Annotated in this window: 60 protein-coding genes, 2 tRNA genes, 2 riboswitches and 1 other annotated feature (1 of these 65 only partly in view); of the genes, 26 read left to right on the top strand and 36 right to left on the bottom strand. The window is 52.7% G+C overall.

The features are described 5' to 3' along the window. The 3 genes in view from IT084_RS13675 to IT084_RS13665 are tightly spaced (at most 11 nt apart) and all read left to right on the top strand, a layout consistent with a single transcriptional unit that may run on beyond the window. Positions 1-262: the 3' portion of an ABC transporter permease gene (locus IT084_RS13675; RefSeq protein WP_313885487.1), read on the top strand. Its footprint begins 662 nt before the window's first position; 262 of the gene's 924 nt are visible here — the last part of the coding sequence; the start codon falls outside the window, past its left edge; it ends in the stop codon at positions 260-262. Between the two features lie 11 nt (positions 263-273). Next, a complete protein-coding gene (locus IT084_RS13670) occupies positions 274-1,290 on the top strand; it encodes an ABC transporter ATP-binding protein (RefSeq protein WP_195713455.1) in 1,017 nt (338 codons plus the stop codon). Further along, the gene (locus IT084_RS13665; RefSeq protein ID WP_195713454.1) at positions 1,287-2,264 is read left to right on the top strand and encodes an ABC transporter ATP-binding protein; all 978 of its coding nucleotides are present in this window, start codon (positions 1,287-1,289) and stop codon (positions 2,262-2,264) included. Before IT084_RS13670 ends, IT084_RS13665 begins: the two co-directional genes overlap by 4 nt. A 261-nt stretch (positions 2,265-2,525) precedes the next feature. Here IT084_RS13665 and IT084_RS18010 read toward each other — a convergent pair whose 3' ends face one another. The 12 genes from IT084_RS18010 to IT084_RS13605 form a co-directional block, all read right to left on the bottom strand. Then, positions 2,526-3,944: a PP2C family protein-serine/threonine phosphatase gene (locus IT084_RS18010; protein WP_207744593.1), complete on the bottom strand. Its 1,419-nt coding sequence runs from the start codon at positions 3,942-3,944 to the stop codon at positions 2,526-2,528. A 1-nt stretch (position 3,945) separates the two neighbouring features. Beyond that, positions 3,946-4,260 (bottom strand): STAS domain-containing protein, encoded by a 315-nt coding sequence (locus tag IT084_RS13655; RefSeq protein ID WP_195713453.1) that lies wholly within the window; start codon positions 4,258-4,260, stop codon positions 3,946-3,948. Next, complete coding sequence (locus IT084_RS13650) at positions 4,253-6,379, bottom strand: HD domain-containing phosphohydrolase (protein ID WP_195713452.1); 2,127 nt, start codon at positions 6,377-6,379, stop codon at positions 4,253-4,255. Before IT084_RS13650 ends, IT084_RS13655 begins: the two co-directional genes overlap by 8 nt. 254 nt (positions 6,380-6,633) lie before the next feature. Beyond that, the gene (locus IT084_RS13645; protein WP_195713451.1) at positions 6,634-7,179 is read right to left on the bottom strand and encodes a DUF5317 domain-containing protein; all 546 of its coding nucleotides are present in this window, start codon (positions 7,177-7,179) and stop codon (positions 6,634-6,636) included. Between the two features lie 45 nt (positions 7,180-7,224). After that, a complete protein-coding gene (locus IT084_RS13640) occupies positions 7,225-7,584 on the bottom strand; it encodes an STAS domain-containing protein (RefSeq protein ID WP_195713450.1) in 360 nt (119 codons plus the stop codon). 77 nt (positions 7,585-7,661) lie between these two features. Continuing rightward, positions 7,662-7,747: riboswitch (cyclic di-GMP riboswitch) on the bottom strand. 370 nt (positions 7,748-8,117) lie between these two features. Further along, positions 8,118-9,962 (bottom strand): DUF342 domain-containing protein, encoded by a 1,845-nt coding sequence (locus IT084_RS13635; protein ID WP_195713449.1) that lies wholly within the window; start codon positions 9,960-9,962, stop codon positions 8,118-8,120. A 13-nt stretch (positions 9,963-9,975) separates the two neighbouring features. Next, positions 9,976-10,287 (bottom strand): STAS domain-containing protein, encoded by a 312-nt coding sequence (locus IT084_RS13630; RefSeq protein WP_313885485.1) that lies wholly within the window; start codon positions 10,285-10,287, stop codon positions 9,976-9,978. Further along, complete coding sequence (locus IT084_RS13625) at positions 10,277-11,002, bottom strand: PP2C family protein-serine/threonine phosphatase (protein ID WP_195713447.1); 726 nt, start codon at positions 11,000-11,002, stop codon at positions 10,277-10,279. The genes IT084_RS13630 and IT084_RS13625 overlap by 11 nt, the downstream gene beginning before the upstream one ends. Positions 11,003-11,009: 7 nt before the next feature. Then, a complete protein-coding gene (locus tag IT084_RS13620; RefSeq protein ID WP_243276973.1) occupies positions 11,010-11,336 on the bottom strand; it encodes an STAS domain-containing protein in 327 nt (108 codons plus the stop codon). 9 nt (positions 11,337-11,345) lie between these two features. Beyond that, positions 11,346-12,602, bottom strand: coding sequence for an ATP-binding protein (locus IT084_RS13615; protein WP_195713445.1), 1,257 nt, complete (start codon positions 12,600-12,602; stop codon positions 11,346-11,348). Between the two features lie 15 nt (positions 12,603-12,617). Beyond that, positions 12,618-13,355, bottom strand: coding sequence for an HD-GYP domain-containing protein (locus tag IT084_RS13610; RefSeq protein ID WP_195713444.1), 738 nt, complete (start codon positions 13,353-13,355; stop codon positions 12,618-12,620). 125 nt (positions 13,356-13,480) lie between these two features. Continuing rightward, positions 13,481-13,566: riboswitch (cyclic di-GMP riboswitch) on the bottom strand. 504 nt (positions 13,567-14,070) lie between these two features. Then, entirely contained in the window at positions 14,071-14,220 is a 150-nt protein-coding gene (locus tag IT084_RS13605) for a hypothetical protein (RefSeq protein WP_195713443.1), read from the bottom strand. A 105-nt stretch (positions 14,221-14,325) separates the two neighbouring features. Between IT084_RS13605 and menG the strand changes: the two genes are divergently transcribed. Next, positions 14,326-15,030 (top strand): demethylmenaquinone methyltransferase, encoded by a 705-nt coding sequence (gene menG / locus IT084_RS13600; protein WP_195713442.1) that lies wholly within the window; start codon positions 14,326-14,328, stop codon positions 15,028-15,030. Here the strand turns inward: menG and IT084_RS13595 are convergent. The 3 genes from IT084_RS13595 to IT084_RS13585 form a co-directional block, all read right to left on the bottom strand. Continuing rightward, positions 15,027-15,785, bottom strand: a complete 759-nt coding sequence (locus tag IT084_RS13595) for an ABC transporter permease (protein ID WP_195713441.1) — start codon at positions 15,783-15,785, stop codon at positions 15,027-15,029. The two genes, menG and IT084_RS13595, sit on opposite strands and share 4 nt — an antisense overlap. 167 nt (positions 15,786-15,952) lie before the next feature. Further along, a complete protein-coding gene (locus IT084_RS13590; RefSeq protein WP_195713466.1) occupies positions 15,953-16,693 on the bottom strand; it encodes an ABC transporter ATP-binding protein in 741 nt (246 codons plus the stop codon). A gap of 20 nt (positions 16,694-16,713) precedes the next feature. Then, entirely contained in the window at positions 16,714-17,676 is a 963-nt protein-coding gene (locus IT084_RS13585) for an ABC transporter substrate-binding protein (protein WP_195713440.1), read from the bottom strand. Positions 17,677-17,866: 190 nt separating this feature from the next. Between IT084_RS13585 and IT084_RS13580 the strand changes: the two genes are divergently transcribed. Together IT084_RS13580 and IT084_RS13575 are read left to right on the top strand one after the other, a co-directional pair. Next, a complete protein-coding gene (locus IT084_RS13580; protein WP_195713439.1) occupies positions 17,867-18,004 on the top strand; it encodes a hypothetical protein in 138 nt (45 codons plus the stop codon). Further along, positions 17,964-19,115, top strand: a complete 1,152-nt coding sequence (locus IT084_RS13575) for a hypothetical protein (RefSeq protein WP_243276972.1) — start codon at positions 17,964-17,966, stop codon at positions 19,113-19,115. The genes IT084_RS13580 and IT084_RS13575 overlap by 41 nt, the downstream gene beginning before the upstream one ends. A gap of 20 nt (positions 19,116-19,135) precedes the next feature. Here IT084_RS13575 and IT084_RS13570 read toward each other — a convergent pair whose 3' ends face one another. Beyond that, positions 19,136-19,378 carry a hypothetical protein gene (locus IT084_RS13570; RefSeq protein ID WP_195713438.1) on the bottom strand — a complete coding sequence of 81 codons (243 nt, stop codon included), beginning with the start codon at positions 19,376-19,378 and terminating at the stop codon, positions 19,136-19,138. 171 nt (positions 19,379-19,549) lie between these two features. Between IT084_RS13570 and IT084_RS13565 the strand changes: the two genes are divergently transcribed. The 4 genes from IT084_RS13565 (at position 19,550) to IT084_RS13550 (ending at position 23,060) form a co-directional block, all read left to right on the top strand. After that, positions 19,550-19,849, top strand: a complete 300-nt coding sequence (locus IT084_RS13565) for a DVU0772 family protein (protein ID WP_195713437.1) — start codon at positions 19,550-19,552, stop codon at positions 19,847-19,849. A gap of 121 nt (positions 19,850-19,970) precedes the next feature. Continuing rightward, the gene (gene nuoE / locus IT084_RS13560; protein ID WP_195713436.1) at positions 19,971-20,498 is read left to right on the top strand and encodes an NADH-quinone oxidoreductase subunit NuoE; all 528 of its coding nucleotides are present in this window, start codon (positions 19,971-19,973) and stop codon (positions 20,496-20,498) included. Beyond that, positions 20,488-22,431 carry an NADH-quinone oxidoreductase subunit NuoF gene (nuoF, locus tag IT084_RS13555; protein WP_195713435.1) on the top strand — a complete coding sequence of 648 codons (1,944 nt, stop codon included), beginning with the start codon at positions 20,488-20,490 and terminating at the stop codon, positions 22,429-22,431. The genes nuoE and nuoF overlap by 11 nt, the downstream gene beginning before the upstream one ends. Continuing rightward, positions 22,416-23,060, top strand: coding sequence for a 2Fe-2S iron-sulfur cluster-binding protein (locus tag IT084_RS13550; protein WP_195713434.1), 645 nt, complete (start codon positions 22,416-22,418; stop codon positions 23,058-23,060). Before nuoF ends, IT084_RS13550 begins: the two co-directional genes overlap by 16 nt. Positions 23,061-23,150: 90 nt before the next feature. Here the strand turns inward: IT084_RS13550 and IT084_RS13545 are convergent, their stop codons facing one another. The 4 genes from IT084_RS13545 to IT084_RS13530 all read right to left on the bottom strand — a co-directional run bounded on the left by IT084_RS13545 (position 23,151) and on the right by IT084_RS13530 (position 25,857). Next, on the bottom strand, positions 23,151-23,657 hold the full coding sequence (locus tag IT084_RS13545) for a hypothetical protein (protein ID WP_195713433.1): 507 nt from the start codon (positions 23,655-23,657) through the stop codon (positions 23,151-23,153). A gap of 82 nt (positions 23,658-23,739) precedes the next feature. After that, entirely contained in the window at positions 23,740-24,456 is a 717-nt protein-coding gene (locus tag IT084_RS13540; protein ID WP_195713432.1) for a hypothetical protein, read from the bottom strand. A 152-nt stretch (positions 24,457-24,608) separates the two neighbouring features. Next, the gene (locus IT084_RS13535) at positions 24,609-25,058 is read right to left on the bottom strand and encodes a hypothetical protein (protein ID WP_195713431.1); all 450 of its coding nucleotides are present in this window, start codon (positions 25,056-25,058) and stop codon (positions 24,609-24,611) included. 28 nt (positions 25,059-25,086) lie between these two features. Continuing rightward, the gene (locus tag IT084_RS13530; protein WP_195713430.1) at positions 25,087-25,857 is read right to left on the bottom strand and encodes an ATP-binding protein; all 771 of its coding nucleotides are present in this window, start codon (positions 25,855-25,857) and stop codon (positions 25,087-25,089) included. A gap of 68 nt (positions 25,858-25,925) precedes the next feature. On the opposite strand from IT084_RS13530, the gene IT084_RS13525 reads away from it, so the two are divergent. Beyond that, positions 25,926-26,606: a polysaccharide deacetylase family protein gene (locus IT084_RS13525; protein ID WP_195713429.1), complete on the top strand. Its 681-nt coding sequence runs from the start codon at positions 25,926-25,928 to the stop codon at positions 26,604-26,606. An 11-nt stretch (positions 26,607-26,617) separates the two neighbouring features. After that, positions 26,618-27,409: a carbon-nitrogen hydrolase family protein gene (locus tag IT084_RS13520; protein WP_195713428.1), complete on the top strand. Its 792-nt coding sequence runs from the start codon at positions 26,618-26,620 to the stop codon at positions 27,407-27,409. Between the two features lie 58 nt (positions 27,410-27,467). Here IT084_RS13520 and IT084_RS13515 read toward each other — a convergent pair whose 3' ends face one another. Continuing rightward, complete coding sequence (locus IT084_RS13515; RefSeq protein WP_313885483.1) at positions 27,468-27,773, bottom strand: carbohydrate-binding protein; 306 nt, start codon at positions 27,771-27,773, stop codon at positions 27,468-27,470. A gap of 386 nt (positions 27,774-28,159) precedes the next feature. Here IT084_RS13515 and IT084_RS13510 point away from each other — a divergent pair, with 386 nt between their 5' ends. Beyond that, entirely contained in the window at positions 28,160-28,621 is a 462-nt protein-coding gene (locus tag IT084_RS13510; RefSeq protein WP_195713426.1) for a bifunctional nuclease family protein, read from the top strand. 98 nt (positions 28,622-28,719) lie between these two features. Here IT084_RS13510 and IT084_RS13505 read toward each other — a convergent pair whose 3' ends face one another. The 3 genes from IT084_RS13505 to aroF form a co-directional block, all read right to left on the bottom strand. Further along, positions 28,720-30,012, bottom strand: coding sequence for a GAF domain-containing sensor histidine kinase (locus tag IT084_RS13505; RefSeq protein WP_195713425.1), 1,293 nt, complete (start codon positions 30,010-30,012; stop codon positions 28,720-28,722). Between the two features lie 174 nt (positions 30,013-30,186). Next, on the bottom strand, positions 30,187-31,320 hold the full coding sequence (gene pheA / locus IT084_RS13500; protein ID WP_195713424.1) for a prephenate dehydratase: 1,134 nt from the start codon (positions 31,318-31,320) through the stop codon (positions 30,187-30,189). A 1-nt stretch (position 31,321) separates the two neighbouring features. Further along, complete coding sequence (aroF, locus tag IT084_RS13495) at positions 31,322-32,350, bottom strand: 3-deoxy-7-phosphoheptulonate synthase (protein WP_195713423.1); 1,029 nt, start codon at positions 32,348-32,350, stop codon at positions 31,322-31,324. A gap of 45 nt (positions 32,351-32,395) precedes the next feature. Continuing rightward, positions 32,396-32,795 (bottom strand) — a binding site (T-box leader). Between the two features lie 146 nt (positions 32,796-32,941). On the opposite strand from aroF, the gene IT084_RS13490 reads away from it, so the two are divergent. From IT084_RS13490 to IT084_RS13460, 7 genes are all read left to right on the top strand, one after another. After that, positions 32,942-33,592: a CoA-binding protein gene (locus IT084_RS13490; RefSeq protein ID WP_195713422.1), complete on the top strand. Its 651-nt coding sequence runs from the start codon at positions 32,942-32,944 to the stop codon at positions 33,590-33,592. Positions 33,593-33,708: 116 nt separating this feature from the next. Then, complete coding sequence (locus tag IT084_RS13485) at positions 33,709-34,680, top strand: M48 family metallopeptidase (protein WP_195713421.1); 972 nt, start codon at positions 33,709-33,711, stop codon at positions 34,678-34,680. Beyond that, the gene (locus IT084_RS13480) at positions 34,673-35,437 is read left to right on the top strand and encodes an alpha/beta hydrolase (protein ID WP_195713420.1); all 765 of its coding nucleotides are present in this window, start codon (positions 34,673-34,675) and stop codon (positions 35,435-35,437) included. Before IT084_RS13485 ends, IT084_RS13480 begins: the two co-directional genes overlap by 8 nt. A 51-nt stretch (positions 35,438-35,488) precedes the next feature. Then, on the top strand, positions 35,489-36,751 hold the full coding sequence (locus IT084_RS13475) for an S-layer homology domain-containing protein (RefSeq protein WP_195713419.1): 1,263 nt from the start codon (positions 35,489-35,491) through the stop codon (positions 36,749-36,751). A 90-nt stretch (positions 36,752-36,841) separates the two neighbouring features. Then, positions 36,842-36,937 (top strand) — tRNA-Cys (locus IT084_RS13470). Positions 36,938-37,213: 276 nt separating this feature from the next. Next, positions 37,214-37,289, top strand: a tRNA-Lys gene (locus IT084_RS13465). A gap of 53 nt (positions 37,290-37,342) precedes the next feature. Further along, the gene (locus IT084_RS13460; protein WP_195713418.1) at positions 37,343-37,558 is read left to right on the top strand and encodes a hypothetical protein; all 216 of its coding nucleotides are present in this window, start codon (positions 37,343-37,345) and stop codon (positions 37,556-37,558) included. On the opposite strand, the gene spoIIP is transcribed toward IT084_RS13460, so the two are convergent. The 3 genes from spoIIP to IT084_RS13445 all read right to left on the bottom strand — a co-directional run bounded on the left by spoIIP (position 37,533) and on the right by IT084_RS13445 (position 40,361). Beyond that, entirely contained in the window at positions 37,533-38,633 is a 1,101-nt protein-coding gene (gene spoIIP, locus IT084_RS13455) for a stage II sporulation protein P (protein WP_313885482.1), read from the bottom strand. The two genes, IT084_RS13460 and spoIIP, sit on opposite strands and share 26 nt — an antisense overlap. Before the next feature lie 172 nt (positions 38,634-38,805). After that, the gene (locus IT084_RS13450; protein WP_195713417.1) at positions 38,806-39,684 is read right to left on the bottom strand and encodes an SDR family oxidoreductase; all 879 of its coding nucleotides are present in this window, start codon (positions 39,682-39,684) and stop codon (positions 38,806-38,808) included. Positions 39,685-39,782: 98 nt separating this feature from the next. Then, positions 39,783-40,361 carry a stage II sporulation protein M gene (locus IT084_RS13445; RefSeq protein WP_195713416.1) on the bottom strand — a complete coding sequence of 193 codons (579 nt, stop codon included), beginning with the start codon at positions 40,359-40,361 and terminating at the stop codon, positions 39,783-39,785. Positions 40,362-40,582: 221 nt separating this feature from the next. Between IT084_RS13445 and trkA the strand changes: the two genes are divergently transcribed. From trkA to IT084_RS13430, 3 genes are all read left to right on the top strand, one after another. Further along, positions 40,583-41,980: a Trk system potassium transporter TrkA gene (gene trkA / locus IT084_RS13440; RefSeq protein WP_195713415.1), complete on the top strand. Its 1,398-nt coding sequence runs from the start codon at positions 40,583-40,585 to the stop codon at positions 41,978-41,980. Then, a complete protein-coding gene (locus IT084_RS13435; protein ID WP_195713414.1) occupies positions 41,931-43,373 on the top strand; it encodes a TrkH family potassium uptake protein in 1,443 nt (480 codons plus the stop codon). Before trkA ends, IT084_RS13435 begins: the two co-directional genes overlap by 50 nt. 182 nt (positions 43,374-43,555) lie before the next feature. Next, positions 43,556-44,800 carry an OFA family MFS transporter gene (locus IT084_RS13430; RefSeq protein ID WP_195713413.1) on the top strand — a complete coding sequence of 415 codons (1,245 nt, stop codon included), beginning with the start codon at positions 43,556-43,558 and terminating at the stop codon, positions 44,798-44,800. 113 nt (positions 44,801-44,913) lie between these two features. On the opposite strand, the gene IT084_RS13425 is transcribed toward IT084_RS13430, so the two are convergent. The 9 genes from IT084_RS13425 to IT084_RS13385 all read right to left on the bottom strand — a co-directional run bounded on the left by IT084_RS13425 (position 44,914) and on the right by IT084_RS13385 (position 52,759). Further along, the gene (locus tag IT084_RS13425; protein ID WP_195713412.1) at positions 44,914-45,294 is read right to left on the bottom strand and encodes a DUF4363 family protein; all 381 of its coding nucleotides are present in this window, start codon (positions 45,292-45,294) and stop codon (positions 44,914-44,916) included. Further along, positions 45,291-45,983 (bottom strand): DUF421 domain-containing protein, encoded by a 693-nt coding sequence (locus IT084_RS13420; RefSeq protein ID WP_195713411.1) that lies wholly within the window; start codon positions 45,981-45,983, stop codon positions 45,291-45,293. Before IT084_RS13420 ends, IT084_RS13425 begins: the two co-directional genes overlap by 4 nt. Before the next feature lie 307 nt (positions 45,984-46,290). Beyond that, positions 46,291-47,070, bottom strand: a complete 780-nt coding sequence (locus IT084_RS13415) for an ABC transporter permease (RefSeq protein ID WP_195713410.1) — start codon at positions 47,068-47,070, stop codon at positions 46,291-46,293. After that, positions 47,067-48,035, bottom strand: coding sequence for an ATP-binding cassette domain-containing protein (locus IT084_RS13410; protein WP_243276971.1), 969 nt, complete (start codon positions 48,033-48,035; stop codon positions 47,067-47,069). Before IT084_RS13410 ends, IT084_RS13415 begins: the two co-directional genes overlap by 4 nt. 116 nt (positions 48,036-48,151) lie before the next feature. After that, entirely contained in the window at positions 48,152-48,460 is a 309-nt protein-coding gene (locus IT084_RS13405; protein WP_313885486.1) for a type II toxin-antitoxin system RelE/ParE family toxin, read from the bottom strand. Between the two features lie 17 nt (positions 48,461-48,477). Next, positions 48,478-48,807 carry a type II toxin-antitoxin system Phd/YefM family antitoxin gene (locus IT084_RS13400; protein ID WP_195713408.1) on the bottom strand — a complete coding sequence of 110 codons (330 nt, stop codon included), beginning with the start codon at positions 48,805-48,807 and terminating at the stop codon, positions 48,478-48,480. A gap of 257 nt (positions 48,808-49,064) precedes the next feature. Beyond that, positions 49,065-51,611, bottom strand: a complete 2,547-nt coding sequence (glgP, locus tag IT084_RS13395; protein ID WP_195713407.1) for an alpha-glucan family phosphorylase — start codon at positions 51,609-51,611, stop codon at positions 49,065-49,067. Between the two features lie 133 nt (positions 51,612-51,744). Next, the gene (locus IT084_RS13390; RefSeq protein ID WP_195713406.1) at positions 51,745-52,053 is read right to left on the bottom strand and encodes a zinc-ribbon domain containing protein; all 309 of its coding nucleotides are present in this window, start codon (positions 52,051-52,053) and stop codon (positions 51,745-51,747) included. Positions 52,054-52,216: 163 nt separating this feature from the next. Next, positions 52,217-52,759, bottom strand: a complete 543-nt coding sequence (locus IT084_RS13385) for a DUF3216 domain-containing protein (RefSeq protein ID WP_195713405.1) — start codon at positions 52,757-52,759, stop codon at positions 52,217-52,219. A 176-nt stretch (positions 52,760-52,935) separates the two neighbouring features. Here IT084_RS13385 and IT084_RS13380 point away from each other — a divergent pair, with 176 nt between their 5' ends. The 3 genes from IT084_RS13380 (at position 52,936) to IT084_RS13370 (ending at position 56,242) form a co-directional block, all read left to right on the top strand. Further along, a complete protein-coding gene (locus tag IT084_RS13380; RefSeq protein ID WP_195713404.1) occupies positions 52,936-54,471 on the top strand; it encodes a phosphoenolpyruvate carboxykinase (ATP) in 1,536 nt (511 codons plus the stop codon). Positions 54,472-54,884: 413 nt separating this feature from the next. Beyond that, the gene (locus IT084_RS13375; RefSeq protein ID WP_195713403.1) at positions 54,885-55,748 is read left to right on the top strand and encodes a DegV family protein; all 864 of its coding nucleotides are present in this window, start codon (positions 54,885-54,887) and stop codon (positions 55,746-55,748) included. Between the two features lie 41 nt (positions 55,749-55,789). Next, positions 55,790-56,242: a DUF188 domain-containing protein gene (locus IT084_RS13370; protein ID WP_195713402.1), complete on the top strand. Its 453-nt coding sequence runs from the start codon at positions 55,790-55,792 to the stop codon at positions 56,240-56,242. Positions 56,243-56,604 lie beyond the last annotated feature (362 nt).

The following is a 56,604-nucleotide window of genomic DNA, read 5'->3' as shown; positions in this document are numbered from 1 at the left end:
CAGCATGGGCCCCATCCTGGTGTACACCACGCTGGCCATTCCCGAAGCCATTTTTGCGGAAGCTTGGTTGAGCTTCCTGGGGCTGGGCGTTTCCGCGCCCATTGCCAGTTGGGGCTCACTGATTAGCGACGGTATTGCCAGCATTCGCCAGTACCCTTTTCAATTGTTCTTCCCGGCTTTCTTCATCAGCTTGACCATCCTGGCCTTTAACATTTTCGGCGACGGGTTGCGCGACGCCCTGGACCCGCAGCTAAGGAAGTAGGAGGTGTTCTGGTGGCAGCGCTGTTAGAAGTAAAGGATCTGAAGGTTTCCTTCTTTATTCACGCAGGAGAAGTGCAGGCGGTGCGCGGAGTGAGTTTCACCCTGGACAAGGGGGAGTCGCTGGCCATCGTGGGCGAGTCGGGTTGCGGTAAAAGTGTGACCGCGCAAACCATCATGCGCCTCATCCCCACCCCGCCGGGCCGGATCATGGATGGCTCCGTCAATTTTGCCGGTCAGGATCTGGTGAATCAACCGGAGAAAGGGATGCAGCGGGTGCGGGGTAAAGACATCAGCATGATCTTCCAGGATCCCATGACATCTCTAAACCCCACTATGACCGTGGGCAACCAGATTGCCGAGGTGGTGCGCCTGCACCAGAAAGTGGACGCGGCGCAGGCGCGGGAACGGGCGCTGGAAATGCTGCGGTTAGTCGGGTTGCCCAACCCTGAGCGGTGTTACAGTCAGTATCCTCACGAATTTAGTGGCGGTATGCGCCAGAGGGCCATAATCGCCATGGCCCTTTCCTGCGAACCCAAATTATTAATCGCCGATGAGCCCACTACCGCCCTGGACGTGACCATTCAGGCCCAGATCCTGGAGTTAATGAAAAGCATGCAATCCAGGTTGGACACGGCCATTATCCTGATTACCCACGACCTGGGCATCGTGGCCGGCCTCTGTCACCGGGTGCTGGTGATGTATGCCGGCCGGGTGGTGGAAAGCGGCAAGGTGGAAGACATCTATTACCGTCCCCAACATCCATACACCTGGGGTCTTCTCAAGTCGGTGCCCAGGCTGGATGCGGAGAGCAAGCGCCGGCTGGTGCCTATCCTGGGACAGCCCCCCGACCTGATCAAGCCCCCTGCGGGTTGTGCCTTCGCGCCCCGGTGCAACCACGCCATGCGGGTGTGCTTGGAACATGAGCCCCCAGCTTTTCCGGTAGAGGACGGCCATCAGGCCTCCTGTTGGCTGTTGCATCCACATACTGCAGGCGTTGGGGCGGCCGCCGGTTTGGAGGTGATATCGTGAAGCAGGGTGAAGTGCTGGTCGATGTGAGAAATCTGAAAAAGTACTTTAACATGTCCATGGGGTTCGTCAAGCGGCAGCGGCCGGTGTTGAAGGCGGTAGACGACGTCAGCTTCAGCATTGCCCGCGGAGAAACCCTCGGCCTGGTGGGAGAGAGTGGATGCGGTAAAACCACGCTGGGCCGGACCCTGCTCCGCCTCTACGAACCTACCGCCGGCAAGGTTTTTTACAGGGGACAAAATATTTTCGCCTACAACCGGGGAGAAATGCAGCGTATCCGGCGGAAAATGCAAATCATTTTCCAGGACCCGTACGCCTCTCTTAACCCCCGCATGACTGTCAGCGATATTATCGGCGAGCCCCTGGACATCCACGGTCTGGTCAGGGGGGATGATCGCAAGGAAAGGATTCACGAACTGCTGCGGCTGGTGGGGTTGAACCCTGAACACGCTGCCCGCTTCCCCCACGAGTTTAGCGGCGGCCAAAGGCAGCGTATCGGCATAGCCAGGGCGCTGGCGGTGGAGCCTGAATTCATTATCTGCGACGAACCCATTTCCGCCCTGGATGTCTCCATCCAGGCCCAGATCGTCAACATGCTGGAGGAGCTGCAGGACAACCTTGGGCTCACCTACCTTTTTATCGCCCATGACCTGGCGATGGTTAAGCACATCAGCGACCGGGTGGCGGTGATGTACATGGGAAAGATAGTGGAGCTGTCAGAGAGCCGGGAGTTATACCGGCACCCGTTACACCCGTATTCCCAAGCGCTGCTGTCCGCTGTCCCGGTTCCCGACCCGCAGGTGGCCAAAGGCCGTCAGCGAATTATTCTGGAGGGAGATGCACCCAGTCCTATCGACCCACCCGGCGGCTGTCGTTTCCGCGCCCGGTGCCCCAGGGCAAAGGCTGTTTGCCAGGAGCAAGAACCAACCCTGAGGAACATGGGTGGAGGGCATCAGGTTGCCTGCCACTTGGTTTAGCATTGGGGAATCCCAGCCCTGGCCGGCTGGGCGCTGTGGAGGAATAGAAAGGGTATGATTCAACATCGCCGGAACACAAAAGTTTTCTCCAGCGCTCAAAACGTTCAACGTTTTAAGAATTCTGTTTGCAGGATAAATGAATGAGGGAGCAATATTGTATTCTTAGGCCTTGACTTCCCACCCTTGCGTCAAACTGGGAGGAAGCCCCCGATGGGATCGTTGGCGCACTACCCAGCTCCGCCAAGCTTGACAGAATTTACGTTAAATGGCAGCCTGGCGATTATGTTCATCAGCCACTTTCAGTACTACCATTGTGATATCGTCCTTCTGCGGTAAATTTTTCGTAAAGTCCGTGACCCTTTGGAGGACATGATTTTCTATCTCCATTGCCGGGCTGTCCGTATACTGGACCAGAATTTGCCGCAGGCGCTCCAAGCGGAAAGCCTCCCCCCTTTCATTTCGTGCTTCTACAATCCCATCCGTGTAAAAAAACACGTAATCAGCATTATTCAATTGAATTGAATGTTCCTCGTACAGTTGATGAGGCATCCCTCCCAACATGATTCCCTTCCCCGGTAGTGGTTCACAGCTTCTCGTCTTCCCTTTTACAATCAGAGTAGGATTGTGCCCGGCATTAGCATAAGTAAGGATTTTTGACTGCGGATCGTAATCAGCGCAAAAAACAGTGACAAACGAACCCAGTGCCTTGAAGTCATCGTACAAGATGCGGTTCATGATCGTTAGCGTTTCTCCCGGACCTCTCCCTTTTTCCGCCGCGTTTCGAAACGCACTTCTTGTTAACAACATCAACATAGCTGCTGGAATTCCCTTACCCATCACATCCCCAATCACGATCCGGAGTTTTCCGTTCTTTAGTATACAGAAATCGTAATAATCCCCCCCGATCGAGCGAGCAGCAATCGATGTGCCCGCAACCTGTCCACCCACGAATTCCGGGGCTCTTGTATTTAATAATTTGCTTTGAATTTGCTGGGCTAACTGTATTTCTCTTCTTAAGGTATTCTCCGCATGGGCTAATTGATTAGACCGCTTCTGTAATTCCTGCATCCCCCTTGTTATCACATGAAGGCTGACAGAAAAAATACATAAACAGGCCAGTATCAAAAACGGCGCCATCCGGTAAAAAGAAACCAACATCACACCAAGGAAAAGCAAAGATACGTAACATATCCCGCTATTCTTCCATTCAATTCCTTTCTTGTTAACCATATAGCTGCTGAGCAACAATGTTCCGTACAAAGAAGCCACCGAGGCGATTACGCCGGTATAAAACGTAAGACTGCCATATGGTATACTGCCAGTTAATAAATTAATCATTCCCATAACGATGATCAAAAACACCCATTTAAACCAAAAAAACCGATGACGCCAAGTCTCCTTAGGGTGGAGAATGATCTGTGTAACGGCAACGGCCAGCATGATAAATGAGGCTTGAACAACCGGATAATGCAAAGCCATAATCCCGGCGAGAACAGGAAGTAATGATAATCCCTGAACTATTTCAATTTTAAAAAACCACCCCGTTAAAAGCAGGCCAGTTAAGTATAACAATAAATACATCCAGGTTTCCTGCCAACTGAAAATAATCGTGGAGGCTCCGAACAATCCGCCAACCGCTAACAACACACTCATGTACCTTGCGCGACCTGAAGCTCCCATCTTAATTAGCCCCTTTCTGCAAGGCCTCAATGATTTGAAACAATCCCACCGTGTTAAGAAGTTCAGATATATTCTCATTGGCATTTTCGAGGTTGACAGTAAAACCCCGTTCCTGTGACAGGCGAACGACTTGAAGAATGGCACCAATCCCGCTTGAATCGATGAATTCAAGCCCGGCCATGTCAAGGACCAATTCAGAGATACCGGAAAGTTGTTCCGTTTGACTGTTAAAAGTATCCACGGTGGAGATGTCCAATACGCCTTCTAAACTGAGCCTTACAGTCTTTCCTTCCAAACGGGATTTTACGTTAAGCATAACGTACATTCTCCTCTTTAAGTGTCGTAATATTGTTAGTAACTACCTTTTCTGGCGTATCAACCAATTTTATCTCTAACACGATGGTTGTACCTCGGGGACCGGTACTTAGGACAATGCGATCCATCGTCTTTAGAAGTAAACTGAACCCCCATCCCACAGAGTGCTTGGTCGAGTATCCGGCCATCAGAGTTGTCCTGGGAAGTTCGGATAAGTCTATGCCGCTTCCATTATCCGACACGAAAATTCGGAGAAGATCACCAACCATATAAAGGCTCATTTGTCCCTCTGTCGCATGTTTCAATACATTGGTAACCGCTTCGGAAGTACCGAGTAATATGTTATATCTAACCTTAGGCGGGAGAGGACGAGACTCCAGTACCTCCTGCACCTGCCGGCGGCAGTTGGCGACATCCGTTTTCGCAAGGATGGGGTGACTGGATATGTGTACCCCTGTTTTCAACAGCTCAATTTCCTTTTGTTCCACCAGCAAGAGTTTTCCCTGTGTTACCGAATAGATCACTTCACGATAAAGGTTTCGAACTCGTTCTTCTTGTTTTTTCTCATATTCGAGTATGTCAGTCACATCAAAGAAGATAACACTAACCTCATCGCCAGTAGGAACACAGTAGATATCATATATCTTACCAGATTGCGCTTCTTCGAGTATTTCCCGCACTCCGCCCTGTTGTATGCGTGCTTTTTCCACCAAAGTAATTACTTGCTCCCGGCATGGAATATCGATGGAATCTCCTGCCTCATTTCTAAACTCACCATTATTATAATGTACGATTAGAGACGCACCAAATTTATCCAACAGTTGTGACTGGTAAACCCTTTTACGCGCTTCGCTGATCACGAGGTTTTCGATCAGTTTCTCTTCAATGGTGGCCGGCATGGCCATTTCTCTTGGCTCCTCCTGTAAATCAGCAATCCCCAATACAATTTCCACCACCTGGGGGTCCAGTTTGGTTCCCGCCAGTGCTGCGAAATCAGCTGGGGTCTTCTTCTTGTAAAAAATGTGGTCGTATTGATCAGCAGCAGCAATAATCCGGGCTCCCAGCGGTATACGCTCTCCCGATATACCAGCAGGGAACCCTGTGCCGTCCCAGCATTCATGGTGGTAGCGAATATACTCGGCGGCCTTGGCTAACCCGTTTATCTCCTTTACCATATCTGCACCAATTTCCGCGTGTTTGCGATATTCCCTTTCTTCTTCGAGGGTAAGCGGCCCTCGCTTTTGAAAGATTTTTTCCTCCAGGTAGGCCTTGCCCAAGTCGTGCAATAGGGCCGCATAATGAATTGCATCAATTTCATCCTGGGATAGTTTCATCTTTTCCGCCATCTTGCGGGCTATCCTGCCAACCCTGGTGGCATGTCCTCCACTGATAGACAGTTTGTTTTCAGTTAATTGAGTGAGTGATTCCATGGTCGTTAAGTAGGTTTTCCGCAAGTTGATGAATAAGGCAAAAGCATAGCGCAGGGCCAGGAAAGCTACAAAAACAAATAGCGCTTCAATCCAGAACTGCAGTTGATCATGTGGCTCATAGGAAAGAGCCAGACGCACGCTCAAAAGAGAACTGACTAAATATATGAAAACGCCGTCTTGGACCATTTCAATCCAAGTGGCGAAGTATTTTCTTTCACTTAGCCTGGAGATTATGACCGAGAGCAATGTAAAGTTGAGCAAACTGTCAACCGCAATGGCGAAAAGCAGCCGCGGAATATCAGACCAGTGAAAATCTCCCGGCACACCCCCTACCCAAACATAAGCGTACCCTGCGGCAACAATACAAATAATATACTGGCTTGTATTATATAAAAATTTAATTCTCTCGCTTTTAATCAATGGAATACTGACTAAAGAGATGATAATCTCTATTACTACCGCTTCTGGAATGCCGTAGACGGCCATTACCACGAAAGCGAAGATAGTGGAGCCTGAAAATATAGTTCCGTTTGGTAATTCAATATCAAATTTTTCCAGCACCCCGGCTATGATGCCAATCGATAGTATTGCCGGCAAAAATGAAATTTCTATTCGCAGCAAGAAAAATGATAGAACAGCCATGCCAGTAATTGTGACCAGGTATATGTAGGTTTTTAAGTATCGAGGCATGACCGTTCCTCCTTTCTATTGGAGCGTAAAAGCAGTACATTTAAAAATGGGGCGTAGATCAACTTCTTGGTTCCTCGACATCCAGACAATTGCGTTAAAGGCTGATTATTTTAGCGCCATGGAGCTCTAGCAATGGCGGCCAGTACCATGGAAGCCACGGTCAGCCAGAAGAAGACCTTCTTCACCATATCACCCCCCCCCGGCTGAATTGCTTCACCCTAATGATCTACGCCCCAAAGTTTGAAACACAATGGCTATACTGTTTTAACCATTCCTTTGTAAATAAACCATGAGACGCCCAGCGTCACCGCAATGTCGCCGGGGCTTACAACCATGCTGCTGAAAACAAAAGGAGGACGCAAGGGAATGACGTCAGCTAAATACGGTAGAAGGGTGGATTCCGTCAGCGGTTGGTGTTTTGTCACCCCTTCCACTAGCACAGGTATGTATGAGGATAAACCCGCCCACTCCAGCGCGTCCAGGGATACGGGCATCCTGCCGCCATTGGCGATTATCACAAAGAAGTTGAGTAAGGTGCCGAGAATAAACAGTTTAATACCCGGGAGGTGGCGATTGCACCAGCAACCGTAGATTAGCATTAAGTAGGAAACAACTACCCAAAAGGCGAAACTCTGGTTTATAAACGAAACGCGATGGTAAAAAAACATCACTATCAACTGCAGCAATAACCCGGATATAATCATCCACTGCTTCCTTATTTCGGTTTCCGACAGGCGCCGCAGTGACCCTTTTTTAAGAAAGGCAATGGTGATCACCGGGATTAGAAACTCGTAAATCATCGGGTCCTCTCCTTAATTGCAGTAGTCAGTACGGCCCGGGATGATCTAGAATGGTGAGCGTTTAAAGTGTTCCTCGCCCAAGAAGGCCGGTACACCCATCACATCCAATATTTCATAAACGTCCTCATTAAGGTTGCAGACGGAAAACGGCTGTTGGTTCTGGCTCAGGTCCCTCCAGATAGCCAGGAGACTTCCCACACCAGTAGAATCCACGAATTCCAAACCAGCCAGGTCGAAAACAACCGGCCCGTTAACAGGTTTATGTTTTTCGTAAAAAGCTTCGAATTCAGATACGGTGGAGAAGTCAAGTTCCCCGGCTACCCTCAAGACGGTGGCTTGATCTTCTAAACTAACGGATAAAGACAACACGCTGAACACCTCTGGACCGTTTGTAAATTGCTTCATTGCTATATGCGCCCTTCTTCACCCCGTGATTAAACTATTAGCCCCGGGTTGACCGGGGCTTCTTAAAAACGGTTAACACCGGCAACCTGGCGATCATGGCCTTATCGGCTACAGACCCATGGCTTTGCGCCCCCGTCTTTCGGCGGGTTTGCCAAAATTAATTGTCAACTTAATCCTAAGTTTAATCTTTAATTCAACAATTCAACTGTGTTTGTTTAATTCCTTCTTGAACAGGCAATTTTCGATTATTTTTCCTTTACATTCCGGTTCCATCTATCGAAAAAGCTATGGATTTTGAAAAGAAATAAGTTTGTCTAAAAAGATTTCAATAGCTCTAGCCTGAGGGGGTTCTTTAGGGCGTAAGGGACCCCATACTCGCTAGACAGTTGGGCGAGAGTTTTCTCTTCGCGGAGAATTTCCAGGACAATTTTCGTTTTAAGGTCCGGTGAATAACTCTTGCGAACAGACATTTGGTTCACATTTGGTTCTTAACCTCTAACACTTGGTTGTGATAGATAGACTAGTAATATTTCTCAAGCCAGAATTCCTTTGGCCCTGATGTTTCCTTCTTTATCCAACCAGAGGCGGATGCCTTTTTCCTCTCTGTCAAAACGATAACTTCGACCACCTACCACTATAGCAACATTTTCAAAGGCATGTTTCACGGTAACCACGGCTGCCGGGCCGGCCACCACCCTGGTGGGTGTCCCAACTTTGGAGCCTACTTCCCCCAGATGCACATCTCCACCGGCCTGGACCTCACCCCCGCGAAATACACCGGATATGGTCACCTCCTTACCTGCCTGGATTCGTGAATTGTAACAACCACTGCCCACCACCCGAACACCGCCGGTAGCTATAATAGTAGAATTGAGAATGCTTGACGCCACTACGTCACTTTCTGAAGATGGCAGATATGTAAAGGTCTGTTTCCATTCCGCGGCCCGTTTGGCCAGTGTTTCTATCTCCGTAAGGTCACGTACGGCCAAAGGGGTATGAACCACTACCCGTTCTACTACCCGAATAAAATCACCCAGGCTATCACCGGCCAATTCCGTGGGCATAATTTTAAGTTGATCCTTAAAGGCTTTTGCAACAGCAGGAAGATGTCGAAATTTCCCCTCCAACAGCAGCTTTACCAGTGGACCGATACCGCGTTTAAGATCACCCTGCTTGAACGCAGGGTGACCCAGCAGCTGCCGGATTGCCATGACCATCTCTTGCAAGCCGTTTGCCAGAGCATGAATCTCCGGTAAAATACTTTGTAGAAAGGCAGCAGTTCCTCCCGCGACTACTACTGATGAAATAATATTACCCTTAATCAGGATAGAACCTGCGGCCTGAACCCTCGCCTCAGAGACCAGCCCCGCCACATTTACATTTCCGCCCGCATCTACCTTCATCCCTTCTTCCACATTACCGGTAATTTGAATGTCACCGTTAAAGACAATATTACCGGATGCCAGGTTAACATCACCATTATGCACAAGTTCAGGTAACACACTTACCTTCACCAAATTGCGCTGGCGGGAAACCACGGGACGCCCGGCCCGGGCCGCTACAACTTGTTTACCGTCGCCGGTCAGCACCGCTCCTTCACCTGCCAAAAGGTTGAAGTCACGGGGCGGCGGCGGCACAATTACCTCACCCTTGACGCTGGTACCGGGACGACACGGCTCAGGCGGGTGTTTGACAGCCAGGATGTCTCCCGCCTCCACCGAAGTAAAAACATAGCGCTCCCGGAAATCCACCGCTTCGTCTTCCCCCGCCAGCACCGGCACCTTGGAATTGGAAGAAAAAAGCACTTCTACCCTGGCGTCTTTTCCAGGTTCGGGGGGAATACCTTGAGCAATAACCACCTCCTCTTCAGCGCAGGTTGTAACACCGCGAGAGCATGCTTTCCAGTCTACACCATAGTTAATCCCCAGCCGGGATAACTCCTGCAATAGTTCGTCCCATGTAAGGGGTGGAAGACGTTCTTCCCGCTCCACTACCGCCAGTTGTAGTTTTCTAGAAGCCGGGTGATCAGCCAGCTCCCGGTGAATTATCACCGTAGGGCTAATCCGCAATATTGCCTGTAGACCATCAGAAGAAATGGTTACAGACCATTCCCCTTCCCTTCGTTCATTCACCACCTCCAGTAGCACCGTATCTTGCATAAATACGGGAGTGGGTTGAGTGAGCTCCCGGCCGTTCACAATCAGTCTTACCCCCGGACAAGGTATCACCACCGGGTAAGGTCCTTCCGGCCGGTGCCGGACAACAAGGCGCCCCTGTTCCACAAAAGCACATGGGCTGTCTGCTTCCCTGTCCGGACATATATTGTTTGCTTCACCCGCCGTTACGGTTAGGAATTCCCGGTTAATCTTCTTTTCCACTCTAAACTCACTCCTAAGCACCGGGGTTTATCCCAAGAACTTCAAGTACCCTGAAAAACCCTATCACTTCCAGGTCTTCTCGAATCAAACCGGGAATGTTAACAATTCTCAGGGTACGGCCCTGCTTGTAAAGGAGCCTGGCCTGGCTTAGGAGCATTCCCGCCCCGGAAGAGTCGATGAATTGAAGTCCCCGGAGATCTACCTCCACCACTTCCTCGGACCGCCGTTGAATTTCTTGCTGCAATTGGTCCACGTTGCTGAAATCCAGTTCACCTTTCACCATCAGGCTTACCATTCCTTTCTTTTGACGGATATTAATCTCCACCCCTGTCACCTGCCTTTTCCGTTAATTTCATAACAACCAGTGTAATGTCATCCCTTTGAGGAATACCTTTGGTAAACTTATCAAGATCAGCCAGGATATTGGTTCTAATCCGTTCTGCATCAAAACCATGGTTAAGGCAAACCACCTCTTTTAATCGCTCCTGTCCGTATCTTTGCTCATCGGGCCCACAGGCTTCCACAACTCCATCAGTGTATAGCACTACCACATCCCCGGCGGCTAAAAAATATTCGTCCATCCCTGACCCGAGATAATCTTCCAACAGGCCCAAGGCAATTCCCCTGCACTCCGCCACCTTGATCCGTCCGCCGGATAGCAGGAGGGGCGGGTGATGCCCGGCATTGACACAGGTGAGGCGCCTGGCTACCACGTCGAAACACAACAGGCAAAGCGTGGTAAATGAGCGGAATTTCCGCAACTCATGTCCTCCCAGCTTATTTAACCGGCGTACCACCTCCAAGGGATGGGGATTTACATTAATACAATCCCGGAGCAATTTGCGAATTTTTTCCATCAAACATGCCGCCTGGAATCCTTTACCCATCACATCTCCGATAGCGGTATATACGATTCTATCGTTTATAGAAATAAATTCAAAAAAATCGCCCCCTACCTGCCCGGCAGGCAGACTGTATCCACTGCATTCCAACCCGTGAACCGCTAATTTGCTCCTGTTTTCTTTGATTACTTCTATCATTCTTCTCCTACCTCTCCTCTTCAGCCGGAGCGCTGTTTTGAGTTAGGAGCCTATCCAGCCCTACTAACTGCATAACCTCCGCCACATCGGGTTGCGACTTCAAAATCAGCATCTGGCCCCCTTTTTGCCGCCAATAATCTTGTATATCCAGCAGACATTTTAACCCGGTCGAATCAACGAAAGTAACGCCCGACAGGTCAACTTCCAGCGTGCATTCCCCCACTTTCCCAACAACCTCTTGCAGTTGCGCTACCGTTTCCATGTCCAATTCACCGTTCAGCACTACCCGGCACACTCCCCGGGCAACGTAAACACCCACTTTCAGCAATAACATCACCTTCCTTCACTGGTCTTGTTTTAACCTATCTGCAGGCACGACGCCAAAGTCCAGGGCCAGGACGGTACCTGACGGTCCAGTATTAAGGTAGAGGTAATCCGCATAGTAGAGCATCAGGGTAAATCCACACCCCAAGGAATTCTTGGTTGAATAATGTTGCATCAGCGTTGCCCGGGCCAATTCGCTGTTTTTGATTCCCGGACCCCGGTCCTGCACAATAATCCTGACTGTATCCCCTGACTGCCTGGCTTGCCAGCAACCGCCCCCCGCATGTTTAAGAGCGTTGGTCAGCGCCTCTGTCAAGCACAAGGTAATCGCGTGCCGCCTGCGACCGTCGAGAACAGGTAAAGCTTCTCGCATTGCCCGGCGGGCTTCCGGAATGTCACGGGTCTGCCCGACCTCACCCTTGGCCAGTTCTGTCCCTTCTGAGACCACCTTTTCCATCTCTTCACCATTCACCAGGTATAACCGGCCCCCCGTTACCGCCGCTATGGCCTCCCGGTAAGCCTGCATTTCCTGCCGGTGCATCCTTCTCTCCTTCTCAATCACCTCGGTGATGTCAAAGGCCAGCAGTCCACCGTTCCTGTGGTCGAACGGCACGCCGTGAAGATCAAACACCTTTTGCCCGTCAGCGCTAACGATCACCTCGCGCCGGTGTTCGACCTGGTTGACAACCTGGCGCATCAGCTTTTCCGCTTCTTCCATGGGCAGGTCCAGGTCGGCCTGGCCCGAAAGGTGGCGGAAGCGCCCCCCTTCATATTTCATCACTTTTCCCACCCGGAGAGCGTTGATTAGTTCGGATTTCTCCACTTCGGCCAGCAGTTTCTCCCTGACCAGGTTTTGAAGATGTTCCGGCAAATGTCGAGAAATCTCCACCACCAGTTCGCCGGTATTTCCGGCGAGCAACTGATATTCCTCGGTGCTTAGCCGCCTGGCAGTCTCCTGTCCCCTGTGTACACACAAGATATCAAAAACGTGAACATCATTTTTCCCCTTGAACGGTACTCCGGCAACCTCGACCCACAAGCTTTCCTGTAACCTCATTACGTACTGCCCGGGAACCGGAGCTTCCGTTTTTAATCCAAATTCCCTGGTATTCAGCGCTAGAATGTAGGCCGGATATTGGTTCCGGCGTTCCCCTTCCAATAATACCTGGACTGGTGGCGAAAGCACCCGGCGAAGGGGGCCAGGCTGAATAAAATACTTGCATTCCACACAAAGACGGTCTGGATTTTTCTCCGCACACTCAAGACACATTCGCATTTTTTCACCACCCTTCTACCTGCGAGCCCCTTTTGCACATCCTTTCAATTGCCAGAATATTGTCAATAAACGGTCCAGCCATTGGCTTTGGGCATATACCAGCGGGTGAGATAAAGTGGCATATGAATCCGCCAATTGAACAAGCCATTGCTTTTCCTTGTCCAGTTGCCTTTCCAGCCTGGCGGGGTTTTGATAAGTATCACTTCGCCAAAAGGGATCCGCCGCCAGGGCCGTTACCAACTTCGGATCAAACTGAGAACCGGCACACCGGTGAACTTCTTTAATTGCCTCGTGCACCTTTAAAGGCGCACGGTAAGGCCTTAAGGATGTCATGGCATCCAGGGAATCGGCCAGTACAATGATTCGGGCGTATAAAGGTATCCGTTCTCCCCTCAGCCCCTCATATCCCTTTCCATCCCACCTTTCGTGATGATAGCGGACCATTTCCACCAAGGGCGTGTCAGCTCCCATTTCTTCTATTAAGGAGGCACCCCGCGAGGGGTGTTCCTTTAATTCAGTCCATTCCCCCTTTGTAAGGGGTCCCGGCTTATCGATAATTTCGCGTTTAACAAACATCTTTCCCACATCGTGGAGGAGCGCCCCGGCTATCATGGTTTCCCGATCCAGTTCGTCTAGACCGAGAAAATTGCATATTCTCAAGGAGAGATTCGCAACATTGGCACTGTGAAGAAATAATCCCGGCCAGGACTTTTTCATTGACATTAAGAGTTCCTCTACCCCCGTTGTATCCAAAGGTACCGCCCCCTTTTCGACTTTTTTTCATCATACTCGAGTATTAGCGGGTGGATACGCTGATAAGAAAAAACGGCAGCCCACCAGCTGCCACAATAGATATTAGAACAATAATAAACCTCTATCGCGGCAGCCTGGCAGTCATACCCCAAAGGGCTACAGACCCATGGCTTTGCGCCCCACCCTTTCGGATGGTTTGCCTTTGGCACAATAAAGTTTTTAATTAGCTAAAGTATAAGATCGTATTGAGCATGGCCGGAAACGCAAGACTGCCCGGCAGGTAAAGCGTTCAACCGTTAAAGCGTTATGTTCATGGAGAAAACAGAGAGAAAAAAATAAGCAAACAAGAACGTGAGAAAAAACGGTGAGAATGCGCCTCGTTAGCAATTGGAAGGGGCGAACAGACAACCTGGGCAGGGAATTTACAAAGGTAAGTAAATAACGGAAGTTTCTTGAGAGCACATAAGTTATGATTACCAAATGGGAGGAATACGGTAATGTCAAATAATGGTAATTATTACATAAAATACCCCCCCCCCCCCCCCCCCGATAGGAACATGTGTTCTATTTGCATACTTCAACGAACTCATCTTTCCGACATCCCTTTCCATTTCTTTTCCTTTCCCCAAAGATTAGACGAAAATTTCCATTCTCCTGCTATCGTTCCACATTTTTCGGATAATGAAGGTCAGCCACAATCCATACCGCAAAGTTCTTATTTTCCCGGACGACGGGCGGGTTCGGGAACCAGCCGGAAGCTGCCCTTTTTTTCTTTCCGGAAGTCAATAAACGGGTCAAAGCGTTTCAATCGCAGGGCATTGGTCACCACCGAAACCGAGCTGAAAGCCATGGCGGCATTGTTCAATATTTTGTCAGCGGAACGGGCTGCGGTAAGGCTATGCAGTTTTTCTGCCGCGTGTTATACTGTGGGAGTAAAATAATCTGAAAAGAACGGGAGAAGGGGCAACCAGTGCGGCAATCCAAGGAACAACGTGTCCACGAAGTATTTGAAACCATCTCTGAAAAGTATGACTTTATGAATTCCGTCATCAGTTTTCAACGCCATAAAGCATGGCGAAAAGATACCATGAAGCGGATGAACGTCCAAAAGGGCCAAACGGCGCTGGACGTGTGCTGCGGCACCGCGGACTGGACCATTGCCCTGGCCCGGGCCGCCGGACCGGAAGGACTGGTGTACGGGCTGGATTTCAGCGAGAACATGTTGAAAATCGGCCGGGAAAAAATCGACGCCGCGGGGCTGGGCAACATAAAATTAATCCATGGCAACGCCATGAATTTACCCTTCGGCGACAATACATTCGACTATGTAACCATCGGTTTCGGCCTGCGCAACGTGCCCGACTACATGCAGGTGCTCCGGGAGATGCGGCGGGTTGCCAAGCCGGGCGGCAAGGTGGTCTGCCTGGAAACGTCGCAGCCTACCATTCCGGTGTTCAGGCAACTCTATTACGCCTATTTCCGCTTTGTGATGCCGCTGCTGGGCAAGATACTGGCGAAAAGTTACCAGCAGTACTCCTGGCTGCAGGAATCGGCACGTGATTTTCCCGACCGAAAAAAGCTGGCGGAGATGTTCCGCCAGGCAGGTCTCGTAGATATTGAAGCTAAACCCTACGACGGCGGGGTTGCCGCCATGCACATGGGCCGCAAGCCTTAAAGCTGGACATATTTCCAGGGACAGGCCCGGCGCTCCAGGTAGTCCAAGGCGATGTAGATAATAAAGCCCAGCAGGCTCATGGATATAATGCCGGCAAACATCTCCGGGTAAGCCGCCCGGGACCACGCGTCCAGCAGGTAATAGCCCAGCCCCTCCTGGCTGGAGATGGTTTCCGAAAAAAACAGGATGGCGATGGCCGTGCCTGAGGCGATGCGCAGCGAAGTGAGCACCTCGGGCAGCACCGCCGGCCAGACCACATGCTTGTAAATGTCCCACCGGCCGGCCCCCAGGGACTTGACGGAATTGATCACCGCCGGGTTGATGCCCCGGGCGGCGTCCCGGATGGGGACGAGAATTTGAAAAAACACCACCAGCGTGATCAGGGTGATCTTGGAAATGTCCCCGATCCCCAGCAGGGCCATCAGTACCGGCAGAAATACGATCTTGGGCACCGGGTAGACAATGTAAATCAGAGGAGCCAGGCTGCGATCAACCCGCTCCTCCCTGCCCATGATCATGCCGCACGGCACCGCCAGCGCCAGTGATAGCACAAGGCTGATCACCACCCGGTAACTGCTCACCACGAAATGGTGCCACAACCCGCCTGAAATTTCCACGGCAAAAGTATAAAAAGATACCAGCGGGCCCGGCAGGGCGGGCTTGTTCATAACCGAAGCAAGTAGCTGCCAGCCCGCGATTAAAAATAAGATGGATGCAATTGTCCAGAACAAGTTTACATATAATCGCCTGTTCATAATCTCCAACCCTGAAAATATTAACAGGTACTTGAATTTGGTGCTCCGTGATTTCTTCCGTTCGTCTCGCAATTACACCGAACCGCATCCAGTGCTCCACTCGCTCCGGAGAACCGCCAGATCGCCTGCTGCTGTGGCAATTTTGGGCCGGTGATTTTTATAGATTATTACGGAACGAGCTTTTCCCTCAGTTCCGTGGTTAAAGCATGAAATGCCGATGTCTTATGGTAACCCGCTTCCCCCATGCGGGGGTTTTCCACAATGCTCAATACCCTGCCCGGGTGACCGGACAGAACAATAATTTTTTGCCCCAGAAAAACGGCCTCCTCAATGCTGTGCGTCACCAGCACCACCGTCATCCGCTTTCTCTTCCAGATGTCCAGCAGCTGCCGCTGGAGATTTTCCCGGGTCAGGGCATCCAGCGAGGAAAACGGCTCATCCATCAGCAGCAAGTCCGGGTCCAGTGCCATAGCCCTGGCGATGCCGATGCGCTGCCGCTGGCCGCCGCTTAACTGGGACGGATAGCGGTCCCGCATTTCCCACAGGCCGACTTCGGTAAGCACGCGCTCAATCCTGGTGCTTCTTTCCTTCCCGGTTACCCCTCTGATTTCCAGCCCCAGGCCCACGTTATCGTAAACTTTTTTCCAGGGTAACAGGCCGTAATCCTGGAGAATCAGCGCGGTCTCCCGGCGCAGGGGCGCCACCGGCGCGCCGTCCACCAGTACCCGGCCGGAATAGGATTCAAGCAATCCCGAAAGCACGTAAAGCAGCGTGGACTTGCCGCACCCCGACGGGCCGATCAATGCGCAGGTGCTGCCCCGCGAAATGGCAAAAGAGACGTCCCGGAGCGCCGGCACCTCTTGCTTCCCCTGCCGGTAAACCACCGATAGGCCGTTTACTTCAACCATGTTTTTCTGTTCCGCCTGGATCACTGCTCCAGAACCCGCCCGTCCACCAGGTCGTCGTAACCCAGGTCCTTTTGCAGCAGGTTGTGGTCTTTCATCCATTCAATCGTCACAGCCACGCCCTCTTTATCAGGCAGTTGCGGCGGGGAAAAGTGCAGCCGCAGCTTGTGCTCGCCGCCGGTCAACACATCTTTCGGCACCCGGGCGTTTTCCGCCAGGATTTTATCATACTGCAGCGGGTCGGTTTGCAGGTCCTCCACCGCCCTGGCATAAGCCCGCATTAGTTTTTGAATGCTTTCCAGGTTGCGGTCGAGGGTTTCCTTCCGCACGATCACCACGGTCTGGGCCACGGTATTTTTGGTATTATCCACGACAAGATTCGCCCCCTTGATTTCCGCCAGGGTGGCGAACGGATCGGGCAGGGTGGCCGCCTGCACCTGGCCGTTTAATAGCGCTTCCAGCCGGATGGGCAGCTTGGGCATGCTGTTTGTTTTAATTTCTTCGGGCTTGAGCCCCTCCGCCATCAACAGCCGGTCGGTGATATACTCGTTGATGGTGTTCAAGGACAGGGCGATGGGTACGTTTTTCAGTTGTTTCGGGGCGGTAATGCCCGAGCCGGGCGCCGACAAAATGGCAAACCTGTTTTCCCCGGGAGCCGCCCCCTGGCCTACAGAAACCGCCCTTACTTCGGTGCCCGCATTGTTCATGGCGGCAACGGCCAGCATGTCGCCTATGGCCGCGTCGATCCGCCCGGCGGAAAAGGCGCTGTCCCGTTCAAGGGCGCTGGGGAAGGAAATCAGTTCCACTTCCAGCCCCTCGTCCTTGAAATACCCCTTTTCCTGGGCCACCCAAAAAGGCAGGTTGTCGGTAATGGGCATCATGCCGAGCTTGACCGGGGCCGGTTTGTCGCCGCCGCACCCGCCAAGGACAAACAACAGCCCGGCCACCAGTAACGCAACAATCGCCTGTTTACGACAAAAAAACAATTATTATCCCTCCCGGTACATTGATACGATCAAAACTACATTATTTATCTTTTCTATTAGGCATAACTTAAATCCTGCACCGGACGGGGACAAAAACACTCTCCCCGACCGGGTGTGATAATTCGCCGGCAAACAGGCCATAATAACACGGTATACATAACCGGACCACAACGGGAGGGTGTTAAAGCTCATGAAAAAACGTGGTGGAAACGATGCTTCAAGCAAAACCTATAACCAGGGATTGACCCGTAAAGAGGAACTGGACCGGGTCAGGGGGCTGTCCGAAATTGTCGATCCCGAGCGCGGCCCGGAAAACAAAAAATCTTAGCCCACGGTACAATATCACCATGAAAACAGGCGCAAAAAATATTTCCGGTTTAAAAGTAGCGGCGGTATACATGGGCACCGTGGTGGGAGCGGGATTCGCGTCCGGACAGGAAGTTTTGCAATTTTTCAGTTTTTTTGGCCTGCCCGGCATTATCGGTTTGGTGCTGGCCACAATACTGTTTGTTTTTTTTGGCCTGATCATTTTGGAATTGGGGCAAAGATTGAACGCCGATTCCCACCGGGAAGTAATCCAATATGCCGGCGGCCGCTGGCTCGGCATGATCATTGACGGAGTGATCACGTTCTTCTTGTTTGGTGCCCTTACCGCCATGGCTGCCGGGGCCGGGGCCATATTCAAGGAACAATTCGGCTTGCCCTATATTCTCGGCAGCTTGATCATGGCGGGCACGACCATGCTGACTGTACTGGTCGGCATAACAGGTGTAATAAATGCCATTAGTTTTGTGGTCCCGTTATTGCTGGTCTCGGTTTTGGGGATCACCATAGCCACCCTAGTTACCACGCCGGTTGACCTGGATACCATATCCGGTTGGGCCCGGGCCTCCCGGGCCGCCGTACCTTTCTGGCCCCTTTCGGCGGTAACTTACGTTTCATACAATTTAATATTAAGCGTATCGGTACTGGCCCCGCTGGGTAGGCATGTGGGCAACCCAAAAATTTTACAAAAAGGAGCCCTGCTGGGAGGATTAGGCCTGGGCATTGGCGCGCTGGCCATTAACCTGACTCTGTTGTCCAAAGTCCCGGCGGTTTCAGGCTACGAAGTTCCGATGGTGTTTATTGCAGCCCAGTTTTCACCGCTGATTCAAGTGGCTTACAGTATTGTGTTGCTGGCGGAAGTCTATACCACCGCCGTGGGCAGTCTTTACGGGTTTGCCGAAAGGATCACCGATCAGGGTAAACCCGCCTTTAAATGGTTGATTATTGGAACTAGTGTAGTGGCGCTTGGCGCCAGCCAGTTTGGTTTTTCCACTTTGGTCCGGGTATTGTACCCGGCGGTGGGTTATGCCGGGCTGCTACTGCTTGCAGGGTTAATATATGGTTATGCCAAAGAACGTCTTGTCCCGCAGCCGGCTTTTAAACCCGAAAAGTAAGAAGCAACCCCCCGTCTCCTTTAATCCCACACCCGCTCCAGCTTCCACCCGTTGCCGTCCTTGATTAAATCGCACACCAGCCCCTGTTTTGTTTCGCAGCGGTACCGCGGCGGCCCGGGCATGCGCCACCATTCCCGCCGGGACGGCAGCTCTTCCTTTACAGTGCACGCCGTCACCCGGTACCAGACCCGGCGCCAGTAAAACGCCACAGGCAGCCTGTCCCTGGTTTGCACCTTGATTTGTTGCCGGTAAAGCTTGGTCATATTATCACCCGGAAATATTATACCAAACATTTGTTCTATTTTAAAGGCTGTCCAAACAAAGTTTTGCCGTACCCAATAAGCAAAACGTCGTTCATAAAGCTTTTTTTGCGTATTTTCATTATCTGTGCTACAATTGCTTTGAATTAAAAATAAAGACAGGCAGGTGGTAAAATGAGCTTTTTCACGGAAATTAAAGATAAAATATTGTGGGATTTTCGCTTGGAAGATGAATTCAAAAAAAACAGAAAGACCGGCTACGCCTTCGTCATTGATGTTTGCGATCAAACCCCCCGGCTGGCGATATATATCATTAAAGAGCGCCTGAGCAAAACCCAAACCCTGCTTGACCAGCCTCCCCGGGAGATGATGGTCAAGGCCGTGGAGGAACAGGGAGGCAATCTCAAACTGGACAACTTGTTTAACATTAACGACGAAATTCGCCATTGGATCGAGGAAAATCTTATAAAATAACATCGTAAAATATGGATTTTACGATGTTATTATGATATAATTAATTTGTTAACTTTTATGCTTCTCAAAAACAGTTTTCCGAATTTTACTAAAACAAATTTACACATCTGGGGCGATGAAAATGAAATTAACGGAAGAAGAAAAAATAATAGCCGTGGAAACCACCCAACAAATCCTGGCCGGCGTGGACCGGCAAAACCGGGGCCAATTGATCCCGGTGCTGCAAAAGGTGCAGGAAAAATTGGGTTATGTGCCGCAGGTAACCATGGAAAAGGTGGCCAATCACTTTGCCGTGCCGGCGGTGGACGTATACGGGGTGATCACCTTTTACAACCAGTTTCGCCTGACCCCGCCCGGCAAAAACCAGGTCAAGATTTGCATGGGCACGGCCTGCCACATGAGAGGCGCCCACATTATCCAGGAGGCCTGGGAGCGCCGCCTCAACATCACGGTGGGAGAAACCACCCGGGACCGCGAATACAGCCTGGAGCGGGTGGCCTGCGTCGGGTGCTGCACCATGGCCCCGGTGGTGGTGATCAACGAAGAGGTGCACGGCAAAATGACCCCCACCAGAGTGGACGGTTTATTGTTTGCTCATCAACTGGATAAGCAAAAAGCGAAAGAAGGTAATGCCGACAATGAGCAATAATAATGCGGTCGCCGCGGCGGCTTTTGCCGAATTGCAAGAAACCGCCCGGGAAAGCTGGGAACGGCTCAGGGAAAAACCGTTGATCTTGATCGGCGCGGCCACCTGCGGCCGGGCGGCGGGAGCGCTGAGCCTGCTGGAAGAGGTAAAAAACGAAATCAACCGCCTGCAGCTGGACGCAAATATAATTGAAGTGGGCTGCATGGGCCACTGTTACGCCGAGCCGGTCATGGTCATTTACAACGCAGGGTTTCCGGCCATCTGTTACGGATACGTGAAGGAAGGCGTGGGGGCCAGAATAGTGCGCGACTTTCTCACCGAAGGCGACCCGGGCATTGAATTCGCCCTGGCCGCCCTGGAGCCGAACGACCTGTTCCCCACCTTCGCGGATTTCCCCCGCGGGGTGCACGAAAACAAAATCGTGCTGGAGCAATGCGGTTTTATCGACCCCCAAAACATCGACCACTACATCGCCACGGGGGGATACGCCGCCCTGGTCAAGGCGCTGGAGATGTCGCCGGAGGCAATTATTGAAACCATCAAGTCCTCGGGGTTGCGAGGGCGCGGCGGGGCCGGGTTCCCCACCGGCGTCAAGTGGGAAACCTGCCGCAATGCCCCGGGTACGCCCAAGTACGTTATTTGCAACGCCGACGAGGGCGACCCCGGCGCGTTCATGGACCGGACCATCCTGGAATCAAATCCGCACCTGATGGTGGAAGGGCTGGCCATCGCCGCCCGGGCGGTGGGTGCCGAACAAGGGTATGTGTATATCCGGGCCGAGTACCCCCTGGCCGTGGAACGGGTGACCCTGGCCGTGCAGCAGGCCCGGGAAAAGGGACTGCTTGGAAACTCCATTCTCGGTACCGGTTTCAACTTCGACATTGAAATATTCCAGGGTTCGGGCGCTTTTGTCTGCGGAGAGGAAACGGCGCTGATCGCATCCATGGAGGGCAAGCCCGGCATCCCCCGGCACCGGCCGCCTTTTCCGGCGGTATCCGGCCTGTGGGGCAAGCCGACCATCATCAATAACGTCAAAACGTTGTCATATGTGCCCCACATTATGAAAAACGGAGCGGAATGGTTCAAGAGCATTGGCTCGGAGAAAAACCCCGGCACCGCCATATTCGCCCTGGCCGGCAAGGTTATCAACACCGGCCTGGCTGAAGTGCCCATGAGCACCACCCTGAACGAATTAATCTTTGATGTGGGCAGCGGCATCGCGGGCGGCAAAAAGTTCAAGGCGGTGCAGATCGGCGGCCCCTCGGGCGGCTGCCTGCCCGAAACGGCCCTGGACACCCCCATTGACTTCGACTCGCTGACCGGGGCGGGGGCCATGATGGGGTCCGGGGGCATGGTGGTACTGGACGAGGACGATTGTATGGTGGAAATCGCCCGGTTTTTCCTGGACTTTACCCAGAAAGAGTCCTGCGGCAAGTGCACCTTCTGCCGCCTGGGTACCAAGCACATGCTGGATGTGCTGGAAAGAATCACCAGGGGGCAGGGTAGACCCGGGGACATTGACCTGCTGCAAGAACTGGCCGCCAAGGTGAAAGCCGGTTCGCTGTGCAGCCTGGGCAAAACGGCCCCCAACCCGGTGCTGAGCACCATCAAATATTTCCGGGACGAGTACGAGGCCCACATCAACGAGGGGCGCTGCCCTTCCCTGATGTGCAAGGATCTCATTGCCTACTACATTTTGCCGGATAAGTGCGAGCGTTCCTGCGACGCCTGCGTGGGCAGCTGTCCGGTGGAAGCCATTCACGACAACGAGGACCGGATCAAGGTCATTGACCAGAAGAAATGCGTCAAGTGCGACAGCTGCATGGTGGCCTGCCCGCCCCAGTACAAGGCCGTGGTGAAATTGTCGCCGCCTCACCTGGTGCAGGAAAAAGAGAAGGAGTACAGGGAGGGGAAAAAACAATGGCAGAAAAAGTAACCATCACCATCGACGGCCGCACGGTCAGTGCCGAGGCGGGCGAAATGCTGCTGTGGGCGGCCCTGGACAACGGTATTTACATCCCCCACCTGTGCGCCGACCGGGAAGACAAGGAAAACCCCGCCGCCTCGTGCCGGCTGTGCTTTGTGGAAGTGCAGGGCCGCCCCGTCCCTGTACCCGCCTGCACCCTGCCGGTATCTGAAGGCCTGGTGATCAACACCCGCAGTGAGCGGGTGGACGGCCTGGTGGCCGCGGCGTTTGAACTGCTCATGTCCAACCACAAGCTGGATTGCAAAAACTGCCCGGCCAACGGCAACTGCGAGCTGCAGCGCATCGCCAAGGAGCGCAAGCTGAGGCTGAAGCCCAAAAACCTGCCCGTGCTGGAAAGAAACCTGCCGGTGGACAACAGCGTTGCCGGGCTCGTCTACGACCCCAACAAATGCGTGTTATGCGGCCGGTGCGTCCGGGCCTGCCGGCGCGGCGGCAACGCTGTCCTGGGCTTTACCCGGCGCGGCTACGACCGCGTGGTCACCACCTTTGGCGACGTTCCCCTGGCCGAAAGCGGCTGCAGCGGGTGCGGGGAATGCGCCGGGGCGTGCCCCGTAGGCGCGTTCAGTGTGCAAAAATAAGCAAAAGGCTCCTTGCATCACGTGGATGCAGGGGGCCTTTTCATTTTCCGGCACCGCAAAAATCCATTTCCGGTCTTGCATCATGGGCGACTACTGCGCTGTTTCATGTTTTCTAAAACTAAAACACTTCAGCGTATCAACTTTCCAGCAGGTCATGCCCACGTTAACATCAAACGACCGGCCTTCCCCGTGTTGTTCGCCCGGCGAGGCCAGTTCAAGCACCAGGGGGATATAATCCCTGTGCGGCTGTTCCCCCGTGCCGCCGGCGGTCACTTGCACCACCGCGTGCTGGCTATCGGTGTACCGCACCACGCCGACGGCGGGGTTTTTCAAAAGCGGGCCCAGGCTGGTTTTCAGGTCCCCGACAATTTGGGCCAGCGCATCTTTCAGGAAATTTTCATCCTCCGCCAGCAGGGCAACCGTTCCCAGGTCCATGCTCCCCAGGGCGTAAAACCACATACCCATGAAATACCCTTTACCCTGTCTATCCAGCAATCTCCAGAATGCCAGCGCGTCCCCGTCATTTATTGCCTGCAGGAACCTGCCAACCACGCCTGCGCTGCTCTCGTCATATACCGTTTCCGCAAATTTTTGCAAAATATCCCCCCCGTTACACTTCACTTTGGTCCAATCTTATGTCATCTTGCCCGTAAAAGCAAGCCCGACTTTTCATTCCCGTTCATTTGAGCAATCCCGGGTTCTTTTGCACCTTGATCATTTTTATGTTATGGTCCAGCGCGTACCGGGGTAAAATGACGGCATCACTTCCGGGAATTGAAACATTCCCTAAAGCGCCGGCATGGTGCCTTTTGGACGGGGCCATTTTTTCGGCCAGCGCGGCCAGCAGTTCCCGCGGAGGGCTGTACTTACCCTTTGTGCCTGTATCTTCCCCGGTTTTTTTTACTTTTTTTTTACGCACTTTTCTTTTAACCGGGACAACCATAACCGGCGGCACAGCGCTCGGTTGTTCAATTTCCACAGGTACCAGCGCCGGCGCGGCTTCCATCCGGGTTTCCAGCACCGGTTGCGGAACAACCGTTATTTCGTTGCTGGGCCCGGACTCGTTATTGAAAGTAAGCCGTTTAAGTTGTTCTTTCAGATTTTCGGCCTCCACCATCACCATTTTGAGGCGCAGTATATCCCCGGTCGTTCCTCCCCTGCCGGAAGCTTGCTCGATCAGGTCCGAAATGTAAATCATCCAGTCAAACAACCGTTCAAAGCTATTATCGATTTCCTCCAGAAGCGATTTGGCTTGTTTCACCAGCGTGGAACTCAACCAGGCCTGCTCCTCCAGCAAGCTCTGCAATTCCTGTCGATCACCGTTGCTCAAGTTTCCCATCTGCGCGCCCAGTTGCTCCAGCCGCAGCGATATTTCTTCGTATCTTTTAAACAACATCTATACACCTCCCAACTAAATGTTTATACTTTTTACAATTTTTTCCTGCAGCCAGGCAAAAAAAATATTGATTTCGCTGCAATAACCGTTACTTGTATCTGCCGCTGCGGTGTTTTTGCAGATAAATCAATATTTTATTGAGCCCTGGTTGTTTAGACTCCTCTGGGCTTGTTGTCCTTTACTTCTTCTTCGTCTTTGACGCGCTTATTGTTAAAAATGGAACGGAACAGCACCACCCCGAGCCAAACCCCGGAAATGCCGGTAACCACCGGATCGGCAAAAAAGATGTACGGGAACACGTTGCCGCCCGCCTGTATCCAGAGCGGCCCGGGAACCAGGCTCAGCACCGCCGCGGGTATTCCCTGCAAAACCAGTAATTCCTTGTTGATTTTCACCTCAATGACCCAGCCCCAAAAACGCCCCAGTTCGATCAGCATACCCGCCAGCACAGCGGTGGCGGAAAGAAATACAGCCGAACCCCACTCCCCGCCCTCTCCCGGAGCCTGGCGGAATCTGCTATAATAAAAGTACGTATAGATCAATAAAAACACCAAAACACCGATTACCAGCTGCCCGTACGCATACCTCTCTTTTTTGTTCAAAATGTTTCACCCCGTCCCCGGTCATAAATTATTCACGTTCCGGCGCGCCTGCTTCCCGCGGGTTGCGGCATACCATAGGCGGCCACAGATTATCCGGATCCAGCGTTTGAAAAGCCGTTAAAAACCTAGTACGCAGTTCCGGGTATCTTTCACTCAAAGTGGACACCAACTGTTTCATTTCTTCCCTTTTGGTTTTGCCATTAACCGGGCAAAGACTCTTGACAACGGGAATTTCCTGCCGCTGCACCAGGGTTTCCACCGTTTTGCCGGGCAGGTAGATCAGGGGGCGAATCAAGGTAATCCCGCTTCGATCCATGAAAGTAACCGGTGAAAACGTTCTGAACTGGCCGGTAAAAATCAGGCTCATAAAAAACGTTTCAATGGCATCATCCAGGTGGTGCCCCAGCGCCAGCTTGTTCAACCCCAGGTCGCGGGCGGTATTGTTGATCGCACCCCGGCGGAGGTTGGCGCACAACGCGCAGGGATTTTTTTCATTGCGGTGTTTAAAAACAACTTCTCCTATGTCCGTTAATTTATTGGTAAAGGGAATTTCTCTCCGGCGGCAAAAATCCTCCATCACACCTACGTCCATGGGCCAGCCGGGATTAACAAATATCGCGTGCAGTTGGTAACGCACCGGAATCTCCCTGCGAATCAAGTGCAGCAGGTGCAACAGCGCCATGCTGTCCTTGCCCCCGGACAGGCCGACCGCCACCCGGTCCCCGTCGACGATCATGCCGTAGTTGGTCATAGCCCTTTTTACTTTTCCCTTTACCCATTTAAGGTGTGAATCCTGCATCCATCATCCCATTCCACAATCAAGTTAATTTTTAATCAATATTCTACATTATACGGGAGATTTTAAACATGAAAAAGGTTTTAACAATGTTTTTAATCGCCGTGCTCTGCCTGTTCTTCACCTCGGGCTGGCATTATCCGGCCGGGGGAAAAGTATTGCTCACCTTCGACGACGGCCCCAACCCCCTTTATACACCGGAGATACTAACATTATTACAGAAAAACAACATTAAAGCCACGTTTTTTGTGGTGGGGCAGGAGGCTTATAAACACCCCGAACTATTGGCCGAAATCAGCCGGCATGGTCACCTGCTCGGTATCCATACCTACACCCACCGCAACATCACCACCCTGTCCCGAGAGGAATTGCAGGAGGAAATCAGGTTAACCGCCGAATCAATTAACAGTATAACGGGCCAAAACCCTGTTTACTTTCGCCCGCCGCGGGGAAAATATGCGCCGGAACAGTTGGCCATAATCCGCGGCATGGGCTATACCCCCGTTAAATGGGATGCCTGCCTGGAGTATAATGGAATTAATGATCCGGAACTGCTGGTACGTATGCTGCTCAAACGGATCCGCGGAATACCGAACCCGGTAATACTCCTGCACGACGGCGATCCCACGTACCGCCACGACCGCACCCCCACCGTAAAAGCATTGCAGTTATTGATCAACGAGCTGCGGAAACAGGGCTACGAGTTTGCCGACCCCGGTGAAAGTTACAGGTACAGGCGGGTGGAATTGTAGGAGGGATTTTTTTGCTGATCAGGCTATGTATCGTACAATTTGATCGCAGCGAGAAGCGGCCGGAGGTTAACCGGGATAAAATGACCGGCTTGTTGAAAGGTATCCCCGCGGGCACCGGTGTTATTTTATTGCCCGAAGGGTGGCTGGGCCCGCTGGTGATTGATCACGATGATCATATGGCACTGTTGCATGACCTGCAAAATTGCCTGCCCCCCGGTGACCCGCTTCTGGTTACCGGCGGGCAGTATGTCCGTTGTCCGGAAGGCCGGGTGATCTCCACCGGCGCGCTGGTTAACCGGAGGGAAATTCTTTTTTACGACAAACATTTTCCATCCGGCGCCATCGGTGAAAGGAACTTCGTCGTTCCCGGCAGCAGGCTGCCCGTCGCTTCGCACCGGGGTATCAAGGCCGCCGCCGTGCTCTGCGTCGATCTATTTTACCCGGAAATCACGCGTAACCTGGCCATGCGGGGCGCACTGCTGGTGTTAAACCCCGCCAATATACCGGCTGGTCGCATGGACCTCTGGCAGCATATCGGAATCACCAGGGCGGCGGAAAACACCGTCTTTCTGGCCATGGCCAACAACACCCTGACCAGGTATCCCGACGGCCGCGAAGTCACGGGCAGGAGTTTCGTGGCCGGCCCCGACGGTATTTTCTTTTATGATTGCGGCAGTGAACCGGGGACATACCTGGTTGAACTTGATTTGGGGCTGGTTGACCGGGTCAGGCAAAGGTGGAAATACCTTGAGGACGTCCGGAAAAGTCATCTGGCTCCAAGTAAACCCGGCAATAACAGTTAAAAAAAATTATACCAGGAATATCTCGAAGTGAAAAGCCGCCCGGTGGGGCGGCTCGTGGTTATATCCTGGCAATCCAGTTGTAACCGTTGTTATTGTCCCAGTTGTTGGCGCTGTCCTTGAAGCAAAAGGCCAGGGTATGGTTTTTCATCGGCACGTTTTTCTCCCAACCCCTGGCGGTGCGATCCATTTGCATGGTAGTTACATCACGCCAGTTATTGGGATCGCCGTAACCACAATGCAGGAACACCCGGTCCGCTCCGGACTTGCTCAGCAAGCCGTTATAGGTGATATTGATCTGGTTGCCAAAAGCGGGGGTTACTTCCACACCCCTTTCAATATCCTTCCAGCCCTGCAAAATTAACACCTCCGTCTTTTTTTGGACTGATTTATTTATCCTGAAACATTAGTTATAATGCTTTTTTTTGATTCATTTATACATGGAAAAATGGACCGCATCCAGTGTTCCACTCACTCCAGAAATCCGCCGGATCGCCTGCCGATGTGGTGTTTTTGCAATTAAATCAAATAATGGATTTGGCGTGCCCGGTTTCGGATGTGCTTTTTGCAGCACGGAAACAACCAGCGTGATCAGTTGGTTACTTAACCTAATTTTTAGAGATAATGCTTAAAAAGCAATCTTAGTTCTTTGACTTTTAACAAAATAGTGATAGAATAACCTCAAAATAATTATGGACTGCGGTTTGGTCGGACCAACAACTCCAAAGAATACTTTTGAGGAGGTAAGGTCCCATGATTGTAAAGGTTAAGGGAATTGCATACGACATTTCGGGCTCTCCCATAATTTTACTTACGGACCCTGCGGAACAAAAAGTTTTGCCCATCTGGATCGGGCTGCTTGAGGCTCATTCCATCGCCCTGGCCATGGAGGGCACGCCACCGCCCAGGCCCATGACGCATGACATCACCCTGACCATCTGCCAAACCCTGGGAGCAAAATTAACCGGCGTGGAAATAACCCAGGTCAAGGACAACACTTATTTCGCCGAACTGTACCTGTCTTCCAACGGCAATGATTACCTGATCGATATCCGGCCCAGCGACGCCATCGCCCTGGCCGTCCGGGCGGGAATACCCATCAGGATCTCGGAATCACTCCGGGAACAGATGCTGGAAATAAAGCAAATCCTGGACGAAGAAACGCAGCAGGAGATGGAACGCTTGATGGAAGAATATAAAAAGTCGCTGCATTAAAAAGCCCGCCTGTCAACAGGCGGGCTTTTGTGTAATCTGCGTTATTGTTAAGAACGCCCTGCAAGGCTCCCGGAAAGCGGCACCCGGACGACTTGACGCTATGTGACCACCGGTATGTCAATACACACCGCCGTTCCCTTGCCGGCGTTACTGCGCAATTTAATCCTGCCCCCGTGGGAGCCGATTATTTTCTTGCAAACTGTAAGGCCAAGGCCAACACCGTCCGGCTTGGTGGTAACAAAGGGCTCAAAAATTCTGTCGCGCACTTGCTGATTAACACCGAGACCGGTGTCCTCCAGTATTACATAGACCCGGCCCTGGTTTTCGGTGGTAATGATGCGCAGGCGGCCTCCCCCGGGCATGGCGTCAAGGGCGTTTTCGATGATATTTCCGAATACTGTATGCATCTTTTCCCGGTCCAAAAGCATTTTCGGCAAGGGGGAGTAATCCTTGACGATTACCACATCAGGGTCCATAATTGGTCTCAGGGTTTGCACAACTTCATCCAGCAATTCGTTAACATCCACCCATTCCTGGTTCAGATTGAGGTCACGGGAAAGGTTGAGCAAAAAGCTGATTGTTTTCTCCATTTTCTTGATGGAGCGGTCCATATGCTCCAGGTCCTGCTGGGCCATCACCCCGGAGGTGAAATTCCTGGCCAGAGAGTAAAAAGACATTTTTAAACTGGATATCGGGTTGCGCAGTTCTCTGGCCATGACGGAGGAAACGGAACCCAAGAGTTGCAGGTGCCGGTCTTCATCGCCGTTATCATTGGAATCCGGTTCCGTAGCTTTTTGCCCGTTCGGGGATACCGCCACCCCGTCCATCTGCCAGCTGATTTGCTTGATTTTAATATTCCGGATTGCCGGCACAAGCAAATTAGTTACCATTTCTAAAATTTGCATATCCTTTTCGTTGAAATCCCCGGCCTCCGCAGCGCGTCCCAAATGGACGCTCCCCAGAATACGGTGGCCGTCTCTGAGCGGAGCTCCCGCGGTGTACATTATGCCCAGCGGCGCCAGCACCTGAACGTAAAAGGGATGTTTTTTGATTTGATCCGCCCCTAAAATTTGGGTGGAACGCCAGGGCCTGCCGGTAGCCTTGATTTTTTTTAGCAAAAAGTTGGTACCGGCCCGGTTGCTCAGGGAAGTAAATATTTCCTCGTCAACACCCACCGCCGCTTTAAGGTTAAACCTGCTTTTTTCCTTGAGATACAGGCAGCCCAGTTTATAATCCATAATCTGAGACAAATAAACGTGAATGACTTCAAACATATTATTTAGAGGCAGGCTTGACGTGATAACTCTGCTGATTTCCAGCAGCACGGACAGCTCATGCGGCGAAAGCCCGGCGCCTTTTTCCTTTTCCCGGGATACGGGCAACTTGATCACCCTTACCTTGTTGATGTATGGCAAGCATGGTCCGGTGTTTCGTTAACCAAATTATTTATATTATCATTGCATCTCAACAAAAAGGGTGTCAACAAATCGCCTGCGAATGGTCGCTTCCTTCACCCCTGCGGTATTTAACCGGGATAAAGCGCCGCTATTCGTCAAAGATCAGTGCTACTTATACCCCGCAAGCAACTGTTGTTGCCTGCGCACCGAACCCTTCAGAATCAGCCTGTAAATCCCCGCCACCAGGTCCGGGTCGAGGTTGTTTTCCCGGGCCGATTCCCTGACCCGGAACATGATTTCTTTTTCCCGGCGGCTGTCCACCACCTCTTTAATGCCGGCTTTAAACGCGGCCACCCGGTCCACCAGGCCCTGGCGCAGGGTTAAAAGCTGTATTATTTCCGCGTCCACCAAATCAATCTTGCCACGCAAACCCGCCAGGCTCTCCCGGCCTGGAAGTTCCGCATCGTTCCCGCGGGCCTGTTTGGCGGCGGGGTAACATCCCAGCCGCTTCAACCAGATGGCGTGCTTTTGCACCTCGCCGAGGGCGCCGGCCACCGCCCGGTCCTCTTCCCGCCCTTCCACATCGATAAAAAAGATGTAGTCCCCCAGCCTGCCCCCGGCCGGCCTGGATTCAATCCGGGTCAGGTTGATTTCCCGCAGGGAGAATTCCCGTAAGATCCGGTACAGCGCGCCGGGGCGGTCTTTTACGGCCAGGGCTAGAGAGGTTTTGGCCGGTCCGCCGAACACTTTTTTGTCCCTGCCCAGCACCAGGAACCTGGTGGTGTTGTCATTGTTGCTCTGGATGCCGGCATCCAAAATCTCCAGCCCGTAAGTTACGGCAGCGCTATCGGAACCAATGGCGGCCAGGGGTTCCACTGATGCGGCAACCGCCGAGGCCGCGGCGGCGGTGCTGGCCGTTTCCACCACCGGCACACCCGGCAGCCTGGCCTGAAGGAATTTCCGGCACTGAGCCAGGGCCTGGGGGTGTGAATAGACCTTTTTTATTTCCGCCGGCGCCACCCCGGGACGGGCCATCAAGTGCTGGCGCACCGGAAGCAGTAATTCATCCACAATATATACCTGATCCGTCGCCATTAGCAGGTCGTGCGTTTCCCCCACCGGGCCGCCCGTGGAATTTTCCGCCGGTACTATGCCCTTTTCCAGCCCGCCTGCTTCAACCTGTCTGAAAATCTCTTCCAGGTTGTTATAACAGACCGGGATAAGCCCCCGGGCACCGGCGTAGCGCAGCGCCGCCGTATGCGAAAATGTGCCCGGGGGGCCCAGGTAACCCAGCGTGCGCATTTTATTCCCTCCCCTCATCTAGCTTCCGGCCCACCGCGGCGGCCATGGGCCGCAGTTCGGACATCAGCGCTTCAAATTCCCCGGGGTCCAGGGATTGCTGGCCGTCACACAGCGCAGCGGACGGGTCGGGGTGCACCTCAATAATAAGCCCGTCGGCTCCCGCCGCCACCGCCGCCCTGGACATGGGCCCCACCAGTTCCCGCTTACCGGTGGCGTGGCTGGGATCGACAATGATGGGCAGGTGGGTCAAAGTTTTGGCCAAAGCCACCGCGCTCAGATCCAGAGTGTTCCTGGTGCTGTTTTCAAAGGTCCTGATGCCGCGCTCGCACAAGATCACGTTTTCGTTGCCGGACGTGACGATATATTCAGCGGCCATCAACCATTCCTCCACCGTGGCCGACAGGCCCCGCTTGAGCAGCACGGGTTTGCCCGCCCGGCCCGCCAGCTGGAGCAGGCGGAAATTCTGCATGTTCCTGGCCCCGATTTGGACCATGTCCACGTATTCGCTGGCCAGCTTCAGGCTTTCCTCGTCGATAACCTCGGTCACGCAGGCCAGGCCGGTTTCCGCGGCAGCCTCCGCCAAGAGGCGCAGCCCCTCTTCCTCCAGCCCCTGGAAACTGTACGGCGACGTCCTCGGCTTGTACGCCCCGCCCCGCAATACGGTGGCGCCGGCCCGACGTACTGCCCGGGCGGCGGCCAGCAGTTGCTCCTTGCTTTCCACGGCGCACGGCCCCGCAATCACAACCAGCCCGGAGCCGCCCACCTCCATCGGGCCAACCCGCACCACCGTATTTTCCTCTTTGAACTCGCGGCTCACCAGTTTATACGGTTTCATCACCCGCAGCACCTTTTCCACCCCGGGCATATTCTCCACGTGGGTTATGTCGATGGACTGCCGGTCTCCCACGGCGCCGATGACGATGCGCTTGACTCCCTTGATCATTTGCGTTTGAAAACCGCAGGCGTGCAGCCTGCCGTTCACCCTGGCAATCTGCTCCGGGCTTGAATTCAGCTTCATTACCACGACCATCAAAATCCCCTCCGGAAAAATATAATAAGCCCGTCGCATCATCCCGGCAGGGACGAAAGCGACGGGCTGCTTCCGCGGTACCACCCTGTTTGGCCCGCATATGCGGGCCCCCTCATTAAAGGTACGGGAAAATATTCCGCCCGGGTAAACTAAAAAAGCCTCTCATCCCAGGGACGAGAGGCTATAGCCACCGCGTTACCACCCCGGTTGACCCGTATTTGTTCAAACGGGTCCACCTCGGCAGGAGTACAGGAATAAATTCCGATACCCCCTTCCCTGTAACGTGGGAAGAATACGTCCCGGCCTACTTGCTCGCAAGTGCGGTTTCAGCCTGCTTCTCCGGGGAGAACTTCAGCCGGTCATAGCCCGGGAACGCTTCCAGTCGCCGGCGTTCCCTCCCTGGGGGGCCTGTTTCCAACCTACTTTTCCCCTTCATCGAATTTACCATGTTTAATATTGGTTATTAATATAGCACTCCAAAATCGATTTGGCAAGTTTTTTTAAAAAAATAGGTTCAAGTTTTTTTTTCCAGGTGTGATAAAATAGATAAAGCGTTTAACAACCCGAAGGGTTTTTAATAGGAGGTACGGCATGGAAAATTATTCGGACCTGGAACTGTTCGTGAACCCGCAATCGGTGGCCCTGGTGGGCGCTTCCACCCGCACCGGTCCCGGGTCCTTCAATGTGCTGGAGCGCATGCTGGAGAGCGGCTACCGGGGGGAAATTTACCCCGTCAACCCCCGGGGCGGCAGCATTATGGGCGTCCCGGCGTACCGCTCGGTGCAGGAAATCAAGGCCCCCGTCGACCTGGCCATTGTGGCCACCCCGCGCACCGCCGTCCCGGAAGTGGTCAGGCAGTGCGTGGTCAAGTGCATCCGGGCAATAATCAGGACATCAACCCGCTGGTGGTCAAACCGGAAGGGTGCATTGCCCTGGACGCCAGGATCATCACCGGTAGTTAGTCCAGTTATTGCGCAGGGTCAACCGGCCCTGCGTTTTTTCTTTCGAGTCTGTGCCAAACAGTCTACCGGTGCCTTGCCAACCACTTTATTTTTATTAGCAGGCTTTCGAGGGGTTGAAACTCTTCGTCCGCGGCGAGTTTCCAGATTTTTTTCCTCTCGATATTCCTTTATCATTTCATCTACGGATACGGTCTTATCAGGATATTTCTTTTTGAGGATTCCCCGGGTGTCCTTGATAGGGTGGTATAACTATTTGCCCTTTGTAAGACATTTTGTTTAAACTCATACCTTTACCCCTTCCTGGTTTTACTTTTTTACTATTATACCCTTTCGCAACGTTATGTTAAACTCCTTTTCCCAGCGCCGGCTTGAGCCGGTCCAGGCGCGCTTCGCCTGATGCTCTCCCGTTCAAGCCAGGCTGAGCGGCTGATCAACCAGGTGATGATGACGGCAACAATAAACCTGCCCGGCCCCCACAACAAGTACCCGTGTACCATGGCATGCCGCCCGTATTGTTATTTACAGGCAGGAAAAAAAGGGATTAACAGCAAAATAATAAAAGAAGAGAACCACCATGCGGAACTACAACCGTTTACCCGCAAGGATGTGAATAAAATGGAAAAGAATGTGGCCAAACACGTGCTTGCCGATGTGCTCTGGGTAACCCACGAGGCCCGGGGGCAGAGGGAAGCTAAAACAATGTACGAGTTGTTGCTGCGGTCATACCGTTCCAGGCACATGGAATGGCACGAAGAATGCCTGCAAATGGCCTGGGAACAATACAATCACTGGGTCAAGAACAGCAGCGCGGGCCGGCCGGTGGAAAGGCAAAAGGGCAGGAACCGTTCCGGAATAAGGATAACCGAACCCCCTTATCCCATCAGGCTGGAAAAAAGAGGGCGCAGCGAGTGGGAATTTGCCTGGCCCGGTGAAGTACTGAACCTGATGGATAAATTTGACCTTGGCTGCGAGTACCTCGACGTTGGTGATCTGAAAAAAGCCAGGCAGATTTTTAACAGCATTTTAAAAGAATGTCCTTACTTTATCGACGCTTTGAACCACCTGGCGGCGGTCGAATGGGACGGTGGAAACCTGGCTGCGGCTGAAAATCATTATTCAAAAGCATACGAAATAGGCCATTCCGTATTGCCCGGGGACTTCCGCGGCAAATTGCCCTGGGGGTGGATCGACAACCGGCCATTTTTGCGTTCTCTGCATGGTCTTGCTCTGGTTAAATTGCGCCGTGGCGACGCCCGGGCCGCCAGGGACCTTCTGCTCCGGCTCATTAAGCTCGACCCGGACGACCGCCTGGGGGCCCGCATGATTTTGGACGATATCAAGAAAGGAACGGTGCCTTGGGATGATTAACAAGATTTGGCAAACCATTAAATTTAAAAACTCCCGCGGTTTGACCCTGGCCGGCCTGCTGCACGCCCCGGCCGGCATGGACGGTCCGGTGGTCGTGGTGTGCCACGGGTTTACCGGCGGCAAAGAGGGTGGCGGCAGGGCACTGGCTATGGGGGAGGAACTGGGCGCCCGCGGGTACAACGTGCTTCTCTTCGACTTCAGCGGCAACGGGGAAAGCGAGGGCCTGTTCGAAAACATTACTCTTTCCGGCCAAATTGATGACCTGAACTGCGCGGTGGACTGGTGCACCGGGAAAGGCATGGGACCGGTGTTTACCCTGGGGCGCAGCTTCGGCGGCAGCACCGTCATCTGCCACGCCGCGGGCGACCCGAGGGTGGCCGGGGTCTGCACCTGGGCCGCACCGGCCAAACTGAAGGAGCTTTTCACCGAATTCGCCGAAGGCCCTGTGGACGAAGAGGGCGACCTGTTCGCCCTGGCCGGGAATGAAGGCATCGCCTACCTGCGCAAGGCGTTTTTCACCGACCTGGGCCGGTACGACGTACCGCAACTGGCCGGCAACATTTCCCCCCGGCCGCTGCTGATTATCCAGGGCGAAAACGACGATGTGGTGCCGCCCGGAGACGCCGGGCTGATTTTCCGCGGTGCCAAAGAGCCGAAACAACTTGTCTATGTGCCGGGGGCGGACCACCAGTTTTCCGGGCATTACCGCCAGGTTTGGGACACCTTTTTCGCCTGGCTGGAAACAGTAAACCGCTGAGAAGATGATTAAATATAACCCGGAAGTGCCCGGTTAAAAGGAGTCTGTGCTATGCAAATCACCAAAAAATCAATCTTGTCCGCTATTGTTTCAATTCTGGTTTTAGCCGCCGCGTCCCCGGCGTTTGCCGCCGGTTTTCCAGACACAAAAGGGCACTGGGCGGCGGGGGAAATCGAATTAATGGCGCGCCAGGGAGTAGTCGGCGGCTACCCCGACGGCAATTTCTATCCCGAGAAAAGCATTTCCCGGCGGGAACTGGCCAAAATCGTATTTTCGCTTTTTCCCGCCGCCGCTAAAATTGACGCCGCCTCTGTTGCAACGCTTCCCGACTACCCCGACATCCACCAGGGCTGGGGTCAAGAATACCTGCAAACCGGGATATTGTTCCTGCCCGGCTACACCGACGGGTACTTTAAACCCGATACCCCGGCAACCCGGCACGAAGTGGCTTTGCTGGCGCTGGCGGCAACCCTGGCTGAAACGGGCAAGTACCAGTTGCAAAATAATCAAATGTTGCTGCAAATTCCCCTGCCGGAAAAAAGCGCCTGGGAGAAAATGATTAAATTCAGGGAATTTACCGGCCTGCCCGAACAGTACCGTAAATCAACGGCCTACTTTAAAGAGGACCCCGGTAAAAACAACTTCTATGAATACGCCAGTTATTTTTTCAGCGACTTGAACCCCGTGGCGCTGCTGGTTGACCAGGGCATTCTCAAGGGATTTACCGGCGGCACCCTGGGCCTGGACAGGGAAGTAACCCGGGCGGAAACCGTGGTTATATTAAGCCGGATTCAAAAAGCGAACCTGTCCGGAGCCGGAAAATTTCTATTGGAACCGGCCGGCAGGGTTTACCGCCCCCGCACCGTGGCAGTCGATTCGAATACCGCCGAGGCCGGGTTAACCCGGCTGGGGGCTTTTTACCAGAAGAAATACGCCGGCCCGCTGAAACGGGCCCGGATGATCTACAACCTGATGATCCATATATTCAATTATGATTGGAACACCAGGGAAGGCCTGAAAAACTACACCTATGCCGGCATTGCCGGGCTGATGGGCAGCGGCCTGGGTACGGACAAGGGACTTGTCCAGTATTACATGACCCTGGCCGGCAAGTCCGGCCTGAAGGCCGAAGCAGCCAGCGGCACGGCGGTCAATGCCGGAGATAAAGGGGACCATACCTGGGTGGAACTGGCAATTGACGGGAAAACCGTGCCGGTCGACCCCACCTACGGCGTCTGCACCGGCGACGTCTACTTCAACAATTTCGACTACTGGCGGACACAGGGGTACGAATGGACACGAAATGACCCGTGAACATATGATTAAGGGGACTTATGGCAAAACACATAATTATAAAAATTTTTTATTTGAGCCATATAATATGTTTATGCTAATATTGGTGTTGGGGAGAAAGGGGATGGTCCCCCCACGGGCTGCAAACCCGCTGGCCTGCCTGCGATCCAGGCGGGAGTCCGGTTCGATTCCGACTTCTCCCCTCCAATTCCGATTATTGATTTAACTGCAAAAACACCACAGTGGCAGGCGATCCGGCGGATTTCTGGAGTGAGTGGAGCACTGGATGCGGTCCCTAGCCCGTCATATCCCAAGAGTCATGACCCCTTAGGGCGTGAAGAAGTAGTTAGGCAGTAAGTTGTAAGCGTTAACTACAAGTTTTACCGGCCTCAAGAGTAAAATTGTGAAACGAACGATTGATACCGCCGGAGCGCCTGATACAAGTACCGGTTTTTGCAGCGAAATCATTATTTAATTATTCGCGGGCCATTAGCTCAACTGGTAGAGCAGGCGACTCTTAATCGTCAGGTTTGGGGTTCGAGTCCCTAATGGCCCACCAAGAGGAGTTCCTCTCTGCGGAACTCTTTTTTATGAACTGTTGGATGTGATTTAATGGATAATGAACTCAAGGTTATTAAACTAAAAATGAAAGCACTTGGTTTTTCCGATCAGCAAATTATTTCTATAATTGAACAAAGCCTTGCCGGCAAGCAATGGGAAGAAATGGACGCCGGTGAAAGAAAACGAATGTTAAAGTCAATGGATAATAGAATTGATTTCGTTAGAAAATTTCTTCAACTTCTTAGTTGCGAATCTTGTCAAAAATAGATTTGGCTTTTCTGATCAGGAATTCCCTGACGTTACTTGCCGGATTGTTGATGAATATAAAGGCTGCGGCTGCCAAAACTATAAGAAAAATGATCAAAAAAGCGGTTTTCCACCCCTGGTGGCCGGCTTCCCTGCTGGTTATCCCCTTGGGCTGGGGCGCCGCCGGGGGCGTCAGGCCAAGCAGCGTGGGAACGGCTCCGGCCAGGAGGGCGACGCCGCTTTCCGCCTCCGGTTTCTTGTTGGTATATGTTCCCGCTTCAATCAATAACGCCGTGGAAAGTAAGTCCTGGTTATAATTGCCCCGGGCAAGGTAAATCTCCTTCACCAACCCGGGATGCTCCTTGTTGGCAAAAGCCATCAGGCGCTTGGCAAAATCCAGGTTGGCCGTCATTTTGGGGTTTTGCCTGCCCACCACCAGGCGGAGTTGCGTAACGTCCCGGTCCGAGACGATCCGGCGGTAGAAAGCGGGATTATCAACACCGTCCCGGTGCACGTCAAATAACGCTACAGGTTTTTGTTTCAACAGCCTCAGTGCCGTTCTGCGTGATCTGTAATACGCATTGGCATCGTGAGGGTCATGTGGGGTGCGGTCGTATCTCACCTGCACTTTTCGTTCTTTTAATCCCTGATGAAACATTGCCCCAACCTGATAAATACCACCTTTAAACGGGATGGATGCCGCCCCGTCGGTGGGCAAATAGGACTCGTCCGAGTGTGTGTGATAGATGCCCACGGGCCGTTTATACCACTGCTCGGCCAACACCGGCACGGTTTCCACCCGGTCGTAATACGCCACCATGGCCAGAAACTCCTTATCCCTGCCCATCAACCTCACCCGGGCCGTTTTACCTTCAACCCACGTCACCTTGTAATGGTATCCCCGGGCATCGATAATTTCGTCGCCCCCGGCCGGTTTTCTGGAAGTAAGGGAAATAACCCGGCCGTACTGGTCGACAAGTTTGTAGGTTACGCCGGCTACATGGTCGGCCTCGCCCCCGGCGGATGCAAGACAGGGAAAAACCAACAAGTTAAGAAGAATCCATCCAGTTACTATGGCCATCTTCAACAGCTTCACCGGATATCCCCCATCAAGAAAAAATTTAATACCGGGTCCGTCAACGGAAAATGCCCGGTATTAGAATTTTTCCCTGTTCTCAAGGTAAAAATTTATTTGATTTTTATTTTGCCGGGTGGGAAAATATGGTATATTCATCCTCCGCATCATGCGGGCGTTCACCTTAAAACCACTACTTTAAGCCATCGTGCAGGGCCACGGGGATAAAACCAAAATGCTTTTCCACCGACTCAATATCCGTAATGTTATTAATCTCCAGCTGTTTTAATTCCACGGGGGAAACCGGAGGATCGCGCATAATGCTGCCCATTAGCGGCACGACGAGCCGCATCAGGGGCATGGGGATATGCAGCTTGTAACGTTTTTCTCCAAGGTGTTCCAGCAGGCGGTCCAGCATTTGCACATAGCTCAAGTGTTCGGGGCCGCCTATTTCAATAATTTGCCCCACGGTGGCGGAATTCTCACAGATCATACACAGGCAGCGTACAACATCCTCCACCGCAATGGGTTGAAATAAAGTGGAGCCTTTGCCCGGAATGGGAACAAATGGTCTGGGGCACATGCGCAATGACTGCAACATCCGGTCAAAAAAATTGAAACCGTGACCATAAATAATCGATGGCCGCAGGATAGTCCAATTCAAGCCGCTCTGAACAACCGCCTCCTCCCCGCGCCACTTGGAGTAAGCGTATTTATACCTCGGGTTGTTGCAGGCGCCCAGGGCGCTCATGTGGATGAAGCGCTCCACCCCGGCTTGGCCGGCTGCAATAACGAGGTTGAGGGTTCCTTCCACGTTGATATGTTCAAACGTGTTTTCACCATGCTCCCTGATGATAGCAACCAGGTGAATTATTTTTTTCACACCTTTACATGCCTTTTTAACTGCCGCAAGATCATTTATTTCCCCCCGAACCAGCTCGACCCCCGGGGGCAAAAGTTCCCCGGCCTTTTGCTGCGAGCGGACCAGGCAGCGCACTTGATAGCCCTTTTCCATCAAAGCCCGAACCAGGTGCTTCCCCACCAGGCCCGTCCCCCCGGTTACCAGTATCACATAATCCCCCCAGTCCAGGGTTTTATTGCCGAATTATTTAATATATTTGTTGCTCAGCCGGGAAATCCTTTAAAATATTTGTTCGCCGGGCACCCAAGTTAAAGCAGGAACCTGTAAATCAACAGTGGTGTGATAAAGGTTTCCACAGCAGCCGCAAGCACCAGCAGGGGCAACACAAGCAAAAAATAAGTGCCTAAAACCCGGTCCCAGACCCGTTCCCCCTTGCTCCGCAAGCGCCGGTAATAAAAACTGGCCCCACAGGCCAGAAACAGCGCCCCCAGTTCCGGGACCCCGTGCGGCAACAGCCCGTATAGCCAGATTTCAAAGCTGTAGTGATTGAAGAGCATCGCCTGCGTTTTTACGGTAAAACCGCTGATGGCCCCGTTCATCAACAAAACAAGCACGGGCCAGACGTTAAAAGTAACAATGCCCAGCACCAGGGCGGTAAAACTTACCAGGGAATTCCGGGCCAGGATATAAAGAAATATATTTTCCGGCAAACCTCCACCCACAATCAGCCGGCGCACCGCGTCGTAATAATCCGCAACTCTATGCTGCAGCAATACCGCCACAAGATAACCGGCGTAAGCGGCTACCACGAATATCGCCAGGCAAAGCAGGGTTTCCCGGTAATAGCAGCGCACGCCCAGCCATTCCCTTTTAACAGTTCCAAACATAATCTTCACCTCGCCTTATAAATCAAATCTATGATTTTAACTGCAAAAACACCAAAATCAATCTATCAAATTACCACTGTTTTAGCAAATAAAAAACTATCATCTCACAGGGCTATGGCCGGCGTTATTCTGGGAAAAACCAATTGCAAAAAAGCCTTGATTAACTTATACTAATTAATTATTGTATTGCTAAACCCTGCGGACAACGTGAGGTGAAACCAATGCAAACTACAATCATCGGAGCAGGCAAAGTGGGTAAGGAAATTGCCGCCCGCTTGTTGGAGGAAGGGCACGACCTGGTGATTATCGATAAAGATGAATCAAAATTGCAAAAAATAGAAGATGATTTCGATTGCCTGTGCATCAGGGGTAGCGGCTCCGCCGCCAAAACCCTGAGTTCTCCGGTTGTTGCGGAAAGTGAACTGCTTATCGCCGTAACCAACAGCGACGAGGTGAACATGATCGCCTGCATGACGGCGAAACGCATCGGCATACCCCGTACCATCGCCAGGATCAGGGACCCGCACTATTCCAAAAACTTGATCATCAGCAAAGAGGACCTGGGCATTGACCTGATCATCAACCCGGATTATTCCGCGGCGATGGAGATCAGCCGGTTGTTGACGTTAAACCTGCCGGTGCACATGGAACCCTTCGCCCAGGGCAGGGTGCAACTGGTTGATATCACCGTGGATGAAAGTATGACCTTATTTACCAACAAAAAGTTGATGGATATGGATATCCCGCGTTCTTTGTTGATCGTGGCCATATCCCGCAACGGCGACATGCTGATCCCCGGCGGTTCCGATGTGGTTCTTCCCGGTGACACCATTTACCTGCTGGGTCATTCCGACATGGTGAGTAAGGTTTGCGCCAAAGTTAAAAAGGTCAAGCAAAGGGTCCATAGTGTAATGATCCTCGGCGGCGGCAGAATCGGTTTTTACCTGGCGGAAAAGCTGTGTTCCCTGGGGATGAAAGTGAAAGTTATCGAGCAAAACAAGGAAAAATGCAAGGAACTGGCGGAACAACTGCCGGGCGCGCTGGTCCTGTGCGCCGACGGCTCGGACCTTGAACTGCTGCGCCGTGAAGGAATCAAGGATATCGACGGTTTCGTCACCGTAACGGGCCTGGACGAGGAAAACTTGCTGCTGGCCCTGCTGGCCAAGAAAATGGGCGCCAAAAGGGTCATTGCCAAGGTCAGCCGCCCCGGGTACGCCCCCCTGGTGGAACAACTGGGGGTTGACACCGCCATCAGCCCGCGCCTGATTACGGCGGGAGAGATATTGCGGTTCATCAGGGGTGGACGCATTTTGTCCCTGTCCCTGTTGTTGAATGAAAAGGCCGAGGTGTTCGAACTTATCGTTCAACCCGGCAGCAAAATTGCGGGGCGTCCCCTGCACAAATCGAGCCTGCCGGCGGGCACCATCATCGGCGCCATCAAGCGGGGGAACAAGGTGATCATTCCCCAGGGCAATGATATAATCAAGGAAAATGACCGGTTGGTGGTTTTCGCCCTGGGCCATAACGTGCATATCATCGAGGCATTATGCGGAGTTGGAGGCGCTCAACGTGAACATACCGTTAATTCTACGAACTCTGGGTTTGGTTCTGCTTTGTGAGGCGGGGGCAATGCTGCCCTCCCTGGGCATTGCCCTTTACCTGGGTGAAAATGACTACAAGGCCTTTGTTATTTCCATATTTACCCTGACCATAATTGGGTTTACCCTTTCCCGTACCCGAATTATTTCCAGCGATGTCGGGTACAGGGAAGGGTTTATTATTGCCACCGCCAGCTGGCTTTTCCTGGCACTGTTCGGTTCCCTGCCTTTCATGATTTCCGGGGCCATTCCCGGCTTTATTGACGCTTTTTTTGAAACCATGTCCGGTTTTACCACCACCGGGGCCTCCGTGATTACCGATGTCGAGGTCCTTTCCCGGAGTATCCTGTTTTGGCGCAGTGTAACCCACTGGCTGGGCGGCATGGGAGTTATCGTATTGACGCTGGCGCTGATCCCTTCGCTCAAAATCGCCGGAATGAAGCTTTTCCGGGCCGAGGTACCCGGCCCCGCAAAAAGCAAGGTATTACCCCGGGTGGCACAAACCTCCCGCGAATTGTACAAGCTTTATTTAATCATCACCATCGCGGAAATCCTGGCCTTGAAACTGGCCGGACTCAACTGGTTTGATTCCCTCATTCATACTTTCGGCAGCGTGGCCACGGGGGGATTTTCCAATTACAATGCAAGCGTGGGTGCTTTTAACAACCCGGCTGTGGAATATATTATCATCTTTTTCATGTTTATCTGCGGCATGAACTTTGCGCTGCATTTCCATGCCTTGCACGGCAACTTCAGACCTTTGTGGAAGGACCCGGAATCCCGCCTGTATTTTTCCGTAACCGTTATTGCCGTGGTTTTAATCGCCATCAACCTGATTACCGTTATGGATTACCAACCGGGCACGGCCTTCCGCCAGTCCGCTTTTCAAGTAGTATCCATTCTTACCACCACGGGCTTTGTCACCGCCGACTACAACCAGTGGCCCGCTTTCAGCCACGGCGTGTTGTTTTTGCTGATGCTCATCGGCGGCTGCGCCGGTTCCACCGGCGGCGGCATAAAAAACGTGCGCTACCTGATCTTGTTTAAGAGCGCCTCACGGCAAATCGCCAGGCTTATCCACCCCAAGGCGGTGATTCCGGTCCGCCTGGGCCGGGAGATCGTTCCCGAAGAGCTGGTGGAAAGCGTGTTGTCTTTTTTCTTCCTGTACATTTCCATCCTGCTGGTATCAACGCTTATCATCACGTCCATGGGCATTGACCTGCTCAGTTCAATCTCGGCGGTGGCCGCCACCCTGGGTAACATCGGACCCGGTTTTGGAGTCGTGGGCCCGGCTACCAATTTCGCGGCGATTCCGGCGCCAGGGAAACTGCTCTTGTCCCTGTGCATGCTGGTCGGCCGCCTGGAGATTTACACCGTACTGGTGGTATTCAGCGCCAGGCTGTGGCGTTCTTAAGTTCAACCCAACGGTCAAATAATTACGGGCAACGGGAATAATGTTGCCCGTAATTCATTTCAGCGCCCGGTACGGCAAGTTAATACCGATATGTGACTATTAGAATGAATTTTGTTAATTTTCAATCTTTTTTATATTAATATATACCCAGATAATAAAAAATTTATTAGGAGGTGCGTTTAATGTCTCAACCAAGTCTTTCCAGGGCATGGTCGGTAACCTTCGCCGGAACGGGAATCAACCTGGCCCTGGGCGTGCTCTATACCTGGAGCGTTTTCGCCAAAGCACTCATTGATCAGTATGGTTGGACGAAGACGGAATCATCTTTACCTTACACCCTGGCCTGCGTGGTTTTTGCCCTCTGCATGGTCCCGGCGGGCCGCTGGCTCGACCGGTCCGGCCCGCGGGTGGTGGCCACGGTAGCCGCTTTCCTTTGCGGCGCCGGAATGATCGTAGCTGGTCTATCACAATCCGTGGGTCTGGTAACTGTCGGTTTCGGCTTGCTGGTCGGCGCAGCCATGGGATTTGGTTACGCCGCCCCCACCCCCGCCGCGGTCAAGTGGTTCCAACCCCACAAGAAGGGGCAAATCGCGGGCCTGGTGGTAGCGGGATTCGGCCTGGCTTCGGTGTACATCGCCCCCATGACCAACTATTTTATGAAGACTTTCGGCGTTTCCAAAACGTTTTTCATCGAGGGTGTAATATTCTTCGTCGTAATCCTGGTGCTGGCACAGGTTTTATCTTTCCCGCCCGCGCAGAATTTCGTACCGTTCGGGGGCCCGCCGCCTGCCAGTACCGCCAAAGCGGCAGCCACCTATTCCAAACGAGACTACACTCCGGGTGAAATGTTGAGAACCCCGCAGTTTTACCAGCTCTGGCTGATGTTTTGCTTTGCAGCCTCCGCCGGCCTGCTGATTATCGGGCACCTGGCCAAAATTTCCCAAATCCAGGGCGGCATCAACTGGGGATTCGTGCTGGTGGCCGTGCTGGCCGTGGCCAACGCCGGCGGCAGGATTCTGGCCGGTTTCCTGTCCGACCGCCTGGGTCGGACCAACACCATGTTGCTGGTGTTCAGCATCCAGGCCATCAACATGTTTGCGTTCGCTTCCTACAGCTCTGCTCCTCTCCTGCTGCTTGGATCGATATTAACCGGCCTGGCTTACGGCTCGCTGCTGTCGCTGTTCCCCTCCGCCACCTTTGATTTCTTCGGACTGAAAAACTCCGGCGTAAACTACGGGCTGGTATTCACCGCCTGGGGCGCGGCCTCGCTGATCGGCCCGATCATCGCCGGGCGAGTGGCCGACGCCACCGGCGGCTACGGCGCCAGCTACATCATCTCCGGCGTGCTATTGGTAATCGCGGCGCTGATCACCTTCATCACCAAAGCACCGCAGCCGGTGGCCGCTCAGAAAGCGGTTCAATCATAACCCGCGCCAACAAATACAGCCCCGTCCTCCGGCGGGGATTTTTTTTGCACAGCGGAAACCGCCGGAGCGCCAAATTACAACGAGTCGCAGGGCGATCCGGCGGTTTTCTGGTATTAAAAGATATTCTGCAGGCTGACCCGTTCCTTTTCGGGTATATGCTCCAGCATTTGCCGCAGCACCGCCAGTTCCCCGGAAGCCATGGCCCGGTCCTGCATGCCGATATATTTGGTTATCCGGGCAAAAGCCATGTCGATGTTGTCAATTTCCTGGTGATCGATAACCACGGCCCACCACTTTTTATGCCTGGACCAGATGTTCCGCGCTTTATCAACGCCCTCGCGGGCAACGTCCCAGTTGCCGACGGCGATGGCGCGGTCCAGCCGGTCAAAACCGACCACCATTTGACCGGCGGTTTTTTCAAGCTGGCTTACAGAGGTAAAACCAATTGCCAACACCAGTACCAGCGCCGCGAGAACCCCCAAGTAAATTTTCATACCCGGCCCCCCTCCGGATCAGCTTTAAGCTGGTAAAACAACTTTCCGGCCGTGTCAAGGCTGGCAAAAAACACCTTCTTTAAATCCTCGATGCCGAATTTGCGCAATTCCGTGCGCAGCCAATCCTCGTTCAGGCTGACCTTTTTCAGGTTGTCCCGCAGCACGTTTCCATCGATCACCAGCGTAACCGGCATCCCCTCGTAACTTGTGCTGATGTTCAGATCCTCCGGCTTGAGAGCGCGTTTTTGGGACTTGGGGATCACACTGAGCTGGCCGTTCGTCTCCAAGATGGCAAACTCGACGTCGGCCAGGTTATAGTAATTCTTGGCCCGTAACTGCTCCAGCAAATCGTTGATATTGTAGCGCAAGTACCTAAGCTCTTTTTCCACCAGTTTACCGTTTTCCACCAGCACGCTGGGCCTGCCGCAAATAACCCCCCGGGCTTTCGTACTTTTCATGGATACGTAGGACAGGGCTACCTGCGCCGTCATTAAAATAATAATGGGGATAATACCGCTAAGCAGCGGTATCCCGGTATTCTGCATGGGAATGGCCGCCAGGTCGGCGATCATCAGCGCCACCACCAGCTCAAAGGGCTGCAGTTGCCCGATCTCCCGTTTTCCCATCACGCGCATGACAACAACCACTGCGGCGTAAAGGATCAGGGTCCGGATTATCACTAGCAACATGTTTCTCACCTGTTATTTGATTTTGCTGCAAAAACCTACTTTTATCTGGCGCTCCGGCGGCATCAATCGTTCGTTTCGCAATTTTTCTCTTGAGGCTGGTGAAGCTAGTTAACGCTTGCAACTTGTTGCCTAACTACTTCTTCACGCCCTAAGGGGTCATGGCTCTTGGGATATGACGGGCTAAGCACCGCATCCAGTGCTCCACTCACTCCAGAAATTCGCCGGATCGCCTACTGCTGTGGTGTTTTTGCAGTTAAATCTTATTTATATTTTTCACATATATAAAAATACCTCGAAAAAGAAAAATTTATTCCCGCCGGTTGAAAGCAATCGTTCCCGCGCCCACGAACAACAGCGCCATGGCGCTTATCACCAGGAGATCCGTGCCCAGGGGAAATTGCACCAGATAATCGCCCAGGGGCGTACCGCGGTACATGATGTTCCGCAGCGCGTCCACACCGTAAGTTAAAGGGTCAAGGCGCATCAGCGTTTCCATCCAGGAGGATACGCCCCGCAGGGGGAACATGGCTCCGCTCAGAAAAAACAGCGGCATGATCAAGAAGTTCATGATCACCTGGAAACCTTCCATCGATTCCATGCGGGAAGCGATGGTGATGCCCAGGGAAGTAATGGCAAAGGCGATGACAAGCAACACCCCCAGCAATTTCAACACCGTCAATGCTGAAAGGGAAACGCCGATCAGCGGGGCCAGCAAAAGCAAAATCGAACCCTGCAGCATGGCCACCGTGCTGCCCCCCAGGGCCTTGCCCACAGCCACGGTCCAGCGCGGCACTGGAGCCACCAGCACCTCTTTGAGAAAACCGAATTCCCGGTCCCAAACAATGGAAATAGCTGAATGAATGGCGGTAAACAAAACCGACATGCCGATGATGCCGGGGTAGATGAAATGGATGTAACTGAACCCCGGCGGCGCGCCGGGAATTTTAAAAGTGGAGGCCAACCCGTTGCCCATGATCAGCAAATACAGCAGCGGCTGGCCAAGCATGCCCAAAATACGGGTTTTTTCCCGGAAAAAGCGAATCACGTCCCGCAGCCAAATGGTATATACCGCCCGCAAATACGTCATCGATGGAGCCTCCTCCGCGCAAACACTCTCCTCCGGTCCAGCGTGGAAACGTTTTCTTCGCGAATCTCCCGCCCCGTGAGCTTGAGAAAAACATCGTCCAGGGTGGGCTTTTGTACGGTGACCGAGGCAATATCCTCTCCCATTTCCCGGATCAGCACCGGGATAAACGCCTCGCCCTGTTCCACCTCCACCTTCAAGCCCCGGCCGGAGACAACGGCCCGCAGTCCGAACCGCTCCGCCAGCTTATCCATTACGGATTGGTTGTTGCCGGCTGAGATGGTAATCACATCCCCCCCCACCATTTTTTTTAAGTTGGCGGGCGTATCCTCAACCACAATCTCACCGTGATCAATAATGGCGATGCGATGACAATTCTCCGCTTCTTCCATGTAATGAGTGGTCATAAAAATGGTGATGTCTTCCCGTTCCCGCAGCACATGAATATATTCCCAGATTTTTTTCCTGGTCTGGGGGTCAAGACCGACGGTAGGTTCATCAAGAAACAGCACCTTCGGGTAGTGTAAAAATCCCCTGGCTATTTCCAGCCGCCTTTTCATCCCGCCGGAAAAATGTCTCACCAGGTCCCCCGCCCTGCCGGACAGTTCCACCATCTCCAGCACTTCGTGCATCCGGCGCTTGAACAGCCGGCTTTCCACGTTGTACAGCATGGCGTGAAAATACAGGTTTTCCCGGGCGGTAAGGCGTTCGTCCAGGGAAGGGTCCTGGAACACCATCCCGATGGAACGGCGCACCCGGTCCTGCTGGCGAACCACATCGTAGCCGTTGATCAAGGCCCGGCCGGAAGTTGGCTTGAGCAGGGTGGCCAGCATTTTAATGGTGGTGGATTTGCCCGCGCCGTTCGGCCCCAAAAAACCGAACACCTCGCCCCGGTCGACGTTAAAGCTGATCCCGCGTACCGCAGTCATGTTTTTAAATTTGCGCACCAGTTTCTCGACCCGAATCAAAATAAAACCTCCAAACTAAAAAACCCTTAATGAGAATATTATGCGGTCCGCGGGCAAAAGTAAAGGGTGCCTTTACCGGGCACCCGCATTGACATCCAAAGATCGATCATTTCCTGCTATTTATCTGTTCTTTTCTGTGCCAATAAGTAAACCTCGTCATCTGCCCTTGCAGATACTACAATAACCTTCATGACATCCTTTTCCCTGACCAGCTTATACACCACCCGAAGGCCAAGCCTTTTCAGCTTGATTTTAAGGAAACCCGCAAGTCTTGTGCTGTTCCTGTTTCCCAAAGGTTTGCCGTATCCCCCTTCATTCTGCGGCAAGGGGTTGCCCGAAACCTTTTCTATGGCTTTGAGCACCTGCAACCGCTGGCTGTGGTCGAGGCGCTTCAAGTCCTCCACTGCATCCTGCAAATATTCCACCTGCCACATAAGCTACTCTACTCTATCTCCACATCTGTATTATCTAAATCTGCTTTATTTATGCCAAACTCAGATAAAACTTTTTCCTGCGGGATAAAGTCCTCCTGTTTTGCGTTTTTCATACGCTTTTCGGCTTCCAGCAGCAGACGGTATTCCTCGATGGTTTCAAGCATTTGTTCATACAACTCAGGCTTTAGGAGAACGCACGCCGGGGTGTTATTTTTCAACACAACCTTAAAGCCTGCTTCCCTGACCTCTTCGAAGATTTTATTCGCCTCCCCCTTGTTGAACCGGGAAATTGGCACAAGGGAATTCAGAACACTGCTTACGGTGATTTTATCAGGCATATTATCAGACCCTCTCTTTCATCATGAGTCTCCTGATAATATTATATGCTTTATCGATAAATTTATCAATATTTTTATTTATATTTTTATCCCTCCCTGTAATATAACGTGCCTAGAGGAGGATTTTCTCATGACAAAAGCCGAACGGCAAAAAGAATGGGAGAACCGCATCGCCCAATATTATGGATTCTGAAAATAACAGATTGTGATACATAAAAAGAGGGTCGCATTTTCTGCGATCCTCTTAGGGAGAACGATTAGAAGCTGTCTGCCCACCTCACCAGGGGAAGCTCAAATTTACCGGCCAGCAAGTGGTCATTGGGCCTGACCCGGACAGTGTAACCGTAGGTCCCCTGGGACAGGGGCAACCTGCCCTCGTACAGGTACGTCCCTTCACCGATCCGGCCCTTCAATTCCATGGTCAACGTGTCCATTTTACCCAGGTAACACCCCCTGTCGTTGCCGTACGCCAGTTCCACCACCACATCGTCCGAGGCGATGGGGCCCAATTTCACCACCGATTCCACCGTCAACTCCTCCCCCGCCTGCATATCCCACCTGCCGTTGGTATTGATCCGTTCCACTTTGACGTGGTGCCAATTTTCCTGCATAAACCGTTTAAAACGATCGGCCCGTTCAGCCACCCTGCAACCGGATTCCAAAAAGGCGGCACCCCTGTTTAACGCCGGTATGTAAAGCTTTTCGGCATACTCCATCACCATCCTGGTGGTGCTGAAACGCGGCACGACCGTCCTGAACGACTCCCGCATCATACTCACCCACTGCCGGGGAATACCATCCTCGCGGTTATAATAAAGCGGCACCACCTTGTCTTCAATCACCTTGTACAGGTTATAACTGTCTTCGCGGTCCTGTTCCGCTTCGCTTAAATGCAGGTTCCCGGGCCCGCCGATGGCAAAACCGTTTTTACCGTTATAGGCCTCCGGCCACCAGCCGTCCAGCACGCTGCAGTGCAACACCCCGTTCATGGCCGCCTTCATTCCGCTGGTGCCACTGGCCTCCATGGGCCAGCGCGGGGTATTCAGCCACACATCCACCCCGTGCAAGAGATACCTGGCCACATTTATATCATAATTTTCCAGGAACACGATCTTGCCCCGGAACGGCTCCTCCCTTGAATATTCCATGATTTTATGAATCAGCTTTTGCCCCTCTGTATCGGCGGGGTGCGCCTTACCGGCAAAGATAATCTGCACCGGCCTGTCCAGGGCATTTAGAATCGCCGCCAGCCGGTCCGGATCGTTGAAAATGAGCGTGGAGCGCTTGTAAGTGGCAAACCGGCGGGCAAAACCAATGGTCAGAGCATGGGGCAGCAATATTTCTCCGGCTTCCATGATCAACCCCACCGGATCATGGTTGCGCTTGTGCTTTTCCATCACCCTTTCCCTGGCGAAATTAATCGCTTTTTCCTTTAATAGCAGGTGCGTATCCCAGATTACCCCGTCCGGGATTTCATCAACCCGCCGCCATATGGATTCGTCAGTAAGCCGTTCCATCCAGTCCGAGCCGAGGTACCGGCCAAAAACATTTTTCCATTCTTCGGCCATCCAGGAGCTTGCATGCACCCCGTTGGTCACCGAGGTTACGGGCACTTCCTCCACCGGAACCCCGGGATAAAAACGGTGAAACATTTGCCTGGTCACTTCTCCGTGCAGCCTGCTCACCCCGTTGCAAAAACCGGACATCCGCATGGCCAGCAAGGTCATGTTGAATTCATTATATTCCGAATCCCAGCCCAGATCGATAAAGGATTTGCAATTCAAACCCGTACCTTTGCACAGTTCACGCAGGTATTTTTCCACCAGTTCCCGTTTAAAAACATCGTGTCCCGCTGGCACCGGGGTATGGGTGGTGAAGATGGTGTCCACCCGGACGGCCTCCCTGGCCGTGGAAAAGGGGATGCCATCGCCCACCAGTTCCCTCAACCTCTCCAGAGTTAAAAAGGCGGAATGCCCCTCGTTGATATGCCATACCGACGGGTGGATGTCCAGCGCCCTCAAAGCTCTCACGCCGCCCACCCCCAAGATCAGCTCCTGGGCGATCCGCGTCTCACGCCCCCCGCCGTAAAGTTGGGTGGTTATCTTCCGGTCTTCCTGTGTGTTCATCGGCAAGTCGGTATCGAGCAAAATAACCCGCACCAGGCCCACCTTGATCTCCCACACCCTGGCATAAACCGTGCGGCCCGGAAACTCGACGGCCACGGTGGTTTCCAGCCCGCTCCCCCCCACTACCGGCATTACGGGCATTTGGTTGAAGTTCAGGTCGGGATAATATACCTGTTGCCGCCCGTCCCGGTCGATAATCTGATTAAAATATCCATGTTTGTAAAGTAAGCCCACCCCAACAAGGGGCAGTCCGAGGTCGCTGGCCGACTTAATGTGGTCGCCCGCCAGTATGCCCAGCCCGCCCGAGTAGATGGGACAGGATTCATGCAAACCAAACTCTGCGGAAAAATAAGCCACAATCTTATCTCCGTACTCGGGGTGATTTTTTTGCAGCCATTTTTTAATGTTCATGTACCGGTCAAATTCTTGCATTACTTCATGATACTTTTTTAAATAGTCTTCCCTGCCCGCAGCCTGCTCCAATTCCTCACGCTTGACCAGCAACATGAACTTTACCGGGTTGTGCTCGACCCGCTCCCACAACCGGGGGTTGATTTCCTGGAACAGTTCCCGGGCGGGGCGGTTCCAACTGAACCAGAGGTTATAAGACAATTCGCGGAGGCGCCCGATGGGCTCCGGAAGCGGCGGATTTACTGAAACGGTACGGAAATAAAACATTGGATAACCTCCGTATTCTAATTTGGGGCTTTTTTATTTTATCCCCGAACAGGAACCACAATGCGCCATTAAAAATAAAACCCGGCAGGCGGGATTTATCTCCACCTGCCGGGCCTTATAACATACCTATTTGTTACGCCCAGGAGCGATTGGGGCGCCTGGACCGGTAGCATTCCTGGCAATAAACCGGCTTGCTGCCGTTTGGCTCAAAGGGTACAGTGGTCATCTGGCCACAACCATCGCATACCACATCATACATTTTTCTTTCCCTCGGACCACGGGACCGTAAACCATTTTGCTGGCGGCGTGCCCTGCGGCATTCCGGGCACCGGGCGGGAGCATTTTCAAAACCCTTCTCAAAGTAAAACTCCTGTTCACCGGCAGTAAAAGTGAACTTTTCGCCGCAATCCCTGCATACCAAAACCTTGTCAGAAAAAACCATTACCAGAAACTGGCCTCCTTATGAAATATTTATTGCCCAATGGAACCTTTAACGATGATTCACCTATTTCATAAGAAGGTCAGCGAAACCACCAAATAAAAATTCCATTGTCTGTCAATATAATATGGGAATTTGGCTTAAATTACAATAAAGAAGTTATTTTTTAAGTTAATTTTTTTGCCCGGATAACCGGCACCCATTTTTTTTGTTCCCGTACCTGTTCATTATTGTTTCGCGGCCCGGGTTCGGTCGTTACGGCCACCTCGGTTTGGGCGGGTAATACCTCAACGAGGCAAGGTGTTTCAGGCCGGTAAATTTCCTTCTCCAGCCTGCTCCTCAATTCATAAACAGTTCTTTCGAGCCGCTCCACCCGCTCCCGGGAAGCCTTTTTCTTCTCCGCCTCCACCAAGCATTCCAAATCCCTCAACCTGCTGCGCAGCTTAAAATTATCAGTCCTTAATTTTTCAATTTCCCCGGTCATTTCAATATATGTTTTATTGCTGAACAAGGCTTTTTCCAGCTGTTCGATTTTCTCGCGGTAAATCAGGTTGGTCCTGGCCAGGGCCTCATTTTCCACCAGGCAGGATTGTAATTTTCCCTCCCTTTCCTGCCCAACCAGGCCGGTATACAACCTGTATGTCAGCAAGGAACCCACCGCCGCCCCCGCACCCAGCCAGGCCAAAATCATCACACCCTCAAACAACATACAAATACCCTCTCTTCCGAAGTATTCTTGAATTATACTATTCTGGATAATTTTTCATTTTCCTTCCAGGCCAGCAATTGCATTTTGTATACAATTTTTCTTCAGCCGGCAGGAGTAAACTACTTGGTGAAGAAAATTGGTATTTATACTAATTGTCATCGAGGTGAAACATCAAAATGAAATTTTCCAGACAACCCGTAATCGCCCGGAAAATGATCCAAAACCCCACTCACCAGGAATTAAAAGAGCTGGCCCGGCAAGGCAACAAAACCACCATATACGGCAGCGCCAGCTTTATCTCCAGCGTGCGCAACCGCAGCGCCAAAAAAACCTATATCGTTGAGGACGGGGTGCCCCTGGGTGTGGACCAGCAAGGCATTTCCGTCGAGGACGCCGCCAGGATCGCCGGCGAGGTGCACGAATACCTGAAACAGCAAGAAGTGATCAGACTGGACCGCCGCATGGGATTACACCCCGATTTCAGCCTGCACTGCCGCCTGTATATCACTTCCAGGTTCGCCCGTATTCCGTTGAAATGGAACCTGATGTTGTTTCCTCCCATCGACCCCGAAGCCGAACCCGACCTGGTCAGCATCTACGTGCCGGAATGGCCGGAACGGATTATTTTCTGTCACCCGCTGGCCGGTGTCACGTACATCCTGGGAACCGATTACTTCGGCGAGGCCAAGAAGTCCTTCCTGCGCATGGCCATGTTCCACGTCAAGCAGGCGGGCGGCCTCGGTTTTCACGCCGGCAGCAAGGTGCTGCGGGTAAAAGACCCGGCGGGTGAACTTAAAGACGTGGGATTTCTCCTGTTCGGTTTAAGCGGAACCGGAAAAACCACTCTGACCATGCACGACCACAACCTGGTGGAACCGGAAAAAGCCATCATCAGGCAGGACGACGTGGTGATGATGACTCCAACCGGGTACTGCTACGGAACGGAAAACGGTTTTTACATCAAAACCGAAGGGCTGGATGAATCGCAAAAGGTGCTGTACCAGGCGGCCCAGAGCCCCGAGGCCATTTTTGAAAACGTCAAGGTACGCGAAGACGGCACCATCGATTTCGACAACAGCGAGTTGACCTCCAACGGGCGGGGCGTCATCCGCCGCGAGGACGTGGCCGGGGTGGACAATAACATCGACCTGGAAAAGGCCCACCGCCTGATTTTCATCACCCGCCACGACAAAATCGTTCCGCCCGTGGCCAAACTGAACCCCTACCAGGCGGCGGCGTTTTTCATGCTGGGAGAATCCATCGAAACTTCGGCCGGCGACCCCACCAAAGCCGGGCAATCCAAGCGGGAGGTGGGCACCAACCCGTTTATCGTGGGTCCCGAAGGGGAGGAAGGCAACCGGCTGCTGGAGATTTTACAGGCCAACCCGGATATTGAGTGCTACCTGCTGAACACCGGCAGCGTCGGCATGGGCGGCAACCGGCCGGGAGTGAAAATCAGCATCGCCGCTTCCACCACCATCCTGAAGCACATCGCCAAAGGCGACATCCAGTGGAAAACGGACCCCGACTGGGGCTACCAGGTCCCCGAGTCCATTCCCGAAATGGATATGTCGATCTACGAGCCGGCGTCTTACTACGACGCGGGCGAATACAGCGCCATGGTGGAACAGTTGAGGGAGGAAAGGAAAAACTGGCTGGCCAAGTACCCCGAGCTGAAACCGGAAATTGCCACCGCTATTGCAAAGGCGTAACGGGGCGCAATTTCATTCAATCCATGAATTTTGAAAATCAAATGGCATGCGAACCGGTACCGGTCTGCATGCCGTTTTTATTCAATTGATTACGCTGCAAAAATAGCACTTGTAGTTGGCGCTCCGGCGGTTTCTTCCGTTCATTTCGCAATTTTACCTTTGTGACTGGAGTAGCTTTTAGTCAACGCTTGCAACTTACTGCCAAACTACTTCTTCACGCCCTAAGGGGTCATGGCTCTTGGGATATGACGGGCTAGGGACCGCATCCAGTGCTCCACTCACTCCAGAAATCCGCCGGATCGCCTGCCGTTGTGGTGTTTTTGCAGGTAAATTAATTTTGGATACTTTTTTAATAAAGGATAAATTCGATTCGCGTCGAATTGTTAGCAAATCTTTGTATAACGGAGGTAGTTATGCCTGCGAAAAAAATCGCCCTTATCACCGACAGCACCTGTGACCTGCCCCAAGGCATTTTGGAAAGCCTGAACGCCAGGGTATTGCCCCTGAAGATAATTTACCCCAACCGGGTTTACAACGACAGGGTGGATATAGAACCCCGGGAAGTGTACGACCGGATGCCCGGCCAGGTGCCCACCACCTCCATGCCCTCGCCTGAAGAAACGAGATCGCTGCTGGAGAAGCTAAGCGAGGAAAATTTTACCCACGCCGTCGCCATCCACATTTCCAGCGGGCTCAGCGGCACATATGAAACCGTGAAAACGGTAGCAAGGCAATTTGAAAAAATCAAGGTGGAAGTGATAGATTCCAAGGCCCTGTCCCTGGCCCTGGGCTTTTTGGTGCAGGAGGCGGGGCGCAGCATCCAGAACGGGCTGCATTTTGATAAAGTGGTGGACCGGGTACGCCAATTGCAGGCTAAGATCAAAGTGTTTTTTGTGGTTAAAACCCTGGAATACCTGAAAAAAGGCGGGCGAATCGGCTACGTGGAGGGCACGGTGGGCCAGATTCTCGATATCAAACCGGTCATCTCCATCAACGAGGAAGGCAAGTATTACAGTTACTGCAAGGTCAGGGGCAGGAAAAAATCGATCAACAAGCTGGTGGACATAATCAAGGAATTGGCAGCGGGCAAAGTGATCAACCTGGCGGTGGCCCACGGCAACGCCGGGGAAGAAGCCGAAAGCCTGCTGCATAGAATTACAAACTTGAATGAATTGCAAGTCAAGGAAGTCCTGTTCGGCCAGCTCGGCCCCGTGATGGGGGCGCATGCCGGGCCGGGATTAATTGGTGTAGCCTGGTGCCAGGTGTTGAAAGGTTAAAAGTGCCGCATAATAGTATTATTATATTGGAGTCTTGAAGCATGAAAATAATCGTTGACGCCGACGCCTGTCCCAAAAAGGTTTTACAAATTTGCGCGGAGACAGCCCGGGAATTCGCCGTCCCGCTGCACACGGTGGCCAGCTTCAACCACCATATCGTTTCCGATCACCACACGGTGGTGGGGAACGCACCCCAGGAGACGGACCTGGCACTGATCAACATGACGTCACCCGGCGACATCGTGGTCACCCAGGACTGGGGCCTGGCCGCCCTGGCGCTGGGCAAGGGCGCCTCCGCCCTTTCGCCGGGGGGCAGAATCTTCCACCCGGAGACCATCGATTTTTTGCTGGAGGAGCGGGAGATCAAGGCCAGGCTGCGCCGGGGCGGCGGCCGCACCCGGGGCCCTCGCAAGCGAACGGCGGAAGACGACCGGCGCTTCGCCGCCGCCCTGCGCGGGCTGGTGCGGGAACTGGCGGGCAACACGCCCGGATAAGATTTAACCCTCCGTCCCGGTTGAGGAAAAAAAGCGGTTGTTATTAATTTCAGGGGATACAGTGATACAATAATGTAAAAATGTATTAATTAAGGAAGAGATGAATTAGATACCCCTCACCGTATCCCCAGAAGAATCCCGTCTGGGCGCTCGGGTTGCTCCCCTAGCAGGGCCCTATTCTCCCAGAGGGTAAGAGCCATTATAAGGTTAACTGTTATTCGATGGAAATTAGCCATTGTCGAGTAGAAGTGCGCCTTTCTAACTTTAGGAGCAGGTTTGTTTTCACTGTTTCTCCCCGTTTCCTCTGGGAGTGCCACAATATTTGCTCCATGGCCAAATTGAACGCACAACCCTCACAGAAC

The organism is Desulfallas sp. Bu1-1, assembly GCF_015594625.1.
Lineage (GTDB): Bacteria > Bacillota > Desulfotomaculia > Desulfotomaculales > Desulfallaceae > JADNRQ01.
This window is presented reverse-complemented; position numbering and strand designations above follow the sequence as displayed.

What these genes read in the sequence shown, in the direction of transcription:
- IT084_RS18010 (WP_207744593.1), bottom strand. Translation starts at nt 3,944, where the DNA reads ATGGGAGCTTCAGGTCGCGCAAGGTACATGAGTGTGTTGTTAGCGGTT.
- IT084_RS13655 (WP_195713453.1), bottom strand. Translation starts at nt 4,260, where the DNA reads ATGCTTAACGTAAAATCCCGTTTGGAAGGAAAGACTGTAAGGCTCAGT.
- IT084_RS13650 (WP_195713452.1), bottom strand. Translation starts at nt 6,379, where the DNA reads ATGCCTCGATACTTAAAAACCTACATATACCTGGTCACAATTACTGGC.
- IT084_RS13645 (WP_195713451.1), bottom strand. Translation starts at nt 7,179, where the DNA reads ATGATTTACGAGTTTCTAATCCCGGTGATCACCATTGCCTTTCTTAAA.
- IT084_RS13640 (WP_195713450.1), bottom strand. Translation starts at nt 7,584, where the DNA reads ATGAAGCAATTTACAAACGGTCCAGAGGTGTTCAGCGTGTTGTCTTTA.
- IT084_RS13625 (WP_195713447.1), bottom strand. Translation starts at nt 11,002, where the DNA reads ATGATAGAAGTAATCAAAGAAAACAGGAGCAAATTAGCGGTTCACGGG.
- IT084_RS13620 (WP_243276973.1), bottom strand. Translation starts at nt 11,336, where the DNA reads ATGTTATTGCTGAAAGTGGGTGTTTACGTTGCCCGGGGAGTGTGCCGG.
- IT084_RS13615 (WP_195713445.1), bottom strand. Translation starts at nt 12,602, where the DNA reads ATGCGAATGTGTCTTGAGTGTGCGGAGAAAAATCCAGACCGTCTTTGT.
- IT084_RS13595 (WP_195713441.1), bottom strand. Translation starts at nt 15,785, where the DNA reads ATGAACAGGCGATTATATGTAAACTTGTTCTGGACAATTGCATCCATC.
- IT084_RS13590 (WP_195713466.1), bottom strand. Translation starts at nt 16,693, where the DNA reads ATGGTTGAAGTAAACGGCCTATCGGTGGTTTACCGGCAGGGGAAGCAA.
- IT084_RS13580 (WP_195713439.1), top strand. Translation starts at nt 17,867, where the DNA reads ATGAAAAAACGTGGTGGAAACGATGCTTCAAGCAAAACCTATAACCAG.
- IT084_RS13570 (WP_195713438.1), bottom strand. Translation starts at nt 19,378, where the DNA reads ATGACCAAGCTTTACCGGCAACAAATCAAGGTGCAAACCAGGGACAGG.
- IT084_RS13565 (WP_195713437.1), top strand. Translation starts at nt 19,550, where the DNA reads ATGAGCTTTTTCACGGAAATTAAAGATAAAATATTGTGGGATTTTCGC.
- nuoE (WP_195713436.1), top strand. Translation starts at nt 19,971, where the DNA reads ATGAAATTAACGGAAGAAGAAAAAATAATAGCCGTGGAAACCACCCAA.
- nuoF (WP_195713435.1), top strand. Translation starts at nt 20,488, where the DNA reads ATGAGCAATAATAATGCGGTCGCCGCGGCGGCTTTTGCCGAATTGCAA.
- IT084_RS13550 (WP_195713434.1), top strand. Translation starts at nt 22,416, where the DNA reads ATGGCAGAAAAAGTAACCATCACCATCGACGGCCGCACGGTCAGTGCC.
- IT084_RS13540 (WP_195713432.1), bottom strand. Translation starts at nt 24,456, where the DNA reads ATGTTGTTTAAAAGATACGAAGAAATATCGCTGCGGCTGGAGCAACTG.
- IT084_RS13530 (WP_195713430.1), bottom strand. Translation starts at nt 25,857, where the DNA reads ATGCAGGATTCACACCTTAAATGGGTAAAGGGAAAAGTAAAAAGGGCT.
- IT084_RS13525 (WP_195713429.1), top strand. Translation starts at nt 25,926, where the DNA reads ATGAAAAAGGTTTTAACAATGTTTTTAATCGCCGTGCTCTGCCTGTTC.
- IT084_RS13510 (WP_195713426.1), top strand. Translation starts at nt 28,160, where the DNA reads ATGATTGTAAAGGTTAAGGGAATTGCATACGACATTTCGGGCTCTCCC.
- pheA (WP_195713424.1), bottom strand. Translation starts at nt 31,320, where the DNA reads ATGCGCACGCTGGGTTACCTGGGCCCCCCGGGCACATTTTCGCATACG.
- aroF (WP_195713423.1), bottom strand. Translation starts at nt 32,350, where the DNA reads ATGGTCGTGGTAATGAAGCTGAATTCAAGCCCGGAGCAGATTGCCAGG.
- IT084_RS13490 (WP_195713422.1), top strand. Translation starts at nt 32,942, where the DNA reads ATGGAAAATTATTCGGACCTGGAACTGTTCGTGAACCCGCAATCGGTG.
- IT084_RS13485 (WP_195713421.1), top strand. Translation starts at nt 33,709, where the DNA reads ATGCTCTCCCGTTCAAGCCAGGCTGAGCGGCTGATCAACCAGGTGATG.
- IT084_RS13480 (WP_195713420.1), top strand. Translation starts at nt 34,673, where the DNA reads ATGATTAACAAGATTTGGCAAACCATTAAATTTAAAAACTCCCGCGGT.
- IT084_RS13475 (WP_195713419.1), top strand. Translation starts at nt 35,489, where the DNA reads ATGCAAATCACCAAAAAATCAATCTTGTCCGCTATTGTTTCAATTCTG.
- IT084_RS13460 (WP_195713418.1), top strand. Translation starts at nt 37,343, where the DNA reads ATGGATAATGAACTCAAGGTTATTAAACTAAAAATGAAAGCACTTGGT.
- IT084_RS13445 (WP_195713416.1), bottom strand. Translation starts at nt 40,361, where the DNA reads ATGTTTGGAACTGTTAAAAGGGAATGGCTGGGCGTGCGCTGCTATTAC.
- trkA (WP_195713415.1), top strand. Translation starts at nt 40,583, where the DNA reads ATGCAAACTACAATCATCGGAGCAGGCAAAGTGGGTAAGGAAATTGCC.
- IT084_RS13430 (WP_195713413.1), top strand. Translation starts at nt 43,556, where the DNA reads ATGTCTCAACCAAGTCTTTCCAGGGCATGGTCGGTAACCTTCGCCGGA.
- IT084_RS13425 (WP_195713412.1), bottom strand. Translation starts at nt 45,294, where the DNA reads ATGAAAATTTACTTGGGGGTTCTCGCGGCGCTGGTACTGGTGTTGGCA.
- IT084_RS13420 (WP_195713411.1), bottom strand. Translation starts at nt 45,983, where the DNA reads ATGTTGCTAGTGATAATCCGGACCCTGATCCTTTACGCCGCAGTGGTT.
- IT084_RS13415 (WP_195713410.1), bottom strand. Translation starts at nt 47,070, where the DNA reads ATGACGTATTTGCGGGCGGTATATACCATTTGGCTGCGGGACGTGATT.
- IT084_RS13400 (WP_195713408.1), bottom strand. Translation starts at nt 48,807, where the DNA reads ATGCCTGATAAAATCACCGTAAGCAGTGTTCTGAATTCCCTTGTGCCA.
- glgP (WP_195713407.1), bottom strand. Translation starts at nt 51,611, where the DNA reads ATGTTTTATTTCCGTACCGTTTCAGTAAATCCGCCGCTTCCGGAGCCC.
- IT084_RS13390 (WP_195713406.1), bottom strand. Translation starts at nt 52,053, where the DNA reads ATGGTTTTTTCTGACAAGGTTTTGGTATGCAGGGATTGCGGCGAAAAG.
- IT084_RS13385 (WP_195713405.1), bottom strand. Translation starts at nt 52,759, where the DNA reads ATGTTGTTTGAGGGTGTGATGATTTTGGCCTGGCTGGGTGCGGGGGCG.
- IT084_RS13380 (WP_195713404.1), top strand. Translation starts at nt 52,936, where the DNA reads ATGAAATTTTCCAGACAACCCGTAATCGCCCGGAAAATGATCCAAAAC.
- IT084_RS13375 (WP_195713403.1), top strand. Translation starts at nt 54,885, where the DNA reads ATGCCTGCGAAAAAAATCGCCCTTATCACCGACAGCACCTGTGACCTG.
- IT084_RS13370 (WP_195713402.1), top strand. Translation starts at nt 55,790, where the DNA reads ATGAAAATAATCGTTGACGCCGACGCCTGTCCCAAAAAGGTTTTACAA.